This is a genomic window from Schumannella sp. 10F1B-5-1 (genome assembly GCF_006517535.1).
GTDB lineage: Bacteria > Actinomycetota > Actinomycetes > Actinomycetales > Microbacteriaceae > Schumannella.
Genome location: NZ_VHQH01000002.1, coordinates 1 through 57,671 on the forward strand (window position 1 = coordinate 1; position 57,671 = coordinate 57,671).

The following is a 57,671-nucleotide window of genomic DNA, read 5'->3' on the forward strand; positions in this document are numbered from 1 at the left end:
GGAACCGGCAACGACGGCCTCGGGAACGACTTCGGGGGCTCCGGAACCGGCAACGACGGGCTCGGGAACGACTTCGGGGGCTCTGGCACCGGCAACGACGGGCTCGGCAGCGACTTCGGCGGCTCCGGAACCGGCAACGACGGGCTCGGGTCCGACTTCGGCGGCAGCGGCACCGGCGGCGACGGACTCGGCAACGACTGGTTCGGCGACAGCGGGAACGGGGCGGACTCCGGCTGGGGCGGCTCGGGCGCCGGAGGCGGCGACGACTTCGCGGCCGGCGGTGGCGCGGGTGCGGGCGGCGGAAGCGGCGCGGGCGGCGGGTCGTTCGGCGGCTCGAGCGTGGGCGGCGGGGGCGGCGGCTTCGCGCCCGGCAGCGTCGGAGGAGGCTCGGACCTCGGCGGCGGCGCCTCGTTCGGAACCCCCGGCGGCGGCGCGGGCGGCGGAAGCGATGCCTTCGGCGCGAGCGGCGCGGGCAGCGACGGCGGCTTCGGCGCGGGCGGGGGCTCGGGCAACGGGTCCGGCTCCGGCGACGGATCCGGCTCGAACAACGGCGCCTCGGGCGGCGGCATGGGCGGCGGCGGGATGCCGATGATGCCGATGTCTCCGAACAACCAGGCCGCGCGCGACCGCGATCGCGAGCGCAACACCTGGCTCGCCGAGGACGAGGAGATCTGGGGCACGACGAACGCCGACGGCAACGGCGTCATCGGCCTCGGCGAGGAGCGCGAGCCGGTGCAGCCGGCCCACGTTCCGGCCGGCGTCGCGGGAGGCCGCGCACCGGAGGCGAAGCGGCGCGCCGAATCCAGCGCGGCGGATCAGGCTGCGACAGCGCAGCAGGAGGGAGCAGCGTGATGCAGCTCACCGGAGACGAGATCGAGCAGATGATGGCCGAGGTGCGCCAGACGCACGCCGACCTCGCCGAGCGCGCGGCCGAGGTCGACGCGCTCACCGCGACCGCGACATCCAAGGACCGCGTGCTGAGCGCGACCGTGGACGCCCGCGGCGTGCTGACCGACCTGAAGATCACGGGCCAGTCGTGGCGCGAGCTGGCGCCGAAGGAGCTGAGCTCGAAGATCGTCGCCATCGTGGCGCAGGCGCAGCAGGAGGTGCAGGAGCGCGGTCGGGCACTGCTCGCCGACGGCGCCCCCGACGGCCTCGACCCGATGGCCGGGATGCCGTCAGCCGATGAGATGACGTCGATGATGCAGGGCCTCGTCGCGCAGTTCGGGGAGGTGCGCCATGACCGATGACCGCTTCGCCGCCGATCCCGACCGCCTGCGCCAGAGCGCTCAGCGCCTGCGCGCTCTGCAGAGCCGCGTGCACGGGCTGTCATCGACCGTCGACCAGCTCGCGTCCCGGTACCCGGACGCGGCCGGCGACGGCGACTTCAAGCAGTCGTACGACACGAACTACGTGCCCGCCGCGGCCGCCGCGAAGGAGTTCATGACGGCGCTGTCGTCGTCGGTCGAGGAGATCGCCGAGGACACGACGACGGTCGCGCGCGAGTTCGCCGAGACCGAGGACTCCGCGACCCGCGAGAGCCGGCACCAGATGTAGCACGATCCGCCGTCGGCAGCGGACCCCGCGCCCGCGGCGCGGTCGCGAGGACGGTGAACCATCCGGCCTCCGCGACCCGTGTGCAGGGGAGAGGAGGTCGCCATGGCGCTCATGGTCAGCAACGAGGCCAGCAACCTCTTCCTCGTGCTCGCGGGCGAGCGCTTCCCGATGGCGAACGAGGACCAGCTGCGGGCACTCGCCCAGGGCTGGGAGCTCGCGGCCCGCGAGCTGGCCGATCTCGACTCCGACATGCGCCGCGACCTCGCCGCGACGCAGCAGGGCTTCTCGGGCGCGAGCCGCGACGCCTACGACCAGTACATCGCCTCCCTCACCGACGGCGACGCCCTGCGCGAGGTCGCCGAGTCGATGCTGTCGAGCTCGCAGTTCCTCGAGAAGCTCGCGCTCGACGTCGAGTACACGAAGTACACGCTCATCGGCGCGCTCATCGCGCTGATCGCCGAGATCGCGTGGGCCGTCGCGATGGCGGTGCCGTCGTTCGGCGCGTCGATGGCCTGGCTCGCGGCGCGCAAGGCGATGTACACCATCCTGTTCCGCACCCTGCTGCGCAAGCTGCTCGCCGAGATCGCGAAGGGCGCCGCGTTCAACGTGCTCAGCGAGGTCGCGATCGACGCCGTCGCGCAGCTCGTGCAGATGGCCGAGGGCAACCGCACCGACTGGGATGGCGACAAGACCTCGGGCGCGGCGGCCGGCGGTGCGCTGGCGGGCATGTTCGGCGGCGCGGTCATCCTCGGCGGAGCCGGACTCGGCAAGGCCTTCGGCAAGGGCGCCGGAGACGGGATCGGCGACGGCATCGGGTCGGGCAAGGGCGTGGGCGACGACATCGGCGACGGGGTCGGCTCGGGCGCCGGCAAGGGCATCGGCGACGACGTGCCCACCGGCGGGGGACCGGGAGCGGGAAAGGGCCTCGGCGACGACGTCGGCGATGATGTGCCGACCGGCGGAGGCAAGGGCTCGGGCGACGGGGTCGACGTGCCTCCCCCGGGCAAAGGCTCGGGCGACGGGGTCGACGTACCCCCGCCGGGCAAGGGCTCCGGCGACAGCGACCTGCCCTCGACGACCGGGTCGAGCGACGCGCCGAAGCCGCACGGCTGGAAGGACACCGCACAGGACATCGCGACCGACTTCGCCGGCGAGGCCTTCGTCGAGGTCATGACCGAGGGCACCTACAGCGCCATCCAGGGCGAGGGGTTCCAGGTCGGTGTCGGCGGCATCCTCTCGGCGGCCTCGTCGAGCATCGGCACGGGGCTCGGCACGGCGGCCGGTTCGCACCTCGGCGGCGGGATCGATCGGCCCGGATCGTCGGGCGGCGGCAAGGGAAGCGGCACCAGCGACGGCGACGGCGGCACGCGCTCGAACCCGGAGTCCGGCCCGCAGACCAGCGGCACCGGAGCCGGCGGCCTCGGCACCGGATCGGGTAATGGCACCGGCGGGACCCAGGACGCCGGCGGCGGTCAGGGCTCGACGGCCAGCGGCAACGGACCGCTCGGCGGGTCGACGACCGGGCCCGACCCGCTCGGCCAGCGCCCGTCCGGCGGCACGCCGCAGGGCCAGGAGAGCGCCAGCGGCACCGCCTCCGCGGGCGGGTCGACCGGCTCGTCGACGGGCGACGGCGTGTCGTCGGACAACGGCTCCTCGTCGAGCAGCGGCCCCGCGTCGAACGACGCCGGATCGTCGAGCAACGCCGGTTCGTCGAACAACGGCTCGACGTCGAACTCCGGCTCGACGTCTGACAACGGTTCCACGTCGAACAACGGCACCTCGTCGAACAACGGTTCCACGTCGAACAACGGGTCCGCCTCGAACGACGGCCCCTCGTCGAACAACGGCTCGGCCTCCACGTCGAACCCGTCGACCCCCGCCGGCGCGACGCCGAACCCGGGCGATTCGACGAGCACCGATGCCTCGACGAACCCGGGCAACTCGACAAACACCGACGCGACGCCGAGCACCGACCACGACGTCCCGTCGAACAGCGACGCCTCGAACAGCGACGCCTCGAACAGCGAGAGCTCGAACAGCGACGCTTCGAACAGCGAGACGTCGAATCACGACGTGCCGTCGAACCAGGACTCGACGAACCCGGACTCGACGACGACTCCGAGCGCGCCGACGAACGCCGATACGTCGAACGAGGGCCCGTCGACCGACGCCGATACGTCGACGAATGCCGACACCGCGAACACCGACTCGCCGACGAACAGCAGCACCGACACCACGGCCGACTCCGGCACATCGACGAACCCGAATCCGACGCCCCAGCCGAACCCTTCGACGAACACCGACGCGACGCCGAGCACGGACACGGACACGGACACGACGTCGGATCAGGACTCGTCGACGAACACCGATCCCAACTCGAACACCGACTCGACGCCCGACACCGACGTCGCGCCGAACCCCGACTCGACGAACACCGGCACGAGCACCTCGCCTGACATCGACACGACCGGCACGGACACGGCCAGCACCGACACGACCAGCACCGACACGACGAGCACCCAGGACTCGACGTCGGAACCCGACCACGACGGGCCGCAGCCCGACGAGCAGCACTCGTCGTCGGCGACGCCGTCGTCGAACCACGCTCCCGCGTCGGGCTCGTCGACGACCGGGTCGACGCCGACGTCGAGCCCGACGCCGACTCCCTCGACCGCGCAGCACGGCGACCCGCCGTCGACCGACGTCGATGTCGACGGCGACACCGCCACCTCCGACCCGGCAACTTCCGACGTCACGACGACCGACGACACCACGACACCGGATGCGCCGGCGACGACCGACGACACCACGAGCGACGCGGCCGACACCGACACCGACACCGACACCGACACCGACACCGATTCGACGGACCGCGACGCGACGGACAGCGACGCGTCCAGCATCCTGAGCAGCGACTCGGACGGCGACGCCCGCAGCGACGCCGACTCCGACGCCGACACGGATGCGACGAGCATCACGAGCGTCGACCCGTCCGACGACGTGTCGCCGCGCGACACCGCCCCCGCCTCGCCGACTGCCTCCTCGCCGACGCCCGCCTGGCAGACGGCCTACGACTCGGCCACGCCGAAGCAGCTGCGCACCGAGTCGTTCACCCCCTCGCGCGACGACGGCGCGACGCCGACCACCGACGGGCAGGGGCGCATCCGACCGGAGATCCGCGGCGAGATCGCCACGGTCGACTACGTGTCGCGCGACCTCACGGTCGACGGCGAGCAGATCCGGCTCTTCGAGGTGCCGGTCGAGATCACGACCGACGTCGACTCGATCACCCCCGAGCGGATGCGTGAGGTCGCCGACGACGTGCAGGCGCACCTCGACGCCTTCGTGAACGGTCAGCACCAGCTCGGCGGCACCCACACGATGCACGTGAAGCTCGACCCGGTGTTCGTCACGAGCGACGCACCGCCCGGCGACCGGGTGCGCATCACCCTGCGTGACGACGGCGACGTCGACCAGCGCACCTGGTCGACCGACCCCGCGCAGGCACCGAAGCTCGTGCACGAGGTCATGCACTTCGTCGGCGCCCGGGAGGGATACAACGCCGACCACCACCTGCTGCGCACCCCGAAGCGTCCCGGCGTCATGGGCGACGGCGTGGACAAGCTGCCGCGGCTCGGCGACGACGGGAAGAGCGCGGCGGATGCCCCGCCGTACCTGACCGACGTCGACCTCGACCAGATCCACACGACCTGGCAGGATGCGACGCCGCAGCAGGCCGGCTTCACCCCGACCCCGCACGGCGAGCTGCCGCCGTCGACGACCCCGGCGCGGGCACCGGCGCCGAAGCAGAAGCGCAAGCAGCCGCCGACCACCGCGAGCTCCTCGGCCGGAACCGCCCCGAAGCGGTCGCGCACCGGCCTGTCATCGTCGACGCCGTCGCCGAGCCTCTCGCCCTCGACGTCGACGACGCCGAGCGCATCCACCAACCCGAACTCGAACCCGAACCCGTCCGCGAGCACGAACTCGACGACGACCCCTCCGGCCCCCCAGGCCACCGGCTCGAAGCGCCCGATCGAGGCCGACTCGTCGAAGATCGACCCCGCTCCGCGCCCGAACCCCGACGGAACGGTGCCGTCGAGCATCTACCGCAACGACCGCACGGTGCGGCCGACGCAACCCGACCTCGACGGCACGGGTCAGCCGAAGGTGTTCGACGACAGCGATGCGATGCACCAGCTCGGCTACGGTCCGACCGAGGGCTTCACCGCCACCGAGCTCGACGCGATCGGCGACCACCTCGGCGTCGACCCGTCGGCCCCGGGCCGCAAGGACCATCTCGACCGGTACACCAACCTGCCCGACCAGAAGACGATCGCCGAGACGGCCGTGGCCGCCGGCGACGGCCGCACCCGCCAGGAGCGCGACCGCCCGGCGCAGGGCAACGCCCCCGGCACGACGCGCAACCACATCATCGCCGCCGGCGCCGGCCAGAACGTGCTCAACCGGGCGGTCCTGTCGGGCGTCGAGGGCAATCGCCAGATCAGCCGCGGTGAGGATGCGCTGCGTCAGGCCGAGACGACGACCGACGACGCCGCGCGCGACCGGCTCGAGCGGCAGGGCCGCCGCGACCTCGAGCAGGGCCACGCGAAGGTCGCCGCCGGTATCGGCCGCTTCCAGCAGTACGCCCGCGCGATCGCGCAGGAGCCGCGCGCGTCGGTCCACCAGCGCAGCGACGAGCAGGTGCGCGTCGACCGCGACGACGCGCTCGTGCAGCTCTCGCGCCTCGTCGATTCGCCCGAGACCCGGGATGGGCGCTCCGACGCGCTGGCGGCGTTCCGTCCCCCGACGACCCCGACCGCATCCACGCCCTCGCGCGCCGACGCCCTGCGCACCCTCGCCGACGTCATGGACCGACGACTCACGAGCACCGAGCGCAAGGCCGGCGGAACCCGCCTGAAGACCCTGCTCAACTCGCTCCCCGACGCCGACCGCAAGGACATCGCCGAGGGCTTCGCCGAGATGGACCGCCGCGACGCCGAGAACCGCGACAGCACGACCCCGCCCCGCCGCGACCCCCGCGAGCTGCGCGGACTGCGGCGGCTGCGCGACCTCGTCGGCGACGCGCCCTTCTCGAAGCGCCGCCCGTCGGCGGCGAAGGTGCAGAAGGACCTCGACTTCCTCACGAAGCAGCTCACGCCGAACCGCATCGACGACTACCGCAGCGTGCTGCGTCGCTCGACCGACTCGTCGGGCAACCTGCGCGTCGGCGACGAGACGCTCAACAACTGGGTGAGCACCGGATTCGACACCGAGCTCGACATCGACGGCCAGCCGACCCCGCGCAGCCGCCGCCTCTTCGACGCGCACATGGTCGCGAAGCCCGATCACGACGACCAGGTCTTCACCTCGGTGGCGGCGAGCGGCGACCGGCTCAGCAGCAGCATCCAGGTCGAGCGCCCGACGCGCTCGGAGCCCACCGGCACGCCCGACGACCCGATCCAGCCCTCGCCCGAGGTGCGGCAGCGCTACGCCGAGCAGCAGGCGGCCGAGCGCGACGCGCAGGCGGGGCCGGGGACGCGCGGCGCGAGCGTCGACCTGCCGATGCGTCCGGCGCCCCACCAGCCCGATGCCCACCAGCCCGCGCCTCCGCCGCCCGCGCCGCCGCGTCCGGCTCCCCCGCGGCAGGCGCCCGCGACGAGCTCCACCGCGTCGGGGTCGCGGCGTCCCGTGCCCCCACTGCCCGGTCCCGACCCGCGGATCGAGCCCGCCCGCGACGAGGGATGGCGTCACGCCTCCCAGCGCACGGCGCCCTGGTCGGAGCCCACCGCGACCCCGGTGACCGAGTCGGACTGGCGCCCGCGTCTCGCCTCGGCGACGCCGCATCCCGTCGATCTGCGCGTCGCCGACGTGCGCGCCGACACCCGCAACGGCCGCGTCGAGCGCTTCGAGGGCATCATCGCCTACGACCGCGCCCGCGTCGTCGTGCCCGGCGGCCGTGCGGTGCAGGTGTACACGGTGCGCCTGCACCTGCAGCCCGGCGACGGCGTCACCCCCGCCGACGTCGCCGCGGCACAGGACCGCGCGCGCTCGAGCGTCGACGCGATCGTCAACCGCGGCTACCGGCTGCCGAGCGGCGACCAGCTGCACCTCGACGTGCAGTTCGTCGACACTGCCGCGGATGCGCACAGCACGGTCGAGGTCGTCGCCCCCGTCGACGAGGTCGGCCAGACCGGGCTCGGGCCCGACGGCGAGCCGGTCACCGCCACCGACCAGCGGCACTGGCGCACCGACGAGGGCGGCCAGGTTCTGACCCACGAGCTGCTGCACTCGCTGGGACTCGCCGACGAGTCGGTCGACCCGCGCCGCATCTTCCAGCGGGATGCGACGAGCACGGCCGTGCACCACGACGACGGCATCATGAGCGACGGCGTGAACCGCGACGGCGCCGCCCTCTACCCGCGCAACCTGTGGGCCATCGAGCGCCTCGCCGACGGTCAGCACCAGCTCGGAGAGAGCAGCTACCCGGCGAACGAGCTGCTGCAGGGCCAGCCGCTGCCGCTGTCGGCGATCGACCGCTCGGGCGAGCTGCACACTCAGGTCGCCGACCACCTCGGCGTCACGCCCGAGGCGGTTCGGGATGCGCTGGGCCTCAGCGACAGCTCGACAGCGGCCGAGACCGCGGCGGCCTGGCGCGGCGTGCTCGACGCCGGGTCGATCACGGTTGACGGGCGCACCGCCGACGTGCGCACGACCGACGTGCGCATGCCGGCCGTGACGCCGACCGCGCCGGCGACGACCTCGACGGCCGAAACCGATCCCTCGACGGCCGACACCGCATCCACGGCCGACCCGGCCACGACCGCCGATCCGGCCGCGACCGACACCGACACCGACACCGACACGACCGAGACCCCGGCCGAGGCCGAGGACGTCTTCAGCCGCACGCAGGACGTCGAGAGCTCGACGAAGACGTCGGTGAGCAACACCGCCAAGGTCGAGGGCCAGCTCACCGTGAGCGTCGGGCCCTCACCGGGGTTCCCGGCGGCGACCTTCGGCATGGGCGTGTCGTCGAGTTCGGATCTCGGGCTCAAGACGACGCTGCGCGACGTCGCCGCGCCCAAGGCGGCCTCGACGCCGGCGCATGCGAACGTGTCGCTCAGCCTCACGACCGACGGCCGCACCACGCGCGTCGACGTCGACACGCGACTGTCGATGCCCGACGTCGAGCACACGAGCGGCACTGCCCCCGAGCAGCGCGGCCGCCCACCGGCCGGGCGCCCGACCCTCACGAGCGTCGACCTGCGCGGCATCCGTCCGAAGCGCGTCACGAACCTCACCGACGGCTCGGTGCGTCCCCGATCGCAGCGCGATGTGGATGCCCTCACGAGCCTTCTGACCGAGTCGGGCGCCGCGAAGCGGAAGGGCGACACGACCACGTTCGAGGTCGACGGGTCCGATCGCCCGAAGGCGAAGTACCTCGGCATCGCCGAGAGCGCGGGCAAGACCTCGCGCGGCACGGCCTTCTCGTCGGGATGGTCGAAGGGCGTCGACCTGAGCGCCACCGTCGGAGCGCGGGGTCGGCTGCGCAGCTTCCTGCGCGTCGGCGGCGGCCTGACCGCGACGACCAGCGGCCAGATCGGCGGATCGAGCGAGCTCAAGCACACGGCGGCGCGCAGCGAAGATGACAAGGTCGCGATCTACTCGCTGACCCGCACGGTGCAGGTGCAGACCGGCTTCGGCCAGTCCCGCCCGGTCGAGGTGCGCACGACCTTCTCGGTGCCGGTCGCCGACGCCGCCGCGCGCGGGCTCTGGCTGCCCGGCGCCGTGCGCCCCGACACGACGACGATGATGCCCGGCCCGCTGCGCGAGGACTCGGCGTTCGACCCGTCGCGCGACTCCTTCGTGTCGGTGCCGACCGACCTCTCCGACCAGATCGTCGACGGTCTGGGCCTCTCGGATGCGGGCAAGGCGGCCGTCGCGAATCGGTTCGACGGCGAGACGGGCAAGGCCTCGCTCTACGACGCCGCGACCGGCGGCACCACCGCCGTCTGGCACGAGGACGGCCGCACGCACCGCGTGACCGTGACGGCCGTGGTCGACCTCGGAGACCCGGCGAGCCAGAGCGACGGCCGCACGTCGAAGCACGAGGAGTCGCTCGCGAGCAAGCGCGAGGCCAGCATGGACTCGAAGGCCGGGCAGAGCGTGACGGTGGGCACGCAGGCGATCGCCTCGCTCGCGCCGACGAGCGCCGGCGCTTCCACCGCCTCGACGAGCTCGAACTTCGGCGCCGGCATCGCCCAGATCTCGGCCGGACACCAGCGCTCGGCGAAGAACGCCGCGCAGCACACCCTGAAGGACACCCGCTCGGCGTCGAGCAAGGGCCCCGCGGGCTACCACCCCTCGCGCACGCGCCTCACCGTCGTGCACGAGTCGACGAAGGACGCCAACTTCCTGCAGCGCGGACTCGCCGGCAGCCGCCTGCTCGGCAGCGGCGACGCGTCCGGCCGGCACCGTGTCGAGACGCCCGCCGGCGGACGCCCGATCGACATCGACGGCGTGACCGTGCGGCGTCCGCACCTCGACCGCACGCGCTCCGACGGCCAGGGCGCCCACACGCGCGTGGGCACGGCCGACAACCCCGCCTTCGCCGCCATCGACACGGCCGATCTCGGCACCTTCGCGAAGGTGGAGCGCATCCACGGCCACCAGGCGCACGCCGACCTGCTCGAGTCGTCGCTGTCGAAGCGCGCCGACCTCGCCCACGGCGACGGGCGCGCGCACCGCTCGCCGATCGGCAGCGGCAACTTCTCGAGCTGGGGATCGCGGGCGTTCGACAGCGCCGACGGCAGCCCGCAGCTCACGCGCTCGCCGTTCACGAAGCCGGGCGAGGTCACCGCGGCGACGGTGAAAGCGCTCGGCTCGGATGCGGGACTGCGCACGATCGCGAACGCCGGCCTCGGCGATCGGTCGGTCAGCACCGGCGACATGAAGCTGCCCGGCAAGCTGGGCGACCTGCACGGCTCGGTCGAGGTGCGCCAGCGGCTCGGCAACCCCGCCTTCGTCACGACCCGGAAGGACCGCACTCTGCTGCGCGGCTCCGCCGAGGAGCGCGCGGTCGGCACGTCGAAGGAGTGGAGCGTCAACGTCGGCGCCGACGGCCTCGTGCGCGGCACCGTGCCCGGCGGCAAGGACAACCTGATGCTGCAGATCGGGGCGAAGCTCGGCTACACGCACGGCCGCTCGCGCGACGCCGAGCAGTCGATGGGCACCACGACCGAGCGCAGCAGGAAGGGCGAGACGGCGGTGCTGCGCTTCGACGCCGAGCGCAGCTACACCCCGTCGCTCGAGCTGCGGCGCTGGCGCTGGAAGAACGGCTTCGACAACCCCTCGTTCACCCGCTTCGAGCCCGCCTCGGTGGATGTCGAGCTGCCGGTGCGCGAGGCGGCCGCGCTGCTGCAGCGGCACGGCATCGACCTGCCGCCCGAGCTGGCGCCGCACGCCCCGGCGACCCCGATCACGACCACCGACCCGACGACCGACCCGACGACCGACCCGACGACGGATCCGGCGACGACCGCGACCGACACCGCATCCGACCCGCTCGCGCCGTTCCGCGACGACTCCGACGCCGTGGTGGGCGAGAGCACCGTCTCGAAGACCGACCTCGACCGCATGGAGCGGGAGTGGCGGCCCGACGGCGTCGACGAGCGCACCCGCACGCGCATCCTCGCCGAGGTGCGCCGCGTGCTCACCGAGACCTCGGGGTCCGGGTTCGTGCGCGACGCGATCGTGAAGCCGAACCGCATCACCGTGGCGCTGCCGGCCGGACCCTTCACGCAGCGCACCGCGACGATCGAGGTCGCCGTCGCCCACCGCCCCGACGCGGCGGACCCGGCGACGACGAAGCAGGTGACCGACGAGAAGCTCTCGACCGAGCGCGCCGGCGGCGCGACGGGCAAGCGCAGCCGCTTCCACCTGTTCAGCGGCGGCGCCGACGGCCGGGCCGGGTTCTTCACCCGGGCCGACGAGGTCAAGGATCAGCCCGGCGGCGAGGGAGCCGCGCAGCACGACTGGACGCTCTTCAACCGCCGCCGCGACAAGTCCAGCTCGGCCCCGGTGTCGCCCAAGATCGCCGTGACCGCCGAGCACGAGTCGCTCGAGCAGCACCACGTGCCGGTCGCCTTCACGGTCGGCGTGAAGCTGCACGAGCACATCGGCGGCGCGCTCGACTCGCTGCTGCCCCGCCGCGTCACCCGCGGCAGCCACACCGACCTGCCGTCGATCCCGCTCGACGGCGCCGTCGACATCCTCGAGCCGCAGCACTCGCCCGACGCGCTGGGCGACGATGCCGACGCGCCCGACGCCGACGCCGACCAGCGCCAGCTGCCGGCGGTCGGGGCCTGGCGCCCGATGCGCTGGGATGCCGCCAAGGTCGCCGAGCTGCAGACGATGGTGCACGATCAGCTCGGCTCCGACGGCGCCGCGCGCCCCGGTGACGTCTACGACGAGGCGCTCAGCACGTCGATCTCGCGCGGGATGCTGTTCAACGCGATCCCGCGCATCGTGTCGGGCGAGACCTTCGGCATCGACGAGCTCATCGCGCGCCGCGGCGCGTTCCGCGACCTGCGCGCCGACCTGTCGATCTCAGGCGGCCTGGTCGAGCCGTCCATCCGCCCCGACACGACCGCCCCGACGACGACGTTGCAGCACACGGTCGACCTGGGCACCGGCGCCGCCGACGGCCGCAAGCGCGCGGACGACGCGGGGATGGCGCTGCCGTTCGGCCTCTCGGGCATGACCGACGCCGGTCTCGTCTTCGGCGCGCTCACGCCGTCGTACAAGATCTCGTCGAGCCGCACCGACGAGCAGGGATCCGACGTCAAGACCTCGGAGAAGATCACCCACACCGGTCGGTCGTTCATCGTCGACGCGCACCTGCGCCTGCGCGTCTCGGCCGGCACCTCGACGATCGTGAGCAGCGGCGGACCCCGCCAGCCGGGCGAGGTCGACGTGCCGGTCGTGCTGCAGGTGTGGGAGCAGCAGCTGGGTGCCCTGGGGCTCGAGGCTCCGGCGGACCCGAAGGTCGAGGCCGCGCGGGATGCCGAGGCCGCCCGCGCGCGCCGCGAGCGCGGCGAGGCGGCGGCGCGCGAGGCGCAGGCCCGCGGCGCCCGCGAGGCCGCCGAGGAGCGAGCCGCCGAGGCCGAGCGCCAGGCGGAGCGCGACCGGATCGCCCGCAACGAGGCCGCGGCCCGCGAGGCGGCGGAGCGCGGAGCGCAGATGGCCGCCGAGGAGCGCGAGGCCGCCGAGGAGCGCGCCGCGGAGCGCCAGGCCGAACGGGATCGTCGGGCCCGCAACGAGGTCGCCGAGCGGGAGGCCGCGGAGCGCGGAGCCCGCGCGGCCGAGGAGGAGCGGGAGGCCGAAGCCGAGCGCGCCGAGGAGCGCCGCCGCCGGGATGCGTCGGCGACGAGCGACGACGACGGCTACGAGCCCGACACCGAGGCCGATGACAGCGAGCTCGGCGACAGCGATCTCGACAGCGAGTTCGGCGACAGCGACATCGGCGACGGCGACTTCGGCGACGACCTCGACGCGATGTTCGACTCCGCGTTCGTGACGACGGACGGGTCCGACTCGGACTACGAGACCGCGTCGGAGGGCGAGACGGACTCCGAGTACGTGACCGCCGAGGAGTACCTGACCGCCTCGGAGGGCGAGGACGACCCGGAGCCGCCGGCACGTCCGGCGCCGCCGCGGCCGCGGGCCGTGCCGTCGCAGACCGAGGTGCCGTCGTCGCAGCCCGCACCCGCGCCGGCCACGTCGATCCCGGCCCCGAGCGTGCCGTCGCCGCCGGTCGCGACGCGGCCGGCCGCATCCACCTCGACGCCGAGCTCGACGCGCGGGTCGACGCCTCGCTCGACGCCGGCGAGCACGCTCGAGTCGTCGCCCTCCGAGCCGCGGGAGACGCCCGGGTCCGCCGAGCCGCGGGCCGACGACACCTGGATCCCCGACGCGCCCATGTCGGGCTACGTGCCCGAGGAGGAGGACGAACTCGAAGACCTCGGCATCCTGCTGCCCGACGGCTCACGCACCGGCGACGGCACGACCTTCGACGCGCAGGCGTTCTTCGACGACGCGCTCACCCACCAGGGCTGAGCCGCCCGAGCCGGCGTTCTCCGCCGGATCCGCTTCGTCCGGAATCCACCTCGCGCACGGGTGAACCCCCCGCGCCCCGCCGCGCGTGGTCGTGCTGAGGGAAGGAGGCGCCGTGACCTCGATCACCGTGCAGCAGACCGGATTCGGCATCGTGGTCGCCGAGGACGGCGACGCGGATGCGGCGGCGCTGCTCGACGGACTCCCTCCGCTGCGCGCCGCGCGCTACCTGACGGCGACCCCCGCCCTGCGGCAGGCGCTGCGCGGTGCGGAGCCCGAGCTCGTCGACGCCGTGCGCCCGCACCTCGACGGCACGGTCGTCGTGCCCGAAGACGGTCTCGCCGGCGAGGGCGACGGCGACACCGCATCCGGCAGCACCCGGCTCGCGCAGGCCCTCGGCGTCTCGGTGATCGCACCCGCCGGCCGCTTCATCCGCGGCGACGGCACCCTGTTCTCGGTCGGCGGCGGCGACGGCTGGGTCACGCAGAGCCCCCGCGGCGCTCGCGTGCCGGCCGGTCGCCGCTACCCGGCGCCCGCTTGGCAGGCGCAGCTGCCGCACGATCTGAAGGGCGCCGCGCACATCCCCGCCGGCCTCTGGATCACCTCGGGCACCGCCGCCCGGCACGCCGTGAGGCTGGCCGGCATCGCCGTGCGCGAGCGGCAGCTGCTCGTGGTGGTCGGCAGCCCCTCCGAGACCCCGCCGACCGTCGAGCGACTGCTCGCCGTGCTGCGGTCGCTGCCCGACGCAGCACGGTCGTCGGTGGTGCTCGCCGGATTCGGCGCGGAGAGCCTGCCGCTCGAGACCGTGCGCCGGCTGGCCGAGGAGCTCGGTCGGCCCCTGCGGGTCGCTCACGGCGTCGAGATCGACGGCCGGCCCGTGCGCATCGACGGCGAGGCCGAGGAGCTGCCCGCGACCTTCGCGCTCGAGAGCGTCTGCGCGCCCGACGGCGCCGTGACGCTCGAGCGCTGGGCTCCCCCGCCGGGACTTGTGAGCGACGGCGGCGGCGCGAGCTTCGGTCTCGGCACGACCCGCAAGTCCCGCGGGCGACTCGGTGACACCTGGGTCGTGGATGTCGTGGCCGCCGGGCTCGTCGTGCGCCCGGCGAGCGAGCCCCGCGCCGACACCGCCGAGCTGCGGGCCCCCGCGGGCGCGCTCGGCATCTTCGTGCAGGGCGACGGCGCCGGGCGCGCCGAGGCGCTGCCCGCTCTGCTCGCGCCGCTGCGGGAGCGTCTCGAGCAGGGCGGCTCGGTGAGCATCCACCCGCTGGATGCCGCGGGTCGCCGCCTCGTGCGCGACGCCTACCCCGGGCAGTGGGCGCCGACCGAGGCGCTCGCGATCACCGCCGACGGCCGGCTGGTCGCGGCGACCGCCGACGCGAGCGGCGACACCGACCTTCCGCTCGAGGAGCGGCCGCAGGAGATCGCGGAGCTCGAGGCCGCCGAGCTGGATGCCGCCGCGGACGAGGCGGAGGGAACGGAGGCGCAGGGCGCGATCGCCGAGGCCGTGGATGCGACCCTCGAGTCCGGCGCCGCGGACGATCTGTTCGATCAGATCGATCCTCTCGACGACCGCGACAGCCTCGACGACACCATCGAGATCGACGTCGACGCGGCCGACACGATCGAGGTGCGACCGCGGGCGACGACCGAGCCGCGGTCTCCGCGCGACGCGCACCGCGCGGTGGCGCCGCGGACGGCGACCGTCACGGCGGTGGCGACCGTCCCGGCCCCTGCACCGGACGCGACGGCGACCGTGGACCCCGTGGTCGGCGGCGAGACCCTCGCGCCGACCGGGCGACGAGGCATCGGAGCGGCGGGTCGACGCGCCCGCGAGGCCATCGTCGCCGCGGTGACGAGCGCACCCGATTCCGGCTCCGCCGATCGAGCCGCCGGGTCGGCCCCGGTGCCGCCCGTTCCTCCCGTTCCGCCGCGAGCTCCCGCCCCCTCGCCGTGGGCGGCGACGCCGGCGGCGTCCGCGACGAGCTCCGAGCCGGACCTGCCGGCGCCCCGTCCCGCCGCCGCGCACGTCGGCACGACCACCGCGACCACTGCGACGACCGCGACGGCCGCAGCAGCTGCCGAGGCGCCGTCGACGCCGGGTCGCTCCGCGAGCGATGCGCTCACGCGGGCGCTGCAGGGATCGGCCGCGACCCGCCTGATCGGCACCGCACCGCGCGATGCCGGCACCGGCACCCCGGATCGCGCGGCAGCCGCGTCGACTCCGGCCGCATCCACACCAGCCGAGGTCGCACCTCCCGCCCCGGCCACGGCGACCGCCGGCGCCGTCGACACCCGCTCCCCCGAGCCGGTCTCGGCAGCCACGAGGACGACGCCGAGCGCGTCGGGCACGTCGACGGCCGCGTCCGCCGCGAGCACTCCCGCCGCTCCCGAGCGCCCCGCCCCCACGACGGCCGAGCAGCTCCCCGCCGACGAGTCCCCCGAGGCCGCGACGGCGCGCGAGCAGGCACCCGAGCCCGCCCGCCCGAGCCGCCGCGCATCCACCGTCGACGTGCCGATCGGCGCGAGCTCGACCTCCGACCAGCGCCACCGCGTGCGCACGACGCTCGGCTCGCGCTATGACGTCGCGAGCCGCACCGTCTCGCAGCTGCTCGCGCAGCAGCCGGGCATGCGCGTCGCCGCGGGCGACCGCTCGGCGATGCTCACCGGGCTGTCGCTCGTGCGGGTCTTCGCGACCGAGCCGCATGGCGACTACGACCTCGACTTCCACACCTGCCTCGCCGAGGGGCTCGCGATGCTGCCCACGGCCCGCTCGGTCGTGGTCCGCGGCGTTCCCGCCGGGATCGACGCGACCCCCGGATCCACGCTGCGGCTGCGCACGCCGCTCGTCGCCGCGGCCGCGAACGGTCCCGCGACCGGCCCGGCCGAGGCCCTGATCTGGACGACGAGCGGGCGCCGACTCGACCGCGTGCTGCACGGATCGGCCGGAGCGGCCGACGTCGTGCTCCCCGCCGGCACCCGCCTGCGCGTGCTCGGCACGGCCGACGGATCGGCGTCGCGGCTGCTGCTCGCCGAGGAGGGCGCCGACGCCGAGCTCGCCCTCGCCCGACTCCAGGCCGCGGCCGAGGCGCGCGGCGACCTCGGCGCGCATGCCGACGACCGCTGGTTCGGCGACCTCCCGTCGGCCGCATGAGGAGCGACGCCATGACCTCCGAGCGCCCCGCCCACCCGAGCGACCGCGTCACGACGGCGCGATCGCGGTTCGCGCCGCCCGTGCCCGACGCGGACGCGGCGGCGGATGCGGTCGACGCCTCCGAGCCGATCGGCTTCGCCGACGTCGACCCGTCGGAGGTATCCACCCCCGACGCGCACACCGTCGAGCCCGGGCACGACATGGCCCACGAGCCCGTCGAGACCCCGACGGCCGGCGAGACGCCGATGGCCGGCGGCCCCGACGCCCTCGGCGCGCCCCACGTCCCCCGCGACGACAGCCCCGACGACAGCAGCGACCCGGAGCCGGCCTCACCCGATCAGGCCGGCTCCGAGGTCGCGTCGCCGTCCGCCGCCGAGCCCCTCGGCGACCGCGTGCGCACGCTGGTGCGCGACCTCGGCCGACGCCTCTCGCTGCGCCGCACCCCGCCGCCGCCTCGGGTCGCCCGCGTCTTCGACGGGCATCGCGACGGCATCCCGAGCTTCGCCCCCGAGCGGCCGGTGATCGTCGACCAGGCCGAGCGGGATGCGCTGCTCACGCTGCTGCGCTCGGGCTCGGTGCTCGTGCACGCGTCGCGTCCGCTGCGCGACGACCTCGGCGACCTCGACGCCGCCGTGCCGGCCGACCTGCGCTCCGACGGCACCTGGATCTGGAGCGACGCCGTCGCCTACTACCTCGAGCACCACTGGATCGCACCGGACACCGAGCTCGTCGCGCACCTGCGCGCAGCCGGCCCGGCGGCGCCGCTCGACGCGGCGACGTGGCGGCGCCTCTCGGCCGCCATCCGCCCCGACGCCTGGGAGGGCACGACATGGCCACTCGACTGATCGCCCAGGACCGCGCGGTGCTCACGGTCGCCGCCGACAACCCCGACTGCCACCAGACCATCGCCTCGGCGCTCGCCTCGGCGAACGACGGCGACGTCATCTCGATCCGACCCGGGGTGTACCGGGAGTCGGTCACGATCGACCGCGCCGTGTCGCTGTCGGGCGTCGGCGACGCCGGCGAGGTGCGCATCGAGGGCCCCTCCGGCCCCGCTGTGCGCAGCGCCGCCGTCGACGTGCGGGTGTCGGGCGTCACGCTCGCCCGTGCCGAGGGCGACGTGGCGGTCGACGTCGAGTCGGGTGCCGTCTCGCTCGACGACTGCACGATCGAGGCGTCGACCGAGGTGGCCGTCGTCGTGCGGGCCGAGGCGCTGCTGACGATGCACGACTCGGCGGTGGCGAACGCGGGCGGCGCGGGCGTGCTCGTCTACGAGGGCGGCAAGACCGAGATCTCGGGCGGTCGGCTGCACGACATCGCCACCACGGCGCTCGTCGTGCGCGGGCCGAGCTCCGCGCGGGTCGCCGACCTCGACGTGCAGACGGCCCAGGGCGGCCTGCTCGCCGCCGACGGCGCGCAGCTGTCGCTCGTGCGCGGCACGATCGGCACCATCGCGAACGCGGCCATCACGATCGAGGGCGGTGCGAGCCTGGATGCCGCCGGCACCGTGGTCGCCGACGGCGAGGGCATCGGCCTGCTGGTCACGACCGGCGGATCGGCATCGCTCGCCGACGTGACCCTGCGCCGCCTCGGCGGGCAGGGCGTGGTCGGCATGGCGGATGCGCGCATCGAGCTCGCGGGCGTCACGATCGAGCACGGCGCCACGCACGCGCTGCACCTCATCGACGGCGCCCGGCTCACGGCGGAGCGCTGCGAGCTGCGCTCGGCCGGCCACGACGCCGTGGTCGTCGCGGGCACGGCGTCGCTCGCGCTGGCCGACTCCACGATCGAGCGACCGGCCGGCACGGGCGCGACGGCGTCCGACGAGGCGACCGTCACCTTCACGAACGTGCGCATCGTCGACGCCGAGGGCGAGGCGGCCGTCGCGCGCGACACGGCCCGGTTCGTCGTCGAAGGCGGCGCGGTGCGGGGCGGTCGGCTCGGCTTCGCCTGGGAGGACTCGGCGACCGGCGCGCTGCGGGGGACCCGCATCCGGGATGTCGACGGCGAGGCGGTGCGCGTCGATCCCGACGCCGACGTCGAGGTCGACCGGCGCGAGGGCGACCAGGACGACGAGCAGGACGGGGCCCCCGCGACGCCGCAGACGAGCGCCGAACCGGCGCGCGCCGACGCGGCGGAGCCCGGCCCGTCGGGCGAGAGCGAGCTCGACCGGATGCTGGCCGAGCTCGACCAGCTCGTCGGCCTCGACAGCGTCAAGCGCCAGGTCGAGACCCTCGTGCGCATGCACCAGATGGCCGAGCGCCGCGCCGAGGCCGGGCTGCCCTCGCCGCCCGTGTCGCGGCACCTCGTCTTCGCCGGCTCGCCCGGAACCGGCAAGACGACCGTCGCGCGACTGTACGGCCGCATCCTCGCCGCCCTCGGTGTGGTGCGCACCGGACAGCTCGTCGAGGTCGCCCGCCCCGACCTCGTGGCCGCCGTGATCGGCGGCACGGCGATCAAGACGGCCGAGATGTTCCAGAAGGCGCTCGGCGGCGTGCTGTTCATCGACGAGGCCTACGCCCTGTCGAAGGACTCGGGATCGAGCAACGACTTCGGCGGCGAGGCGATCGACACGCTCGTGAAGCTCATGGAGGACCACCGCGACGACGTCGTCGTGATCGTCGCCGGCTACACGAACGACATGCGCACCTTCATGGCCGCGAACCCGGGCCTGTCGTCGCGCTTCTCGCGCACGATCGAGTTCACCGACTACTCCTCGGCCGAGATGGTCACGATCGTCGAGGGGCTCTGCAGCGCGAACCACTACAGCCTCGAGTTCGAGACGCGCGCGGCGCTGCACGACTACTTCACGAAGCTGCCGCGCGACGAGACCTTCGGCAACGGCCGCACGGCCCGCAAGGTGTTCGAGGAGATGCTCGGGCGGCAGGCCTACCGCCTCGGCAACGCCGACGCCGTGGATGCGCTCACCCTGACGAGACTGGTGCCCGACGATCTCGGGCCCCTGCCCGGCTCGTCGATCGGGGCCGGCGTCGGCCGCGTCGACGAGGAGCGCGTGGATCAGCTGCTCGGCACGCTGCGCGAGCTCGTCGGCCTCGACGACGTGAAGGCCGAGGTCGAGGGGATGGTCGATCTGCTGACCTCCGCGCGACGCCGTCAAGCCGCCGGGCTGCCCGCCCCGTCCCTCAGCCGGCACCTGATCTTCGCCGGCCCTCCCGGCACCGGGAAGACGACCGTCGCGCGTCTCTACGGCTCGCTGCTGACCGCGCTCGGTGTGCTCGCCCAGGGGCAGGTGACCGAGGTGTCGCGCGCCGACCTGGTCGGCGAGTACGTCGGCCACACGGCCCGCCGCACGACGGAGGCCTTCGACCGCGCCCGCGGCGGCGTGCTGTTCATCGACGAGGCCTACACGCTGGCCTCGGGCGGCGGCAGCGGCGCCGACTTCGGCAAGGAGTCGGTCGACACCCTCGTGAAGCTCATGGAGGACCACCGCGACGAGGTCGTCGTGATCGCGGCCGGCTACGAGCGCGAGATGGACCAGTTCCTCGCGACCAACCCCGGCCTCGACTCCCGCTTCTCGCACCGCGTGCGGTTCGCCAACTACACGCCCGACGAGCTCGTGACGATCGTGAACCAGCACGCCACCGGGTCCGGCTACGAGTGCACCGGCCCGACCGTGGCCGCGCTGCGCGGTCACTTCACGGCCGTCGACCGCACCGCATCCTTCGGCAACGGCCGCTACGCACGGCAGGTCATGGATGCCGCGATCGCGAACCACGCGCGCCGCACCCGCGGGATCGAGGACCCGACCATGGACGACCTCGTGCTGCTGCTGCCCGAGGACGTGCCGTCGCCGGAGGCGATCGGGGCCTGATCGCTGCGCCGGGCGCGGGACACGCATCCACCCCGGACACGGCGATGGAGACCGCCATGGACGCGGCGATGCCCGCCGGGCCGGAGCCGGGCGGGCATCGCCGAGGTACGCGGAAGAGCGGTGCGGATCAGGCGGCGAGATCCATCGACTGCGAGCGGATCGTGCGCAGCGCGTGGAAGACGCGGCTCTTGACGGTGCCGACCGGCACGCCGAGGCGCTCGGCGGCGGCCGCGGCCGTCTGGTCGGAGAGGTACACCTCGGTGAGCGTGCGGCGGTGCAGCTGCGAGACGTGCGCGAGCAGCTCGTCGACGAGCACGCGGTCCTCGACCTCGCGCGCGGTGTCGTCGATCGACGCGGCGCTCTCGGCGTCGAACTCCGACCAGGCGATCTCGGTGGGGCGGGAGCGGCGCGCGCGGTGCTGATCCATGGCGACGTTGTGGGCGACCCGCGTGAGCCAGCCGCGCACCGAGCCCTGGTCCTCGGTCAGGCGGTCGAGGTGACGCCAGGCGCGCAGCAGGGTCTCCTGCGCGACGTCTTCCGCCGCCGATCGGTCGCCGTTCATGAGCTGCGTCGCGTAGCGCACGAGGCCCTGGCGGTGCTCGGCGACGAGGGCGTCGAACGCCCTCGTGTCGCGGTTCGCGGTCGTGGTCGCGGTGGGTGCTGCGGTGATCGCCATGATCGAGTCCTTCCGTCGGTCGACGTCTGTCTCGATCGTCTGACCGCGCGAAGGCGCTGTCTCTGGGTTCATCCCCCCGCTCGGGCGGTCACCCCTGCCCCCCGAATGGGGGTATCCCTACCGGCCCTCGAACGGGGGTGATCCGGCCGCCGCGTCAGGTGCCGCAGCGCACCGCTCTCACGTCGGCGCCCGTGAGGTTCTCCCACCGGATGTCGGTGAACGTCAGGTCGAGATCGCCCGTGCTCAGGGCGAGGAAGGGCGTGTCGACCGAGCCGGGCTTGAGCCCCGACGCGGTGAAGCACTCGGCGGGGATGATGACGTGCTGGGTGGTGCCGGGCGGGAAGCCGTTGACGATGCTCGTCATGTCGACGGCCGCGCCGCAGGGGTATCCGCAGTGGACCGCGATCTCGAACTGCTCGGCGGCGCCGCTGTTGCGGGTCACGTCGAAGACGAGCGCGCCGTCGTCGGCCGCGATGTCGCTGAGGTCGATCGGCGTGCCGTCGGTCTGCGCGTAGGTCTGTGCGGGCCCGCCCTTCGCCCACACGGCCCGGAGTCCCGCATCCGACTGGGTCAGCGTGAGGTCCGGCCGCGACGCGGAGCCCTCGGCGAGCGAGGTGACGCCCCAGGTGCCGTTCGCGTCGTTCGACTGCACGAACCAGGCGAGCCCCGCGGTGGAGCTGCCGCTCGTGAAGATCGGCGAGGCGACGGTCGGCTTCGTGCCCGACTTGCCGTCGGCCCCGTCGGGCGCCGGCGATGCCGTCACGGTCGGCTCGGCGCTGACCGAGGCGCTGGGGCCGCTGGCCGGATTCGTCTGGGAGTTCGCGGCCTCGACGCCGCCGGCGCGACCCAGCACCGCAGCGACGACGATCGCGGCGACGATGACCGCGGCGAGGGCCGCGCCCAGCACGATCGCGGTGCCGCGGTGCAGCGTGAGGCGCCAGGGGGTGCGAGCGCTGTCGGAGGCGCGCGGCGCGGCCGCCGTGCCCGTCGATGACGCCGTCGACGCGGCTCGCACCGCACCGGCAGGCGCTCCGGTGGCGGCAGACGGCGCGACGCCCGCACCCGCACCCGCACCGACCACGGCGAGCTCCGCCTCCGGCGACGCGATGCCGCGCGCCCGCTCCGCCGCGCCCAGCGCGACGGTGAACTTGGGGTGGTGCGTGGCGGCGACGGGCCGCCCCAGCGCGGCCACCTCCTCGGCGACGAGCGGGATGCGCGACGACCCGCCCGCGAGGATCACCGTCGACACGGCCTCGGCGTCGATGCCGGCCGAGTCGATCGTGCGCAGCAGCGCGGCGACGGCGAGCCCGATCGAGGGACGGATGGCGCGCTCGAGATCGGCGCGCGTGAGGGTGATGGACTGATCGGCGTCGGCGAACGGCAGGAGCACCACCGTGTCCTCGCGCACCGACAGCGCCTCCTTGGCGCTCGTGCAGGCCTCGTCGATCGCGGCGAGCGTCGCCGCGTCGTCGGGCCGGGCGGCGTCGAGGGCCGAGATGCGGCCGCCGACGCGCTGGTCGAGCAGTCCGCGCACGGCGTCGTCGAAGTCGTCGCCGCCGAGGTGCTCCACGCCCTCGGGGCTGCCGAGCACCTCGAGCCCGTCGGCGCCGCGGCGCAGCACGGTGGCGTCGAAGGTGCGGCCGCCGAGGTCGAAGACGGCGACGATCGCCCCCTCGTCGAGCCCGCGGTCGCGGGAGACGTGGGTGGCCGTCGCGACGGGATCGGTGACGATCTCATCGACGGCGACGCCCGAGAGCGCGGCGATGTGGGAGAACTGCTCGCGGCGGTAGGGCCCCCAGGCGGCCGGGCAGGTGAGCACCACGCGGTCGGGCGCCTGCCCCTGCAGCTCGGTGAGCCGGGCGACGACATCGCGCAGCTGCGCGGCCATGAGCGCCTCGGGAGCGAAGCCCACCCCGCCGACGATGATCGGCGTCGGATCGCCGACGCGGCGCTTGAATCCGCGCACGAGCCGGGTCGGGTCGTCCTGGGCGGCGCGCAGGGCCGCCTGACCGGTGAGGATCGTGCCGTCGGCGGAGCAGAACGCCACCGAGGGCTCGACGAGCAGCGGCGAGAGCTGAGCGGCCCGGGTGCCGAGTTCGTCGCCGATCGCGACGGCGATCGAGGTCGTCCCGAGGTCAACGCCGATGGAATATCGCACGGAGCAGACGATAGACGACCGATGTTACGCGGGCGTACTCCCGTGGTAGCCGTGCACCGCCGCCGTAGGATGAGCTCGGCGTCCCGCTGCCGCGGGAGCGCGCGGCGGCCGAGAGATGCGGGGCTTCGATGCGGGTGGCGATCGCCGACGACGGCACGCTGTTCCGCGAGGGCCTCGTCATGCTGCTCGGCGCGGCCGGCCACGAGGTCGTCGCCGCGCACGACGACGGCGACCAGCTGCTGGCGACGCTGGGTGCGGAGCAGGTCGACATCGCCGTGCTCGACATCCGGATGCCGCCGGGCGAAGAGGGCGGCCTCACGACGGCGACGCGCATCCGGGCGCTGCACCCGCAGGTCGGGCTCCTGCTGCTGTCGCACTACGCCGAGTCGCACTACCTGCGCACGATGCTCGCGATCGGCACCGAGGGCATCGGATACCGGCTCAAGGAGCGCATCGCCGGGGTGCAGATGCTCAACGACACCCTGGAGCGCATCCTGGCTCGCGAGATCGTCATCGAGCCCGTGCTGGCGAGCCGGCTCGTCGAGATCGGCGAGCACCGGGATGACGCGATCGGCGGACTCGGCGAGCGCGAGCTCGACGTGCTGCGACTCATGGCCGAGGGCCGCGCGAACCGGTCGATCGCCGAGGAGCTGTTCGTGTCGGTGAAGGCCGTCGAGAAGCACGTGGCGTCGCTGTTCGTGAAGCTCGGCATCCCGGCCGACGCGACCATGCACCACCGCCGGGTGCTCGCGGTGCTCACCTACCTGCAGGCGCAGAAGGTCGACGGCAGCGGCCGATGACGACGCCGGCGGCGCCGCGCGAGGCGGCGGAGGTGCTCGCGTCGACGCCGCGCGAGGCGCTGCTGCCGGCACTGCTCGAGAACCTGGCGCGAGGTGTCGCCGCTCCCGACGGCACGGCGCCCCAGGTGCGCCTGCTGCGCACCTTCCCCGACGGCCACCACCAGCAGATCGCGGCCTGGCCGGACGACGGCGGCGCGGTCACGGTGCCTTGGGATGCGGTGGAGCGGCATCCGGTGCCCGGCATCGGCGTGCTCGAGATCCGGCCCGGCGCCGACCTCGGCACCGCGCGGCGCCGCCGCCTGCTCGACGAGACCTGCGTGTGGCTCGCCGCGACGGTGCGCGCGGCGCGGGCCATGCGCACGCTCGACCGCGCGCGACGCGAGGCCCTGCAGCGCGAGACCGAGGCGGAGCGGGCCGAGGTGCGCGCCGCGCGCGTGCGCGAGGGCGAGCGCATCCGGCTGGTCGAGACGATCACGACGGCGACCGTGCGCGACCTGGCGACGCTGCGGGCCCTGCTCGCGCGGCCGGCGGACGAGGTCGAGTGGCCGGCGATCCACGCGACGGCCGAGCAGCTCATCGACGACCTGCGCGACGCCGTGCGCGGCGTGTTCCCGGCGATGCTGCCCGACCGCGGCGCCGAGGAGACCCTGCGCGAGCTCGCCGCGGCGCTGCCGGTGCCGGTCGAGGTGACCGGCCACCTGGGCCGCCGGGCGGGATGGGACATCGAGTCGGGCTTCTACCACGCGGTCGCGGGCGCGCTCACGACGGTCGCGCGGGCGGGCGGGCGCGCGAGCCTGCGACTGCGGCGGGCGGATGCGCTGGTCGCGATCATCGGCGGCGCCCGGGAGCTCGACGCCGCCGACCTCGGGGATGCGCTCGTGGTCGACGCCGAGCGGATCGCCTCGCTCGGCGGCGAGCTCGTGGTGCGCCCGACCGGCGACTCCGTCGAGGTGGAGGTGACGATGCCCGACCGCAGCGAGGTGACCTCGCTGCCGGTCGGCAACCGGCAGATCGCGGCGCGCCCCGTGCACGGCCGGGTCGCGACCCTGGTCGAGGTCGCCGGTCTGCCCGCCGACGAGCTGGAGGCCTGCCGCGACGCGCTCGTCGCGCCGGTGACGCTGCTCGTCGTGCAGGGTCCGGTGCCCGCGCCGATGCCCGGCGTGCAGACGCTGCTGTGCGACGCGGCGCCCGATGTCGCGCTCGCGGCCGAGATCCGCGACCCCGACGGCCGCTGGGGCGATGTCGACGCCGTCGTCTGCGCGCTGACGCCGCGGCCGGGATTCGCCGAGGGGCTGCGCCCCGGGCAGCTGCTGTTCCGCGACGGCGTCGCTCCCGCGGAGGCCGTCGTGGCGCTCGCGGCGCGGGCGCCGGTGCTGGCCGCCCGCCGGGTGCTCGAGCGGCTCGCGGCGCGGGCGATCGACAAGGGCGCCGACGCGCTGCGCTGGCAGGTCGACGAGCTGCGGGCCGGAGCCCACGAGCTGGCCGAGGACGTGCTGCTCGACGAGGTGGCCCGCGGCGAGGCCCCGACGATCGTCGACGCCGCGGCGGCGCGGCTCGCGGGCGGCGAGGGCGGCGAGGCGCACGTGCGACTCGGGCTGCCCGTCGACGCCGACCCCGAGCGGATGCGGGACGCCGCGCTCGCGGCGCTCGCCCGGTGGCAGCAGGTCGCGACGGGGCCGGGCGGGGCCGCGCGCCGCCGGGTCGCCGAGGTGCTGGAGCGCAGCGCCGAGGGGCTGCTCGCGCGCTGAGCGCGCGGCGCGATCAGCCGATCAGTACGGCACGGCGGCGACGACGCGGGTGCCCTCCCCCGGCGCCGACCGCACCTCGAGGGTGCCGTCGATCGCCTCGATGCGGTGGGCGAGGTAGGCGAGCCCGCCGACGCCGTCGCCGACGACGAACCCGGGACCGTCATCCCGCACCTCGACGAGCGCCCGGCCCGAGTCGAGCCGGGCCTCGACGACGACGCGGGCGCCGGGCGCGTGCTTGTGCACGTTGCTCATGGCCTCGAGCGCGAGGTAGTACAGCGCCGACTCCACGGCGGGCATGAGCCTCGGGATGTCCGCCCGCACCTCCACGTCGGCTCCCGCGAGCGCGCTCAGCGCGCCCTGCAGCCCCGACGTCGCGAGCAGCTTCGGCAGCACGCCGCGCGCCGTCGCGATGAGCAGCTCCTCGGCGGCGTCGAGCTGCTCGCCGAGCGCCGCGAGCCGCGCCTCCGCGTCGGGTTCGTGCTGCAGGTGGTCGCCGAGGGCGATCGCCATGCGCAGGGCCACGAGATGGTGCTGCGCGCCGTCGTGCAGGTCGCGCTCGAGGCGCCGACGTTCGTGCTCCATGTCGGCGGACGCGCGCCACCGGGCGTCGTTTATGCGGCGGGTCGCCACCTGCTGCCGGCGCCGCGCATCCCAGGTGGAGTCCTCGGCGGCGTAGGGCGTGAGCAGCAGGAGCAGCGGCTGCCACGCCTCGGGCGAGGGCATCGCGTGCGCGGGCACGACGGTCGCGACGATGTCGGGATCGGTGCCGAGCACGAGCGTCGCCGCCACATCGTGCTGCTGCGGGTCGTGCACGCCCCAGGCGAGCGATTTGGTGCCCAGACTCAGCTCGCAGCGCGCCGCGCCGATCGCCTCGGCCGCGATCGCCAGCAGCGTCGACGGGGGCGGCGGGGTGTCGGAGACGGCGAGGGCTGCCGTGAGGGCGGCGCCGATCCGGTCCGCTTCGGGCATGCGCCGACGCTAGCAGTGGCGCCGCGGGCGACGCCGTGCGCGCCGACGACGCCGCCCGCGTTCCCCGATTCGGATGAGCGCGCTCACCGAGCCGCCATCGGGCTCGGCCCGTCTCCCCATCCGCAACGCGTGACCGCAGCCCCGAACAGCGATGCCGCGACCCGGCGCGCCGGTGGGCGATCCGCGGCCGGGTGGCACGTGGCGCCGCGTTCCGCGATTCGGATGAGGGCGCTCACCGAGCCCCGATCGGGCTCGACCCGTCTCCCCATCCGCAACGCGTGACCGCAGCCCCGAGCGGAAGCCTCCGCGTCAGCCCAGGCGACCGACCAGGATGCCGAGCACGCCCGCCGCGACGGCGACCACGAGCATCCCGAGCCCGTTGAGCGTCGCCGCGACCCAGCGCCGCGCCTGCAGCAGGCGCACCGTCTCGAAGCTCGCCGTGCTGAACGTCGTGTAGCCGCCCATCAAGCCGGTGCCGAGCGCGCTCACGAGCAGCGCCGGTGCGGCGTTCGCCGCGGCGAGGCCCGCGAGCAGTCCGAGGACGAACGAGCCCGTGACATTGATCACGAGCGTTCCGACGGGGAACGTCGACAGACCCGGGCTGCGCGCGCTGCGGCCGCGGATGAGGCCGTCGAGCGCGAGGCGGGCGGCGGCGCCGAGTCCGCCGCAGAGGGCGACGACGAGCAAGGTCACGACGGTCATGCGCCGGCCCCCCGCACAAGACGTCGAGCGAGCACGATGCCCACCGCCGACGCGGCCGCGCCGAGCACGAGCGTCGCGAGCGGATAGAGCAGCCCGAGCAGCGCATCCCCTACCAGCAGCAGCTTGGCGCTGTCGGCCGCGAGCGCGGAATAGGTCGTGTAGCCGCCGAGCACGCCCGTGCCGACCAGCAGTCGCACGCGGCGCCGGGCGCCCTCGTCGGGTCCGCGGCGCGCGAGCCCCTCGAGCAGCGCGCCGAGGAGGAGCGCCCCAGTGACGTTGATCAGCAGGATGCTCACCGGCAGTCCATCCGGACGCGGCAGCGCCAGATCGATCAGCTCGCGCACGAGCGTGCCGACCGTGCCGCCGGCCGCGACCAGCAGCAGCGACGCCGGGCGCAGGTGCACCGGCAGCGGGCGTCCGGTCGTCAGGTCGACGGCGTCCGTGTCGGGGTCGAGCGGCAGCTCGGGGGCGCTGTCGCGAGCGGCTGCCGAGTGCGCGAGCCGCGCATCCCGAGGCAGGTGGATGCGCCGCTCAGGTGCGCTGTCGTCGGGTCGGTTCTCGCTCACGGGTCTCCCATCTGCAGGCACGCTGATGTGCCGAGACAGGGACTGTTGTCGCATCGTGCGCGAGCACTCACGCGAGGTTCGGTTCCGGTGAGCCCCACCGCCGCAGCGCCGCACGGGATGCGCGGGCGCCGTCGGCAGTCTGCCACAGCGCGCGGTCGGGATGCGCGGGCGCGTGCCGCCGCCCGCTACCGCCGCGTCGACCAGAGCGCCCAGGCGATGAGCAGCGGCTGACCGAGCAGCCGCGCCGCGCGCTTGCCGTCGGTGTCGAGCCCGAAGGCCGAGCGCCGGTTCACCCACTGCGCGAGGTTGCCGGGGAACACCGCCGCGAAGAACAGCGCCGCGATCACGCCGAGGCGGCGGCGGTCGCGCCGCCCGCGTCCGAGCACGGCGAGCGCCGCCCCGAGTCCGATCTCGGCGACGCCCGACATGAGCACGACCTGGTCGCGGCTGAACCCGGTCGCCTCGGTGACGGTGTCAGGTACCTGGGCCTGGAAGTCCTTGCGCAGGAATGTGAGGTGCCCCACGCCCGCGAGCACGAGCGCCCCGCCGAGCGCGAGTCGGGCGAGGTGCCGCACGCGGCTCGGGCGCTCATCCTGCTCCGACGCGACGCCGTCGAGGCCGGCCGCCTCGACCTCGGCCGCCTCGACCTCGGCGATGTCGTCGCCGTCGGTGTGGTCGCGGTGGGTCCGGTTCGGGATGCGCGGCTCGCTCATCCCCTCACCCTCACCCGTCGCCGTGCTCGCCGCTCCGTTTCCCAGCCCACCGCCAGCGCCCTCGCTACGCTCGCCCCGTGGTCGACGACGCCGAGCAGCAGTCCGGCACGCCCCTGCCCGACGGTCTCCACCTGCCTGCCGAGCTCCCCCTCACCGGCGGCAACGCGAGCGCCGGCGTCGTGCGGCTCGGCGACACGGTGCGCAAGCCCTGGCTGCCGGGCACGCCGGCCGTGCACGAGCTGCTGCGCGTGCTCGCCACCGCAGACCCGGCGCTGCGACTCCCCGTGCCCGGCGAGCCGCCCCGGGATGCCACGGGGCGCCAGGTGCTCGCCTTCCTGCCCGGCGAGCTGGCGATGCTGCGCCCGCCGATGACGACGCCCGAACTGCACGGTGTCGGCGCGCTGATCCGCCGCATCCACGACGCGAGCCCGACCCCGGATCAGTGGATGTCGGCCGGGCGTCCCGACTTCGACCCGCCTCTGCTGCCGGCGCACGACCGCCACGGCGCCCCCGCAGCGCCCGACCTGATCGGGCACCACGACCTGGCCCCGTGGAATCTCGTCGTCGACGAGGGCGCCGACCCCGCACATCCGCGGTTCGCGTTCATCGACTGGAACGGCGCCGGCCCGACGACCCGCGCCTGGGAGCTCGCCTACGCGCTCCCCGCGTTCGCTGTCGCGGCGCCCGACTCGGAGCCGGCCGTGCTGGCTCCGCGCATGCGCGCCCTGCTCGACGGCTACGACGCCGCACCCGAGCTGCGCGGGATCGCCGTCGACCTGCTCGCCCCGCGCGCCGCCGCGATGCACGCCCTGCTCCGCGACGCCCACCGCGACGGCGTCGAGCCCTGGGGCTCGATGTTCGCCTCAGGCCACGGCGCCCACTGGCGCGGCGTCGCCGACCTGCTCGCCGCCCACCCCGACGAGTGGATGCGCGCCCTCGTCTAGAGAGGCAGAGCCCGGATCGAGTCGGCGGCCGTCGCGCTGAGCTCGAGCTCACCTCCCGCGTTCGCGGAACCGGCGCCGGCCGGACCCGTCGCAGCCCCGCCCGAGCCCGCAGCCCCGCCCGCGTGCCGCACCCGCATCGCCCCGCTCGCATCCATCGCCGTGACGACCACGAGCTCGGTGCCGACGGCGACGCCCTTCTCGCTCAGGTAGCGCAGCACCTCGGGGTGGCGGTCGGCGACGCGTACGACGCGCACGCGCACCCCCGATCCCACCGCCGCGAGCGTCGGCGCGTCGGCGAAGGGGATGCTGCCGTCGCGGCCCGGGATCGGGTCGCCGTGCGGGTCGGCGGCCGGGTGCCCGAGCTCGGCGTCCATCGCGTCGAGCACGAGGTCGCTCACGGCGTGCTCGAGGCGGTCGGCCTCGTCGTGCACCTCGTCCCACCCGAGTCCGAGGCGCTGCACGAGATAGGTCTCGATGATGCGATGCCGGCGCACGACCCGGGTCGCGATCGCGCGGCCCGCATCCGTCAGCTGGATCGAGCCGTAGGGCTCGTACTCGATGAGCGCGTCGCGGGCGAGCTTCTTGAGGTTCGCCGAGACCGTCGACGGGGTCACGCCGAGCCGCGCCGCGAGGTCGGTCGTGGTGGGCCGGTCACCCGGCCACTCGTAGGCCTTCCAGACGTTGGTGAGGTAGTCCTCCTCCATCCGGCTGGGCTCGCGGTCGAAGGCCGGCGCGTCGCTCGTCATCGATCGGATGCTACTGCCGACGTCGCCGGCGTCGACGCGCCGCCCGCCGCATCCACGCCGCTGTCGGCATCCGCGCCGCTGCCACCCGCTCCCGCCGCCCCACCGCCGCTCGCGGCCTGCCCCCGCCGGAACGGCGCCGCCAGCGTCGGCAGGATGTCACGGCGATGCACGATCAGCGCTCCGACGGCGATCACCAGGTGGATGACGCTCAGCACATAGCGCCCGCCCTCGTCGGCCACGAAGAACTGCACTGCGAACAGGCCGGCGAGCGCCGCCGCCGACCACCAGTGGAAGCGCAGGGCCAGGATGATCGCCACGCCCATCACCGTCTGGCTCGCGGTGAGCACGAACTCCTCGATCTGGCGCGCATCCAGCTCGAGAGCCCATCCGCCGCCGCCGAGCCCGTGAGCGACCGGCAGCGAGCCGACGAGCAGGCTCCACTGGTTGACCTTCGACGCGATCAGGGTGCCGATCGCGGCGCCGCCCATGCCGCGCAGCGCGAACATCGTCGCGACGATGAACTCGGGCGCCTCGGAGGCGAGCGGCGCGAGCCACTGCACGAGGAAGTAGCTGTCGATGCCGAGCGACGAGCCCGACGAGACGAGCGCCTCGGCGAAGGGCTCCGCCGAGCTCAGGATGATCGCGGCCGACACGACGAACAGGGCGATCACGGTCGCGCGGCGCGCGCGGGTCGGCATCTCGGCGATGAGCGCAGCCCCGCCGACGAACTCCTCGGTGCCAGCTCCCCCCTCACCGTCGTCGTCGCCGTGCGTCTGGCTCGCCCGCCAGAGGTAGAGGCCGAAGACGACCACGAGCAGCACGCCGAGCCAGATCGGGATGGTGCCGAGCAGCGGGATCGCGAACGCGGCGATCGCGAGCAGCGCCAGGAATCCGATGTCGAGGCGGTTCTCCTTCGGAAGTTCGAGGGCGTGGGATGCGCGGGGGTGCGCCATCGCGGATCCGCCCGTCGCTCCGGCCCCGAGCGCCGCCTTCGTCGTCATCCGCCGCGCGACCAGCAGCGCGACAATCACGACGAGCGGCCAGCCGAAGCCGAGCAGCAGCCGGTTCGACCCGGTCATGTTCGCGGCGGCGTACTGCGCGTACTCGGGCTCGGATCCGGAGCGGAAGGCGTAGAACAGGTCGACCGCGTACTCGGGCAGCACGGCGATGAAGGCGAGGATCGCGATCGCGAGCGCGCCCGAGATGTCCTTCTGGGCGGCCTCGGCGGCCCAGGCCAGGATGAACGCGGCCGCGACGACCGCGGCGCCGAAGACGAGCAGGTCGACGACCGGGTCGGGTCGGAAGCCGGTGATGCGGAACACGATCGCGGGGGCGGCGATCAGCAGGCAGAGCGCGATGCGGCGGATGAGCGCGGCAGGCATGAGGGATCCCTTTCCGGATGCGCACCATCCCGGCGTTCATCCTCAGCGACCCTGTCGCGACGGGATCGGGTGTGTCGACGCGTATCTCGGTGTTGGACGTCTCCAACACCCGTCGCCTTGATTTGCACTTGACGCAATCTTGCAGGCGCGTAATATTGCACCGCTTGCAAAAAGCCTCAGGGCTCGAACGCGAGCACCCCACTCCGCCAACGTCGGCGCCCCGGAACGCCGACCAGCGGATGCTGACGACGCGCCGGAGCGCCCCACTCGCGCTCCTCATCCACCGCGGCACCCGCCGCACCGCGTCGAAGGACCGAAACCGTGTCATCCACCACCGCGACCGCCTCGGCGTCGCCCGCATCGAGCCCCGCGTCCGGCGGATCGCCGATCATGACCCACCGGCAGATCCTGCTGGTCATCTACGGCCTCATGGCCGGCATGTTCCTGTCGTCGCTCGACCAGACCATCGTCGGCACGGCCATCCGCACCATCGGCGACGACCTGCACGGCCTCGACCAGCAGGCCTGGGTCACCACGGCCTACCTGATCACGTCGACCATCGCGACGCCGATCTACGGCAAGCTCAGCGACCTCTTCGGCCGTCGCCCGCTCTACATCTTCGGCATCGGCGTGTTCCTGGTCGGCTCGCTGCTGGCGACCTTCTCGACCTCGATGCTCGAGCTCGCCGGCTTCCGCGCGATCCAGGGCATCGGCGCGGGTGCGCTCATGTCGCTGCCGCTCGCGATCATGGGCGACATCCTCGCCCCGCGCGAGCGCGCCAAGTACCAGGGCTACTTCCTGGCGACCTTCGCGATCTCGAGCGTCATCGGCCCGCTCGTCGGCGGCCTGTTCGCCGGCGCGAGCCAGATCCTGTTCATCGACGGATGGCGCTGGGTCTTCCTGATCAACCTGCCGATCGGCATCATCGCGCTGGTCATGGTGCTCGCGTTCCTGCACCTGCCGAAGTTCGCCAAGCACGGCAAGCCGCGCATCGACTGGTGGGGCGCCACCGCGGTCATCGTCACCCTGGTGCCGCTGCTGCTGGTCGCCGAGCAGGGCCGCACCTGGGGCTGGACCTCGCCCGGCGCGATCGCCTGCTACGCCATCGGCGCCGTCGGCCTGGTCGCGTTCATCGTGATCGAGTCGCTCATGAAGGACGACGCGATCATCCCGCTGCGCCTCTTCCGCTCGGGCACCTTCTCGATGGCCACGATCATGGGCGTGCTGGTCGGCTTCGGGATGTTCGGCGTCATGCTCAGCGTGCCGCTCTACCTGCAGATCGTGATCGGCCTGTCGCCGACCGAGTCGGGCTTCGCGATGATCCCGATGGTCGCCGGGCTCATGACCGCGGCGATGGTGTCCGGCCAGATCATGTCGCGCACCGGCCACTACCGCATCTTCCCCACGACCGGCACGGCGTTCGCGTCGATCGGCTTCCTCATCCTGACCTTCATGACGGTCGACCGTCCGCTGTGGTTCCTGCTGATCGCGCTGTTCGTGATCGGACTCGGCCTCGGCCAGCTCATGCAGACGCTGACCCTGGCCAGCCAGAACTCCGTGGCGCCGCACCAGATGGGCGTCGCCACCAGCGCCTCCACGTTCTTCCGTCAGATCGGCGGAACGCTCGGCACGGCGATCATGCTCTCGGTGCTGTTCTCGGTGCTGCCGGGCAACATCGTCACGACCATGGAGAACAAGGCCACGCTCAGCAGCGCGCTGGATGCGGCCCTCGACCCCGCGGTCGCCGACAAGCCCGCGAACGCCGCCATCATGAAGCAGCTGTGGACGCCGATCGTCGACCCGATCCAGGCGAACATCCAGAAGCAGCTGGATGCCGCATCCGCTCAGGCCGCCGGCGCACCCGAGTCGGTGCTCGAGGGCATCGCCGACAAGGCGCACGCCAGCGTGATCGACGGCAGGATCGCGGTGGACTGGGCCGACGACGCGGAGCGCGCGTACTGGGTCGACCAGCTCACGCCCGAGATCTCGAAGCAGCTCGCGAAGAACGACTCGAACGCCTCGTCGGCGTCGAGCGACTCGACCAGCGACACCTCGTTCCTCACCGGAGCGGACGCGCGTCTCACGGCGCCGTTCCTGAAGGGCTTCAACGCCTCGACCGTGGTGATCTACTGGGTGGCCTTCGCCGACATGGTGCTGGCGTTCATCCTGTCGCTGTTCTTCAAGGCGCCGCCGCTGCGCAACCAGTCGGCGCTGCAGGAGCGCGCCGACAGCGCCGGCGTCACGCCGACCGGCACGATCCAGGTCGCCCAGCCGGCCTGAGCCGGTGCTGCCCGGTCGGCCTCGTGTCGACGGGGCAGCACGACCGGTCCGACCCGGCGGGGCGGCATCACGACACGGATGCCGCCCCGCCGGGGCCGGATCACCTAGCCTGACCCCCAGCCCGACCTCCCGAGAAGCCATGAGCAGCACCGACACCTCCCCCGCCGCCGCACCGGCCGCCGCGTCGCCCGGCGACGCCGCCGACTCCCTGCGCGAGCGCAAGAAGGCGCAGACGCGGCAGGCGATCCACGAGGCGGCGCTGCGGCTGATCGAGCAGCACGGCCTCGAGGCGACCACGATCGAGCAGATCTGCGCCGAGGCCGAGGTGTCGCCGCGCACCTTCTTCAACTACTTCCCGTCGAAGCCGGCCGCCGCGCTCGACCTGCCCGAGCGCATCATCGACCCCGGAACCCTCGACCGCTTCCGCGCCGCGACCGGCGACCTGGTGCCGGCGCTCTGCTCGCTCATCATCGACATGGGCGCCGCCGGGCCGAAGCGCGCCCGCATGAAGGAGCTCGTCATCCGCCGCCCCGAGCTGGTGCCGCCGCTGTCGCAGTGGATGACCGGCCTGCGCGGCGACCTCGTCGACCTCGCGGCCGAGCGCGCGGCGTCGCGCGAGCAGGCCGAGCTCGCGGTCACGCTCGTCATGGCCGCACTCGGCTTCGTGCTGCACCACGAGGAGCAGGACGACGACGCGCCCCTCGCCGTGCGGCTGCGCGCGGCGATCGACCGCCTCGTCGCGGTCAACACGGCGTCGCTGGCCTGAGCGGGCGCCGCGCATCCACGCCCCACGCCCTCGCCCGACGCCCCCGCTCGGCAGAGCCGGCCGCGCGCGCTGCCGAGATGTCGGAGATGTCTCGCCCGGGCGGCGTGTCCCGTGCATCTCCGACATCTCGCGGGAGCGCGGGCTAGCGTGACGGCGTGACCGACGCCCCCGCTCCCGAGCCCGCCGACCCGGGCGAGTGGGTGGATGCGGATACCCGCCGCTGGACGATGCCCCGCGACTTCCCCGAGCGCTCGCGCCGCGATCTCGTCTGGCTGAGTCGGCGTCGGCCCGAGGTCGTGCGTCCCTCGGCGGCGCTGCTGCTCGCGGTCGTCGTGCTGGCCGCGGCCGCGGGAGCACTCGGCGCCGTCACGATCGCGTGGTCGCTGCTCGGCATCGGCGTGCTGGTGGCGCTCGGCCTCGCCGCGAGCGTGTCGTCGACGCCGCGCGACTTCGATCCCTTCGCCGGATCGACCTATCTGCTGCGCTTCACGCCGACGAGCATCGTGATCACCGCGCCCGGGTCGACGCTCGAGCTCGACGTCGCCGGTCTGACGCGGGCGCGCACCCACGGCGAGGTCGCCGAGCTCGTGACGACCGTGCCCCGCGTCGCTCCGGTCGTGCCGGCGCCGCTGCTCGCGGGCGGAGCGCTCGCCCGGCTGCGCGCGGCGATCGAGCACGGCGGCGACGCGACGGCGGCACCCGCCGAGCCGTATCCGGTGACGCATCCGCTCGACGGCCTGCCGAGCGCGTTCCCGGTCGCCTCGACCCCGCCCGGCGGCCGGGGCGGCGCGTATGCCGCCGGTCGCGCCGCGCTGCGGTTCGCGACGAGTCCCGCGCCGCTCGTGATCGCCGGTGTCGCCGCGCTGCTGCTCGTGCTGCAGATCGCGACCGGCAGTCGCCTGCTCGGCGACTGGGCGCTGCCCTACGTGATCTTCTTCGCGGTCGCGCTGGCGGGAGCCGCCGGCGCCGCTGCGGTCGTCGGGCACCGGATGCGACGCACCGGCCTGGTCACCTCGGTGCAGCTGCAGAGCGATCGCCTCGCCATCCGCACGGGCCCGATCGCGCGCACGATCCCGCTGGCGTTCATCACCGCGGTGCAGCGCGGCGACGGGGTCGTGCTCGTCCGCTCGCGTCCGCACGGCGAGTGGCGCAGCCTTCCCGCCGAGCTGTTCCCGCCCGAGGTGCTCGCCGCGCTCGTGCTGCGTGTCGAGGGCCAGCAGGGCCGCGCGGCCGGCCCCGGCGCCGGTCGGGTCGAGTAGCCGGCGGGCCGCGCGCAGACGGGTGCGCGCACGGCCGGGCGGCGGGGTCGTACGGGGTTTCGGATGGAGCGGAGCGCCGACGCTCAGGACAGCTCTGGACTCGGGGTGATCCGCAACGCGCAACACCCCTCGCCGACCGCACGGAATCGCGTTCATCTCGGCGTGCCATGATGCGCGCATGACCACCGATTTCAATCGCGACGAGGCCATCAAGCAGGTGGCCGAGGGGCTGGCGAAGCGCTTCCCCGACCGTGACGCCGGAGAGCTGCAGCGGGTCGCGACCGAGGAGGTCGACAAGCTCGCGTCGCAGCCCGTCACCGACTACGTGATCGTGCTCGGCGAGCGCGCCGCGCGCAAGCGCCTCAAGGGCGACTGACCCGCTCCTCGAAGCCCCGATGCGTCGTGAACCGATCTCTCGCGACCGCGTCGTGACCCGCCGATGACCACCGCATCCGCCCCGCTCGCCCGCCGGCTGCGCCTCGGCGATGCCGTGCTCGTCGGGCTCGGCTCGATGATCGGCGCCGGCATCTTCGGCGTGTGGAGCCCGGTCGCGCGCACGGGCGTGGATGCGCCGCTCCTGCTCGTCGCCCTGATGCTGGCCGGCGCGGTCGCTCTGGCGAACGGGCTTTCGTCGGCGCAGCTCGCCGCGCAGTACCCGACCTCGGGCGGCGCCTATGTGCCGGCGCGCGAGCGGCTCGGCGCCTGGCCGGCGTTCCTCGCCGGGTGGTCGTTCGTGGTCGGCAAGACGGCAAGCTGTGCGGCGATGGCCGGCATCGCGGCGGCCTACGCGGTGCCGGAGGGGCCCTGGCGGCGTCCGCTCGCGGCGCTGATCGTGATCGCGGTGGTCGCGGTGAACCTGGGCGGAGTGACGCGCACGGCGCTGGCGGCGCGCATCCTGGTCGTCCCGGTGCTGCTCGTGCTGGTCGCCGTCGTCGTGGTGGCGGTCGCGAACGGGCCCGGCGCGGCGAGCGGCGGGCTGGTGACGACCGACGGCGCGGGGCAGGCCGTGGTCTACGTGGGCGGGATCCTCGACCCGGCGACCGCGGGCGAGCCCGGGCCCTTCCCGCTGCTGTCGGCGGCGGGACTGCTGTTCTTCGCCTTCGCGGGCTACGCCCGCATCACGACGCTGGGCGAGGAGGTCGTCGACCCGCGGCGCACGATCCCCCGCGCCGTCGTGATCGCGCTGGCGGTCGTGATCGCGCTGTACGCGGCCGTCGCGGTAGCCCTGCCGCTCGCGCTGACGCCATTCGGGATGCTCACGCGCGACCAGCCGCTGGCTGCCGCAGTGGCCCCGCTCGGCGCGGCGGCGCCGGTCGTGGTGTCGATCGCGGCGCTGCTCGCGTGTCTCGGCGCGCTGCTCTCGCTGCTCGCCGGCGTGAGCCGCACGGCACTCGCGATGGCCCGCACCGGCGACCTGCCGCATCCGCTCGCCCGGGTGGATGCGCGCCGCTCGGTTCCCTGGGCGTCCGAGCTGGCCGTGGGCGCCGTCGTCGTGGTGCTGGTGCTGACGGTCGATCTGGGCGCGGTGATCGGGGTGTCGTCGTTCGCGGTGCTGCTCTACTACCTCGTCGCGAACCTCGCGGCGCTGACGCAGAGCGCGGGCGATCGTCTGGTGCCGCGCGCGGTGTCGGCGCTCGGCGCGATCGGCTGCCTGATGCTCGCTCTCACGCTGCCGTCCGTGTCGGTGATCGGCGGACTCGTGGTGCTCGCGGTCGGCGCGGGCGGCCGTCTGCTGGCCGGGGCCGTGGCTCGGGCGCGGCGCCCCCGTGCATGAAAGTGCCGTAATGCAGGGGCGGGATGCGGGGCGCGCGACGGCAACGCAGAACGTGCTCTGACCAGGGATTACGTCGCGAGAACGCCGCTGCACGCCACTCCTGACCAGCGCTGAGAGAACCCCGGACGCGACACCAGCCGCGCCCCGTCCGTCCCTACCTTCATCCCCATCGCAGAAGCGACGCACGAGCGACCGACGCAGCAACTACCGCAGCGACCAGCGCAGCGACCCGCAGCCGACACCGGGGGGATGATCGGATGGACCTCCAGCACATCTGGAACGGCATCGCCGGGGGTCTCGGCCTGTTCATCGACGGGCTCGGAACCGTCTTCAGCGACATCCGCCCGTTCATCCCGATGGCGATCGCCGGCACGATCGTGTGGAGCATCTGGTTCGTGCGCTTCGTCATGTCGCACAGCGCGAAGCCGATCGTGACCGACTTCCGCACCACGACCTCGATCGTGGTGCCGAGCTATCACGAGGATCCGGCGATCCTGCTCGACTGCCTCGAGACCTGGCGGGCGCAGGACCCGACCGAGATCATCGTGGTGCTCGACGTGGCCGACCTCGAGGCCTACGACCGCATCACCGAGCTGGGGGATGCGCGCATCCAGCCCCTGCTCTATGAGCACGTGGGCAAGCGCTCGGCGCTGGGCGTCGGCATCCGCCGCGCCACGGGCGAGGTGCTCGTGCTGGTCGACAGCGACACCCGCTGGACGCCGGGACTGCTCGAGGCCGTGCAGATGCCCTTCGACGACCCCGAGGTCGGCGGGGTGAGCACGCAGCAGAACGTGTTCCAGCGCGAGACCAGCGTGTGGCGCCGCATCGCCGACTGGATGGTGAACCTGCGCTACGCCGACTACGTGCCCGCGCAGGGCAAGGCCGGCGCGGTCGCCTGCCTCTCGGGTCGCACCGCCGCCTACCGCCGCGCGGCCGTGCTGCCGGTGCTCGACCGGCTCGAGAACGAGTTCTTCCTCGGCACCCGCTGCATCGCGGGCGACGACGGCCGCCTCACCTGGCTGGTGCTGGCATCCGGCTACAAGACCGTGCACCAGTCGTCGGCGAAGGCGCTGTCGATGTTCCCGGCGACGTTCCGCGCCTTCGTGAAGCAGCGCGTGCGCTGGAGCCGCAACTCCTTCCGCTGCTACCTGACGGCGATCTTCAAGGGCTGGCTGTTCCGCCAGCCGATCATCACCCAGCTCACCGTGCTGCAGATCCTGCTCACCCCGGTGACGATGGGGATGAGCCTGACCTACCTCTTCTTCTCGCGCCTCGATCTGACCCCGATCGGCATCGCGATCACGCTCGGCTGGGTGCTGCTGGGTCGCGGCATCCGCGGCATCTCGCACCTGCGCCGGCACCCGCGCGATCTGCTGCTGCTGCCGCTGATGACGCTGACCGTCATCCTCGTGGCGCTGCCGATCAAGGCGTGGGCCTTCGTGACCATGAACAAGCAGGGCTGGCTGACCCGCAAGGCGGGCCAGATCGGCGGCGACGGGCAGGACTCGGCGAGCCTCGAGACCGGCGTGGATGCGGCGAGCGCCGCCGCGACGCCGGGCACCGGGCATGCCGGGGCCGGCGCCGGGCCCGACGCCGACGCCCCCGCCCGCGAGCCCGAGGCGGTGCACGCATGAGAAGCCGATCCCGCTCCCTCGCCCGCACGCTGGCGATCGTCGTGGCCGTCGGGGCCGTGGTGGTCACCGTGGCCGGCATCGCCGGACCTCCGATCGTGGGGCTGATCGCGCATCCCGCGACGCAGCGCGACATGCCATCGGCGGCGCCCGTTCCGGGCCGCGCCTACACGGGCGACCCGGCCAACGAGGCCGCGCTCGTGCGGCACGAGAGCGAGCGCACGATCGACGCGCAGTCGGCGGCCTCGGCCGCGGCCGGGCGCAAGGTCGACGTGACCCGCTCGTTCCGCGTGCTGACCGACGGCCGGCCGACGCTCGTGCTGCCGGGCCGCGCGACCCCGTACTCGATGGGCGAGCTCGCCGCGGGCGCTCCCGACTCGGTGCGGGATGCGGGCGGCGGCGCCTTGGACGTGGTCGAGCACGTGCTCGTCAGCCGCGGCGCGACGCTGCAGCTGCAGCCCGGCCAGACCGTTCGCCTCGCGAGCGACGCGAGCGGCTTCACCAGCATCACGGTCGCCGGCGGCACGCTCACCGGAACGGGAACCGCCGACGCCCGCATCGTGATCGAGAGCTGGGATGCGGCGGCCGGCGCCGTCGACTCGGCCACCGCCGACGGGCGCGCCTACGTGCGCGGCAACGGCGGGGCGATCCAGCTCGCGAACGCCGACGTGACCGCGCTCGGCTTCTGGAGCGGACCGACGGGCGGCCTCGCCGCCACGGCGGGAACCGGATCGAGCAGCGCGCTCAACCAGATCGGCTCCTCGTCGGCGGGCACCCCCTCCGTGTCGATCGCGCCGACCGGCGGCGCCACCGCGGCGCTGAGCCTCGACGGCGTGACCGTCGACGGCAACGCCTACGGCGTCTATGTCGACAGCCTGGCCGGCGCATCCATCACCGGCAGCACCGTGAAGAACAGCCTCGTCGACGGCATCTACCTCAAGACCGCCACGGACGCGAAGATCACCTCGACGACCGTGAGCGGCAACGCGATCGACGGCCTCGTCGCGGCCGACGCCTCGTCGCGCCTCGCCGTCAGCAAGCTCACCGCCCAGAAGAACGCCCGCAACGGCGTGACGATCGACGGCCGCGCCGCCGAAGACGGCCCCAACCCGAGCGGCGACTCGGTCAAGGGCGCCGTGCAGGCCGCGACCATCAGCGCCTCGAAGATCATCGACAACGCCCGCTACGGCGTCGACATCCTCGGCGGATCGCGCACGACCGTCGCCGAGTCCACGATCTCGGGCGGGCTCATGGGCGTCACGATCCGCGACGGCGCCGCCAGCACGTCCGTCGAGAAGTCCGCGATCAGCGGGCAGCGTCAGCACGCGATCGCCGTGCTCGACGACACCCGCGGCGGCGAGCTCACCGGCAACCGCATCGACGACGCCTCGATCGGCATCTACGTGCGCAACGCCGGGGCCGTCGTGCGCGAGAACCGCATCACGGATGCGCCGGTCGACGCCATCGCGCTCGTCGGCACCCTCGCGGGCACCCGCGTGACCGACAACACCATCTCGGGCACCGGCGCCGGCGCGATCGACACCGACCGGGCGATCGACCCCCGCGTCGAGAACAACCTCATCGACGGCTGGGTCGCCAGCCAGTCGCTCAACCGCGTGATCGCGGGCATCTTCAGTCCGCTCACCGTGATCTGGTCGGCGGTGCTCGCGCTCGTCGCCTTCGCGGTGATCTACCGCCTCGGCGCCCCGGAGCGCCGCCGGCAGCACGCCCCACTCCAGCAGTTCAGCCGCGGGGTCTTCACCCGCGAAGCCGCAGGGAGCCTGAAGTCATGAGCACGAAGAAGACCAGCAGCGCGAAGACCAGCACCACGAAGAGGACCGTCGTCACCGCCTCGGTCGTGGCCGTCGCCGTCGCCGCGCTCATCAGCGGCGCCGCGGTCGCCGTCGGGCAGAGCTCGGCCGGCGCCGAGGAGCGAGCCGGCGCGGGCGGCACGAGCGCCGGCAGCGGCACGAGCGGCAGCGCCTCTCCGAAGGCCAGCGCCAGCGCATCCACCGCCCCCGGCGCCGCCGCGGGATCGGCCGCCGCCACGGTCTCCGCCGCCTGCGCGAAGCCGACCACGACCGTCTCCTCGGCATCGGCCCTGACCAAGGCGCTGAAGTCGGCGAAGGCCGGCACGGTCATCCGCCTGAAGGACGGCACCTACAAGGGCGAGTTCGACGTGAAGGCCGACGGCACCACCGCCAAGCCGATCGCGATCTGCGGCACGAGCAAGGCCAAGGTCGGCACGGGCAGCACGAGCGACGGCTACGGCATCCACATCGACGGCGCCGACGACGTCGTGCTCGACGGCTTCACCGTCACCACCTCGCAGAAGGGCGTCATGATCGACGACGCCCAGCGCGCCACCGTGCGCGGGCTGACCGTGAGCGGCATCGGCGACGAGGCCATCCACGTGCGCGAGAACAGCTCCGACGCGCGCATCCTCGGCAACACGATCTCGAGCACCGGCAAGCGCAAGGCCGACTACGGCGAGGGCATCTACGTCGGCAGCGCCGAGTCGAACTGGGGCGACGTGACCGACGGCGAGCCCGACCGCAGCGATCGCGCGCTGATCGAGGGCAACCGCATCAGCCGCACCACCGCCGAGGCGATCGACGTCAAGGAGGGCACGACGGGCGGCACGATCCGCGGCAACACCTTCGACGGCACCGGGATGACCGCGGCCGACTCCTGGGTCGACATCAAGGGCAACGACTGGACCATCACGGGCAACGTCGGCACCGGCTCGCCCGAAGACGGCTTCCAGACCCACGAGATCGTCGACGGCTGGGGCACCGGCAACGTGTTCTCGGCCAACCGCTCCGACGTCGACGGCTCGGGATACGCCATCAACCTGACGAAGAAGCTCGGCAACGTCGTCACCTGCGACAACAGCGCGACGGATGCCGGCAAGGGGCTGTCGAACACCGACTGCACGCCGCGCTGAGCCGCCCCCACCACCCCACCCATCCGCACCCCTCAACCCGGCTGAAAGGAACGAACCGTGAAGATCACGAATGACGACACGCAGGTCGCCGCCCTCACGAACGCGGCGGCATCGACGGCACCGAAGATCACGGTCGTCGGAACCGGCTACCTCGGAGCGACCCATGCGATCTGCATGGCGATCCTCGGCTACGACGTGCTCGGCGTGGATGTGGACGAGGGCAAGGTGCGCCAGCTCAACGACGGCGCCGTGCCGTTCTTCGAGCCCGGGCTGCCCGAGAAGCTGGCCGAGGCGCAGGCCTCGGGCCGCATCCGCTTCACGACCGACTTCGACGCCGCCGCCGAGCACGGCGACGTGCACTTCATCTGCGTCGGCACCCCGCAGAAGCGCGACAGCTACGCCGCCGACCTGCGCTTCGTCGACTCCGCTGTGCGCGAGATCGCGTCGCGCATCCACGGCGAGGCCCTCATCGTCGGCAAGTCGACCGTGCCCGTCGGCACGGCCGCCGACCTCGCCGAGCTCGCCGACGAGGTGAGCCCCGCGGATGCGCGCATCGAGGTCGCCTGGAACCCCGAGTTCCTGCGCGAGGGCTACGCCGTCGACGACACCCTGCACCCCGACCGCCTCGTGTTCGGGGTCGCGTCGGAGCGGGCCGAGAAGCTGCTGCGCCAGGTGTTCAGCCCGATCGTCGACGAGGGCGTACCGGTGCTCGTGACCGACATCCCGACCGCCGAGCTGGTGAAGGTGGCGGCGAACTCGTTCCTCGCCACCAAGATCAGCTACATCAACGCGATGGCCGAGGTGTGCGAGGCCACCGGCGCCGACGTCGACTCGCTGTCGGCGGCGCTCGGACTCGACGACCGCATCGGATCGCGCTTCCTCAAGCCGGGCCTCGGCTTCGGCGGCGGATGCCTGCCGAAGGACATCCGCGCCTTCCGCGCCCGCGCCGAGGAGCTCGGCGTCGGCGACGCGGTCGCGTTCCTCGCCGAGGTGGATGCGATCAACATCCGCCGCCGCACCCGCACGGTCGACCTCATCCGCGAGCTCGCCGGCGGCGACCTGAGCGGCGTGCACGTCGCCGCGCTCGGCGCCGCGTTCAAGCCCAACAGCGACGACGTGCGGGATGCACCCGCCCTCGACGTGGCGCGCCTGCTCTACCTCGAGGGCGCCCGCGTGACGGTCTACGACCCTGAGGCGAACGAGAACGCGCACCGCCTCTACCCCGACCTCGACTACGCCGAGTCGCTCGACGCGGCCGTCGCCGAGGCCGACGTGGTCGCGCTGCTCACCGAATGGGACGAGTTCCGCGAGGCCTCGCCCGCGTCGCTGGAGGAGGCCGGCGCGCATCCGCGCATGGTCGACGCGCGCGACGTGCTCGACCAGCAGGCCTACGTGGCAGCCGGCTGGGAGTTCCGCGCCCTCGGTCGACCTGCGCCGCAGTCTGTGGATGACGCGGCACGGGTGCCCGCCCTCTGATCGAACCTCCGTGACTCACCATCACCGACCCAGCGGGCTCCCGAGGGGGGTCCGCGCGAAAGGATCAGGATTCCGATGAAGACCATCCCGGCAGCCATCGCCGTCGGAGCTCTCGCCATCGTGGGAGCCGGAACCGCGATGCAGCTCAGCTCCGGCACTCATGACGACGCGACCCGCACGCTCAAGGGCTCGGCGATCGAGGTGACCGAGTCGGCGCCGACGGCCACCCCGTCGCCCGCCGCCCCGCTCCCGGTCGTCGCGCCGTCGACCCCGCCGGCCGAGGCGCCCGCCGCATCCGGCGGAACGACCGTCAACCCAGCTCCGGCCAAGAAGGTCGTGACGCCGGCTCCGGCGCCGGCTCCGGCTGCCCCGGCACCCGCGCCGGCCGCGCCCGCCCCGGCTCCTGCGCCTCCGCAGAACGGCGGAAGCGGCGGATGGGGCGGCGGCCACGACGACGACCACGATGACCACGGCGGCTGGAACGGCGGCGGTCACGACAACGGCCACGGTGGAGGCGGCGGCAACTGGGGCGGCGGAGGCGGCCACGGTGGAGGCGGCGGCGACCACGGCGGTGGCGGCGGATGGGGCGGCGGCGGTCGCGGCCGCTGATCGTCGACGCAACTCAGGAGAATCCGGTCGATCCGGCCCGTTCGAGGGCAGATCGGCCGGATTCTCCTGAGTTGCGGTGCGCTCAGCGGTTCACGCCGGGCCGGCCGGGTCAGTCGGGGTCGGTCGACGCCTGGCCGTCGGGCGCGTCTGGTGCGTCCGGCGCAGCCGGGGCAGCCCCGAGCGCGACGAGACGCCGCGCCTCGGCGAGGGCGTCGTCGAAGTCGGCGTCGGGATGCGCGATCAGGTGCGTCGTCGCCAGCGCGTGCGTACGCGCATCCAGACCTGAGGTCGCCGCGACTCGCGCGAGCACCGGCTCGGCCGCCTCGTCGAGCATCGCGAGGGCGCGGCTCAGGCTGCGGCGTCGGCTCCGCTCGCCGCGGCCGAGTTCGGTCGCGAGCTCCTCGGCGAGCGCCGCGCGCTCGTGCTCGTCGGGCGGCACGAGTCCCGCGGCCGTGCGCCAGGCCGCCCGCGCGACCTCGTCGTCGGCGTCGTGCAGCAGCGCCGGAGTGATCGCCGGCCAGGCGCGCGCATCCCCGATCTTCGACAGCGTGTGCAGCGCCTGGCTGCGCGCCTGCGCGACCGGCGACGACAGCTCGTGCACGACGCGCTCGACCGTCAGGTCGGGGTCGTGCCGCGTGAGCGCCCAGGTCAGCATGTCGCGCACGAAGAAGTCGGGCTCGACGGCGCAGTGCTCGACCAGCGCGTCGACATAGCTCGCGTCGGGCCGCGACCCGGCGGTCATCGCCGACTGCAGGCGCGTGGATGCGTCGCCCCGCGCCAGGGCTGCGGCGAGCCGCTCGGCCGGGGTCGACGCCGGCGTCGGGTCGCGCCTCGCGTCGGGCGTCGGCTCGTCTGCTGTCGACTCGGACATCGGCGGCGTGGTCATGTCGGAACCTCCGCATCCATTCGACACCGTCGGCGCGCCCGGCGCACGACTGTGACGCGACAGCGCGCAGTCAGTCGAGGCGCGTGAAGATCAGACGGGGCGCGCTGCCGTATCCGAACGCGACGTAGAGGGTGTCGGTGCCGTCATGGTCGTCGGCGACGAAGACAATCGTCGCGGGCTGGCTCTCCGAGGTGGCCGGATAATCGGCGTAGCGCGTGATCGCGTCGTCGACGCCGCTAGTGCCCGCACCAGCACCCACCCCGGTGATCGTCACGTCGGCGCTCGAGATCCGACGCTCGTCGTTGAGCTGGCGATCATGCACGACCCAGGTACCGGTCGCATCCACCGGCGGGTAGTCGCGATCGGCCCAGGTGACGTCCATGTCCTGATCGGCCACAGTGACGCGCGGGAATCCGGTCAAGACCGCCGTGCCGTCAGCCCGGAACTCGATGGTCGCGGCGTGGTCGCCCCGGCGATACTCCCAGCTGCCGACGAGGTAGTCGGGCGTGGCTTGTGTCGGCTCCCACTCCAGAGCGGCGAGATCGACACCCCAGTGGACGCGGGGAGCCGCAACGAATCCCGCCACCGCCGCGCCGACGATGAGCGCGCTCACCACGGCAACCGTGGCGACGCGAGCGCGAGGCCCGACTGCACGTATGCGACTCATGTTCACATCATCCACCCGTTCGACCCGCAGCAACCGCGCCGAACCAACGGCGCGGTCGAGTCCTGCCTCAGACGCCCATCCGGTAGCCCTCGCCGCGCACGGTCTCGATCACGCCGGGGCCGAGCTTGCGGCGCAGGTGGCGCACGTAGACGTCGATCACGTTCGAGCTGCGCGACGTCTCGACGCCCCAGATGTCGTGCAGCAGCTGCTCGCGGGTGACCGTGCGTCCCGGCCGGCGCATGAGGTAGTCGAGCAGCTCGAGCTCGCGGATCGGCAGCGTCTCCGACACGTCGGGCGTCGACACGGTGCGCGCCATCAGGTCGAGCGTCACGTCGCCGACGACGAGCACGGTCTGCACGGCGCGGGCCTTGCGCAGGTTCGCCTCGACGCGGGCGATCAGCTCGTCGAAGCGGAACGGCTTCGGGATGTAGTCGTCGGCGCCCAGCGACAGCCCGCGCACGATCTGCTGCGGCGCGTTGTCGGCGGTGACGAGCAGCACCGGCAGCGAGCGGTCGTGCCGACGGATGCGCTCCAGCACCGTGATGCCGTCGAGCTCGGGCAGGCCGACATCGAGCAGCACGAGCTGGTGCTTGCCGCCGAGCGCCCCGTCGAGCGCGGCCCGGCCCGTCTTGACCCGCTCGACGAGGAACCCGCCGCGGGTGAGGGCGCGCACGATCAGCGACGCGAGCCGGTCCTCGTCTTCGGCGACGAGGATCGAGGTCATGCGACCTTCCCGGAGTGGTCGTCAGCGGTCGCGTCGGTGGCATCCGGATGCGCGGCCTCGGCTTCCGGCACCGGATCCGCCGCAGCAGTCGCGGCCCGCTCGTCCTCCGCGGCGCGCTCCGCGCCGGTCACGCCGGTCTCGCCGGCCCCGCCGGTCTCACGGTCCGCGCCGGCCTCGCGCTCCGCCGCCTGCTCGGCCTCGCGTTCCGCATCCCGCTCGCGCGCCATCCGCTCCGCCACCCGGCGCTCCTCGTCGGCGCGCCGTGCCGCCTCGGGCAGGCGCGGCAGCACGATGCTGAAGGTGTTGCCCTCGGGCGACGACGTGACGTCGGCGCGTCCGCCGTGCCCGGCCGCGATCGCGCTGACGATCGCGAGGCCGAGCCCCGTGCCGTCGGCTCGGTCGGCGTCCTCGCCGCGCACGAAGCGGTCGAAGAGGCGTGCGCGCAGCTCCGCCGGGATCGGCCCGCCGTGGTCGCGCACGAACAGGCGCACCGCATCCCCCTCGCCGACGCTGCCGAGCTCGATCGGCGCGCCCGCCGCGGAGTACTTGTCGGCGTTCTCGGCCAGCTGCAGCCAGGCCTGGATGATGCGCGCGCGGTCGAGGCGCGCATCCCCGGTCGCCCGCTGCACGACGCTCCACTCGCGCTCGCCGAGCACGGATGCGCGGGCGAGCACGTCGTCGGTGAGCGCCGTGACGTCGGTCGGCGCGAAGTCGGGAACGCCCGTGCGCACCTCGGTCAGGTCGGCGAGGTCGTCGAGCAGCAGAACCATGCGGTCGATCTCCTCGATGCCGATGCGCCGCGCTTCGGCGACGGCGTCGGGGTCGGCCGGCTCGAGCAGCTCCAGCTCGCCGCGCACGATCGCGAGGGGCGTCTTCAGCTCGTGCCGAACGTCGTCGAGCAGCTGCCGCTGCTGCACCACCCCGGTCTGGATGCGGTCGAGCATCGTGTTGACGGTGACGGTCATCGCCGACAGCTCGTCGCGTCCGGTGACGGGGATGCGCTCATCCAGCGCGTCGGTCGAGATGCGGGCGGCGGTGGTGTTCAGCCGACGCAGCGGGCTGAGCAGACGACCCGAGATCAGCCAGCCGATCAGGCCGATCACGACCCACGACAGCGCGGCGATCGCGGCGTAGACCCGGAACGTCGCATCCAGCGGAGCGAGCCGGTCGCCGACGTCGATGCCGACGACCCAGACGCCCGCGTCGCCGCCGGCGCCGATCGAGATCGGGGCGGCGAGGTAGCGGTACGACTTGCCATCGGCGCTGAAGGAGGCGAGCTGCGGGTCGCCGGGCTCGGCGGCGCGGGCCGCGGCCGTCGCGAAGCCGCGGATCTTCTCGAGCTGCACCTCGTCGGACATGCCCGAGGTGTAGGCGACCTCGCCGTCGAGCAGCCCGAGCGTGCCGCCGTCCTCCGGCGGCACCGACACCGACATCAGGTGCTCGAGCGCGTCGCCGACCGTCGGGGAGCTGTCTTCGGCATCCACGACCTTGCGCGCCTCAGCGAGCTGGCCCTCGAGCCGCGAATCGATCTCCTGCATCACCGCCGTGCGCTGCAGCTCATACGAGACGATGCCCGCGACGCCCAGCCCGAAGGCCGCCGTCACGAGGATGCTCACGACGATGCGCGTGCGGACCGATCGGGTCGCACGCCGGATCCGTTCCCCCAGGTTCGGCATCACGTCAGTATCGAATCAGCCGCGGGCGGGATCGGCCCGGATTAAACATCTGTCATCCAGGCTCAGCGGGGGTCCAGGTTGGATGCGCGGTGCGCGTCAGCGGGCTGCGGCGCGAGTCGCGCATCCCTCGGGTCGCGGCGCGGGTCGCGCTTCCCGGCGTCGTGAGCGAGACTCGACACATGAGCGATACCCATGACCTGCCCCGCCTCACCTCGCTGCTCGTCCTGGGGTGGGTGATCGTCGCGGTGGGTCTGGTCGCGGGCGCCGGATTCCTGCTGGTGACGGGCAACGCCTCGGCGATGACGTGGATGCTCGCCCCGATCGCCTGCGGAATCATCGTGCTCGCCGTGCGCACTGCGGCGCGCGCCGTCGTGCGCTCTCTGCGCACGGCCTAGCGGTCCACCGCCGCGACGCGGGATCGAGATGCCCCGAACGTCACGCCGCCGCGGCGTGTCGAGTGCATCTGGGGAATCTCGGCGACCGCGGGCGCTCAGCCCTCGCGCACGAGCGCGGCGAGCGCGACGACCTCGTCGCGGCGCTCGGGCACGGCGAGTGCGCCGAGGGCGAGGCCGAGGGTCTCCTCGGTGCGCTCGAGCAGGTCGTCCCAGCCGGTCGACGCCTGCGACGCGACCTGGGTGCCCGTGAAGGCCGACCGCAGGAACCGCCCGGCCGCCGCCGCATCCAGATCGGGCCGCAGGTCGCCCGCGTCGATGCCCTGCCGCACCAGGAGCGCGCAGAGCTCGGCCCAGTCGCCGAAGGGGCGACCGGCGTGATCCGGAAAGAGGTCGGCCGACTCGGTCGTGAGCCGCAGCCCGGCTTGCACCACCGGGTCGGCGCGGATCTGCCGCGCCAGCGCGCCGGCCAGCAGCACCATCGCCCGCACTCCCCCGGCATCGGCGGGCAGCGAGATCGAGCGCTCGTGCTGCGCGCCGATCACGGCGACCGCCAGCGCGTGCTTCGACTCGAAGTGGAAGTAGAGCGATCCCTGGGTGACGCCGGCTTCGGCGATCACGTCGGCCAGGGTCGCCGACGGATAGCCGGCTCGCGCGAACACCGAGGCGGCGGCGAGCAGGATCGCCTCGCGGGTCGCGACGGCGCGCGCCTGCCTGGGCATGCCACCTCCGGATGCGATCGGCCCCGCGACGATGCGGAACCGGGATGGACGAACGGACCCGGTCAGTATCCCGCGCCGGCGCCGTGCACGACGCCGATCACCTCGGAGTGCGACGTCCCGGTCGGGGTGGTCTGCTTCGCCGGATCGTCATCGCGATCGACGATCGAGAGCAGCGCGGCGACCCCGCCGAGCACGAGGGCTGCGGCGACGTAGATCGCGCAGAGCAGCAGCGCGCGTCGTCGGGAATGGGGCACGGTCGATGCTAAACCGACTGCGTAATCGGTTTCGGCGAGATCGCCCCGAACTCACCCCCGCGCCTCACCCCTCACGTTCCGGCACGTCGGCGAACACCGCGGGATGGTCGTCGAGCCAGGCCCAGCGCCCGACCGGCCAGGTGATCACGACGGCCCGGCCCACGACATCCTCGAGCGGCACGAAGCCGCGCTCGGCGGTGTCGAGATGGAACCGCGAGTCCTGCGAGTCGTACCGGTTGTCGCCCTCGACCCACAGGGCGCCGTCGGGCACGGTCACGTCGAAGTCATCGCGCGACGCGCGCTGGTTGCCGGCGTAGTCGGCGTAGTCGGCCTCGTCGACCGGGACCCCGTTGATCGTCATCTGCCCGATGCCGTTGCAGCAGACGACGTGATCGCCAGGCAGGCCGATCACGCGCTTCACGAGATGCTCGCGGCTGTCGGGTGCGGTCAGGCCGATGACCCCGAGCGCCTGCTCGATCCAGCTGGGGTCGGTCGCCGGCGCGTCCCCTGAGGTCAGCCACCCGCCGGGATCGCGGAACACCACGATGTCGCCGTGGGCGAGCGGGGCGAGCCGCGGCTGCAGCTGGTTCACGAGGATGCGGTCGTCGACCTGCAGGGTCGGTGCCATCGACGGCGACGGGATGAAGAAGGAGCGCACGAGGAACGTCTTGACGAGCGCCGAGACGAGCACGGCCGCGAGCACGATCACGACGAGGTCGCGCAGGAAGCCCTTCCAGCCGGTCGGGCGCGCGGCGAGGCGACGCCGGCGCGACAGCCCGGATGCGCGCCCGGGATCGCTTGCCTCGCTCACCATGACCCCCCCCGAATGAAATCGAGGAAGCCTAACATTCACGATCGACGGGACGGCGCGCAGCAGGCGGCGGGCGGCGGGCAGCGGGCGCGACCAGCGTGACGGCGGTCGCGTCGGCGCCGCCGCGCTCAGGACGGCTGCGTCGCCTGGTAGCGCACGTCGCCGCTCTGCGAGATCTGGATCGTGACCGTGCTCGAGGTGCCGTCCGATCCCGACGCCGTGCAGGTGACGGTCGCCCCGTAGTCGAAGGCGTCTGACCCGCCGGGGCAGCTCAGCATCCAGTCGACGCCGCTCTGCTGCTTCATGTCGGCCTCGATGCTGTGCGTCACGTCGGCCGCCTGCTGGTCGACGACGGCGCCGGCCCACTGGCCCAGCAGCACGATCGCGAGCGTCACGGCGATGCCGGCGACCAGGCTGACGCCCGTCACCAGGGTGATCGGCCACGAGACGGCGCCCATGGCCTTCACGGCCTTGCCGCGCGCGTGCATGTAGAAGATCGGGCCGACCGGGATCGCCGCGAGCGGATTCGGGGCGTCGAACCCGCGGCTCTTCAGGATCTGGGCGTCGATCGCGGCCAGGATCACGAGCGGGATCGCATTGACGACGATCAGCACGACGCGCGGGATCTTCTCGACGTCGATGCCCGGGTCGATGCCCGCGACGCCGAGCGCGAAGAACAGCGCGAACACGATGAGCGGCGTCGTCAGCGGAGCGACGGCGAGCATCCACCCGGGCACGGTGTGCATCGAACCCGTCGAGTAGCGCGCGGTCGGGTCGAAGGCCGCCATCGCCGGGAGCGCCGTGGGCGCGGCGGGCGCGGGGCGGGCCGCCGGGTCGCGCGACCAGGGCGTCGCGGCGACGGTCGGCTCGGCCGGCGCCGCGGCGGCCGCAGCGACCGCAGCGGCGTACGGCGACGACGCGTACGACTGCGGCACGAACGCGCGATCCTCCAAGGGCTCGTTCGACGCGTAGGGCGAGGCGGGATGCGTCACCGCGAGCAGCGAGGAGAGCGGAGGCTGCGCAACGGCTGCGGCCGGCGGGGATGCGAACGCCGACGCCGGCGCGGGTGCGGTCGCCGAGGCCGCGGCGCGTGCGGGCGCCCCCGCCGCGGGACCGGTCGCCGCATCCACCGCACGCGTGCCCGCGCGATCGCGCGTCTGCTGGCTCCAGCCCACGCCGTTCCACCAGCGCAGACGCGCGGCGTCAGCCGGATCGGCGTACCACCCGGGCGACGGAGTGGTCGTGGTGTCGGTCATGTTCCCCCTGAGACCGGCCCAGCCTAGGAATCCTCGACAGGTGTCGCACGCCCCCGTTCGGGTCGGGATCCGTCATCCGTCGTCTCGGCGCTCGTCGCGCCGGCCGCACTCGTCGCGTCGCCCGCGCTCGCCCTCGCTGCGCTCTCCCGCGCAGCACTCTCGGTCGCCCACCAGCTGTCGAGCAGCTGCAGACGCTCGCGAGTCGGCTCGTCGACCGGGCTGTAGACGAAGATGTTGAGCCCGGGTGAGGCGGGCGCGGTGAGCGCCTCGTAGCTCAGCGTCAGGTCGCCGACGGCGCGGTGGTGCAGGCGCTTCGTGCCGGTGCGGTGCAGCTTCACGTCGTGCCGCGCCCAGCGCTTCGAGAACTCGGGGCTGCGCGTCGCGAGCTCGCCGATCAGCTGGGTCAGGCGGGCGTCGCCCGGGTTCGCGCCGGCATAGCCGCGCAGCACCGCGACGATGTCGTCGGCGCCCTTCTCCCAGTCGCGGTAGAACTCGCGCGCGGCCGGGTCGAGGAAGGTGAACAGCGCGTTGTTGCCCCGCGCGATCTCGCTCTGCATGAGGTCGCTGTAGAGGGCGCGGGCGAGGGGGTTCGCGCCGAGGATCTCGAAGCGGTGGTTGCGCACCCACGCGGCGACGCCCTGCATCGAGTCGAGCACCGCCTGCAGTCCGGGGGTGAGCGCCAGGGGCGCGCCGGCTCCGGATGCGGTGGGGCCGCGCATCCCGGAGCCCGCGATCCCGCCCCCGATGCCGGCCGTCCCGGCGCCGGCGCCCGCCCCGCGCCCGCCGCGCGCACCGCCGCCGCGCGCCGCGTCGTGCGCCGCCCGGGCGAGGTCGTAGAGGTGGGCCGTCTCGGCGTCGTCGAGCTGCAGGGCGCGGGCCAGCGCATCCACGACCTCGTCGGAGACCCCGGCGAGATTGCCGCGCTCGATGCGCACGTACCAGTGGACCGAGATGGAGGCGAGCACCGCGACTTCCTCGCGGCGCAGCCCGGGCACGCGGCGAGCGCCGCCCGCGCCGAGCCCCGCCTGCTCGGGCGTGATGCGGGCGCGGCGCGTGCGCAGGAAGTCGGAGATGTCGCCGCGCAGGTCCATGCCGCCACGGTACGCGCGGCCGCCGTCGCGAGGGAGGTACAGCCGGTACCCCGAGAGATCCGCCCTCCCGCGTGCGCTCGCGAGGGGGTCGAATGGGGGCATGCAGAACCTCACGCTCAACAACGGGGTCACGATGCCCGCCCTCGGACTCGGCGTCTTCCAGAGCCCGCCCGACGAGACCGCCGCCGCCGTCGAGACGGCGCTCGGCCTCGGCTACCGCCACATCGACACCGCCGCCGCTTACGCGAACGAGCGCCAGGTCGGCGAGGGGATGCGCGCCTCCGGTCTCGACCGCGACGACGTGTTCCTCGAGACGAAGGTGTGGGTCAGTGACTACGGAACCGACGAGACGCGCCACGCCTTCGAGAAGGCGACCCGCAAGCTCGGCGTCGACACCCTCGACCTGCTGATCCTGCACCAGCCCGCCCCCGCGCGCTGGGAGCGCACGCTCGCCGCCTACCGGGCCCTCGAGGGTCTGCTCGCCGACGGGCTCGTGCGCGCGATCGGCGTCAGCAACTTCATGCCGCAGCACCTCGCGCGCCTGCTGCCCGAGGTCGACGTCGTGCCCGCGGTCAACCAGATCGAGCTGCACCCCTACTTCCAGCAGACCGACGTGCAGAAGGCGGATACCGAGGCCGGCATCCTGACCCAGGCCTGGTCGCCGATCGGCGGCATCACCTTCTACCCGGGTCCGTGGGGCGAGCGCCGCAGCGTGCTGACCGACGAGACCCTCGCCGCCCTGGCGGCCTCGCACGGCAAGTCGCCCGCGCAGATCATGCTGCGCTGGGGCGTGCAGCAGGGCCGCTCCGTCATCCCCAAGTCGACCAACCCGACGCGCATCGCCGAGAACCTCGACGTGTTCGACTTCGAGCTGAGCGCCGACGAGCTGGCTCGCATCGACGCCCTCGACACGGGCGTGCGCAGCGGCCCCGACCCGGATGCGCCCCGCGACGACTTCTTCGACCGCGTGATCCCGGAGGAGTGAGGGGTCGCAGCGGCGTTCCGTCCCACCCCGCACTTGGGTGCGAGTGGCCACGAATGCACACGACACGCCGGCGCTCGCGTGCACTTGTGGCCACCCTCGCGTCGTTCCCGTCCCAGGGTGGCCACGAATGCCCACGAAACGCCGCGGCGAACGTGCACTTGTGGCCACCCTCGCCGAGGCACCGGGTCAGCCGCGAGGGGCGCGGGCGATCGCGAGCAGCGCGACGAGCCCGACGCCAGCGGCGATCCCCGCGGCGATCCACCACCACGGCGACACGATGATCGCGAGAACGACCGCACCGACTACCAGAAGCGCAGCGCCCGCCCCGAGCCGCATCCCGGAGTCGACACCGGCGATGAGGCGGTTGCCGCGGCGGCGGGCCTCTTCTGCTTCGGCGCGTTCACGGCGGTCAGGCATGCCCGGATTCCAGCACTTCCGCCCGTCGCAGCCACGGGATGCTCGGCCCCCACACATGGAGCGCACGGCGGGCGTCCGATGGCGCGCCGCGCATCCATGTGAACATCGTCCACATCGCGCTAGCCTGAGCCCATGCCGAAGCTGCGCGCCCACAACATCGCCATCTCGCTCGACGGGTTCGCCACCGGCGAGGATCGCACCTTCGAGGCCCCGTTCGGCCACGCTGGCGGGCGGCTGATGCAGTGGTTCTTCCCCACCCGCACCTTCGTGCGCGTCAGCGGACACGAGAGCGAGGCCGTCGGGTCGGGCGAGACCGGCGTCGACGACGACTTCGCCGCGCGGGCCTGGCAGGGCATCGGCGCCGAGATCATGGGACGCGGCAAGTTCGGCCCGCAGACCGGCCCGTGGGAGGACGAGGAGTGGCGCGGCTGGTGGGGCGACGAGCCGCCGTTCCACTCCCCCGTCGTCGTGCTGACGCACCACCCGCGGCCCGACATCGAGGTCGGCGAGACGACGTTCCTGTTCCGGGATGCGCAGCCACAGGCCGCGCTCGACCTCGCGTTCGAGCTGGCCCAGGGCCATGACGTGCGGCTCGGCGGCGGTCCCACGATGATCCGCGAGTTCCTCGAGGCCGACCTGGTCGACGAGCTGCACGTGGTGGTCGTGCCGATCATCCTGGGGCGCGGCGTGCGGCTCTGGGACGGGCAGGAGGGCCTCGAGCAGCGCTTCGACGTCGCCACCACCGCGTCGCCGTCGGGCGTGGTGCACCTCGTCTTCACGCGCAAGACGGACCGCTCCGCCTAGGCGGAGCGGCCCGCATCCACTCGTCGCTGGTCAGTTGCCCGGGCCTCCCGACGAGCCGCCGGGGCCGCCCATCCCGGATGCCGCCTGCTGGGTGACGCTGCCCGCGTAGTCGTTCGTCGGGTCGCGGTAGATGGTGTGCACGTGGCCCCAGCCCGAGGTCGAGACGCCGTCGACATCGGCCCCGGCGGAGCCCTGCTGCGCCTGGAAGGCGACGTAGACGTTCGGACCGGAGATCGAGAAGCTGATCCCGTTCCCGGTGCTCATGTCGTAGACGGTGGCGCCCGACCAGGCGATCACGGTGTCGTCGAGCGTGGCCTCGATCTTCGCCAGCGCGGCCGCATTGGTCTGCTCGTCGGCCATCCCGGCCCAGTTGGCGATCAGATCGAGCAGCAGCTGCTTCTGCTCGTCGGTGAGGTCGGCACCGGTCAGCCCGTCGCCGGAGGTGAAGTCGCAGGTGTCGCCGGGGGCGCACATCGTGACATCACCGGAGGTGAGGGTCGCCTGCTGCGCATCCGTCAAGCTGTCGAAGAACGCGAAGGCGTCGGTGTAGATGCCGTCGAACGGCTGCACCTCGTCGCCGTCAGCGTCGGTGTAGACGGCCGGCTGCACGCCGAGGTGCGTGGGCGCGAAGGTGATGGTGTCGGCGCTGGGATCGAGGGTCGCGTTGATGCCGAGGTGGTGGCCGCCGAACTGCACCTCGAAGGCGCTGTCGCCAGTCGGGTCGCCAAAGAAGGCGATGTAGTACTGCCCGAGCGAATCCTCGGTGCTGCTGCTGTTCTCGAGCAGGTACTCGTCGCCGCCCATGATCCCGGAGACGGTGGCGTAGGCCTCGTCGCTGAGCAGCGACTCGAGCACGGCCAGCGCGGCGGTCTTCTGCTCGTCGGTGAGATCGGCGAGATTCAGGCCGGCGCGCTGCACGAAGGTGACCGGGAAGTTCGACCACGAGGTCGTCTTGGTCTCGTCGTCGTAGTCGTAGAGCACCGCCTCCTTCTGCTCATCGCTGAGGGTGGCGAGGAAGGCCTGGGCTGCCGCGGAGGTCGCGGTGATGGTTCCGTCGGTCGTCGTCGCGTCGGATGCGGTGCTCGCCGTCGTCTCGGTGGTCGACGAGCTCGCCGAGCCGGTGGATGCCGTGCCGGCGGTGGTCGCGGCGCATCCACTCAGCGCGAGCGAGCCGGCGAGCAGAAGGGCGGTGATCCACGGGGCGCGCCGGCCGATCGACGCTCGCAGCGTGCGGGTCTGGGTGGTCTCGTGAGGTCTCATGCGCAGGAAGTTAGGGGGCTGCGCTATGTCGCGGTCATGCCTTGCCTATGCAGTTCCCCTGCGGGATCGGCTGAACGCTCATCCCGGCGGCGGATCGCCCGTCTGCATGACGGGCACCCGTCCGGCTCGCGCTTCGACCGCGCTCGCGTCGTCGATGCGGATCCACGCGGTCGCGGCCCCGCCGGAGTCGACGAAAGCCCACTGCACGATGACCGCGTCGCCGTCACTGCGCACGCGATAGGCGCCATCGTGGAACGGGGCGTAGAGATCGTCGGCACCGAGGTAGCCGACGAGCTCGAGGGTGTCGCCGTGACGTTCATACAGCCGTCGGTCCGGGGCGTTCTCGTAGGCGACGAGGTCTCGGCCGCCGGTGTCGCCCTCCAGCGTCGTGTATCCGCCGTCCCCCGAGAACGCGATGGCGAAGAATCCCAGCGGCGCGGCGCAGCATAGATAGAACGCCAGCAGCACGACCATGCCGATCGTCGGGATGTCCCAGCCCCGCCGCCCGAACGCGACCGCCGCCGACAGCAGCAGTGCGGCGACGCACCCGAGCACGACGACGAACGCGATCGCGACGACGCGCGGTGCGGTCACCCCGTCTCCCGTGCGGAACTGCGTCGGCGCGGTGACGGTGAGGAACGGCGTGACCCCGTACCGCTCCGCGACGGCACCCCACACGATCGCCGCCGCGACCCCGACAGCGACCGAGATGACCGGCAGCACGATCCAGCCGCGGAATCGGCGACGACGAGACCCGCGCTCGGCAGTCTCTTCCTCGACGCTCTCGTTCATGGCGGCATCCTGGCCCGCGCGACCTGAGAATCCATCGACCCCGGATGAGAGCCGGCCGCATGACCGCACGGGGCCCGAACTCACCGAGGCGAGCTCGGGCGCGCGAGCTGATCTAGCGCGGGTCGTGCCCGCTTGCG

Annotated in this window: 44 protein-coding genes and 1 pseudogene (1 of these 45 running past the window's edge); 23 read left to right on the forward strand and 22 right to left on the reverse strand. The window is 73.6% G+C overall.

Annotated elements, in window-relative coordinates; all coding sequences use genetic code 11:
- From FJ658_RS15950 to FJ658_RS01700, 7 genes and pseudogenes are all read left to right on the forward strand, one after another.
- A pseudogene (locus FJ658_RS15950) lies at nucleotides 1–852 on the forward strand (hypothetical protein); the annotation flags it as partial.
- The gene (locus tag FJ658_RS01680; protein ID WP_255447531.1) at nucleotides 852–1,250 is read left to right on the forward strand and encodes a YbaB/EbfC family nucleoid-associated protein; all 399 of its coding nucleotides are present in this window, start codon (nucleotides 852–854) and stop codon (nucleotides 1,248–1,250) included. The pseudogene FJ658_RS15950 and the gene FJ658_RS01680, both read left to right, overlap by 1 nt.
- Nucleotides 1,240–1,557 (forward strand): hypothetical protein, encoded by a 318-nt coding sequence (locus FJ658_RS01685; protein WP_141143660.1) that lies wholly within the window; start codon nucleotides 1,240–1,242, stop codon nucleotides 1,555–1,557. The genes FJ658_RS01680 and FJ658_RS01685 overlap by 11 nt, the downstream gene beginning before the upstream one ends.
- A gap of 102 nt (nucleotides 1,558–1,659) precedes the next feature.
- The gene (locus FJ658_RS01690) at nucleotides 1,660–13,671 is read left to right on the forward strand and encodes a hypothetical protein (RefSeq protein ID WP_141143661.1); all 12,012 of its coding nucleotides are present in this window, start codon (nucleotides 1,660–1,662) and stop codon (nucleotides 13,669–13,671) included.
- Between the two features lie 112 nt (nucleotides 13,672–13,783).
- Nucleotides 13,784–16,819, forward strand: coding sequence for a hypothetical protein (locus tag FJ658_RS15955; RefSeq protein ID WP_181408287.1), 3,036 nt, complete (start codon nucleotides 13,784–13,786; stop codon nucleotides 16,817–16,819).
- Nucleotides 16,820–16,830: 11 nt separating this feature from the next.
- On the forward strand, nucleotides 16,831–17,664 hold the full coding sequence (locus FJ658_RS01695) for a hypothetical protein (protein WP_141143662.1): 834 nt from the start codon (nucleotides 16,831–16,833) through the stop codon (nucleotides 17,662–17,664).
- Complete coding sequence (locus FJ658_RS01700) at nucleotides 17,649–20,651, forward strand: AAA family ATPase (protein ID WP_141143663.1); 3,003 nt, start codon at nucleotides 17,649–17,651, stop codon at nucleotides 20,649–20,651. The genes FJ658_RS01695 and FJ658_RS01700 overlap by 16 nt, the downstream gene beginning before the upstream one ends.
- Nucleotides 20,652–20,778: 127 nt before the next feature.
- On the opposite strand, the gene FJ658_RS01705 is transcribed toward FJ658_RS01700, so the two are convergent.
- Complete coding sequence (locus FJ658_RS01705) at nucleotides 20,779–21,327, reverse strand: sigma-70 family RNA polymerase sigma factor (RefSeq protein WP_141143664.1); 549 nt, start codon at nucleotides 21,325–21,327, stop codon at nucleotides 20,779–20,781.
- Nucleotides 21,328–21,481: 154 nt separating this feature from the next.
- Entirely contained in the window at nucleotides 21,482–23,485 is a 2,004-nt protein-coding gene (locus FJ658_RS01710; RefSeq protein ID WP_141143665.1) for an Hsp70 family protein, read from the reverse strand.
- Between the two features lie 134 nt (nucleotides 23,486–23,619).
- On the opposite strand from FJ658_RS01710, the gene FJ658_RS01715 reads away from it, so the two are divergent.
- Nucleotides 23,620–24,285, forward strand: a complete 666-nt coding sequence (locus FJ658_RS01715) for a response regulator transcription factor (RefSeq protein ID WP_219995688.1) — start codon at nucleotides 23,620–23,622, stop codon at nucleotides 24,283–24,285.
- On the forward strand, nucleotides 24,282–26,033 hold the full coding sequence (locus FJ658_RS01720; protein ID WP_141143667.1) for a hypothetical protein: 1,752 nt from the start codon (nucleotides 24,282–24,284) through the stop codon (nucleotides 26,031–26,033). Before FJ658_RS01715 ends, FJ658_RS01720 begins: the two co-directional genes overlap by 4 nt.
- A 21-nt stretch (nucleotides 26,034–26,054) precedes the next feature.
- Here the strand turns inward: FJ658_RS01720 and FJ658_RS01725 are convergent, their stop codons facing one another.
- From FJ658_RS01725 to FJ658_RS01740, 4 genes are all read right to left on the reverse strand, one after another.
- Complete coding sequence (locus tag FJ658_RS01725) at nucleotides 26,055–27,002, reverse strand: sensor histidine kinase (RefSeq protein WP_141143668.1); 948 nt, start codon at nucleotides 27,000–27,002, stop codon at nucleotides 26,055–26,057.
- Nucleotides 27,003–27,311: 309 nt separating this feature from the next.
- Entirely contained in the window at nucleotides 27,312–27,704 is a 393-nt protein-coding gene (locus FJ658_RS01730; RefSeq protein WP_141143669.1) for a CrcB family protein, read from the reverse strand.
- The gene (locus FJ658_RS01735) at nucleotides 27,701–28,270 is read right to left on the reverse strand and encodes a CrcB family protein (RefSeq protein WP_370454744.1); all 570 of its coding nucleotides are present in this window, start codon (nucleotides 28,268–28,270) and stop codon (nucleotides 27,701–27,703) included. Before FJ658_RS01735 ends, FJ658_RS01730 begins: the two co-directional genes overlap by 4 nt.
- Before the next feature lie 185 nt (nucleotides 28,271–28,455).
- Nucleotides 28,456–28,983, reverse strand: coding sequence for a hypothetical protein (locus tag FJ658_RS01740; protein ID WP_370454745.1), 528 nt, complete (start codon nucleotides 28,981–28,983; stop codon nucleotides 28,456–28,458).
- A 77-nt stretch (nucleotides 28,984–29,060) separates the two neighbouring features.
- Here FJ658_RS01740 and FJ658_RS01745 point away from each other — a divergent pair, with 77 nt between their 5' ends.
- The gene (locus FJ658_RS01745) at nucleotides 29,061–29,927 is read left to right on the forward strand and encodes a phosphotransferase (protein WP_255447504.1); all 867 of its coding nucleotides are present in this window, start codon (nucleotides 29,061–29,063) and stop codon (nucleotides 29,925–29,927) included.
- On the opposite strand, the gene FJ658_RS01750 is transcribed toward FJ658_RS01745, so the two are convergent.
- The 3 genes from FJ658_RS01750 to FJ658_RS01760 all read right to left on the reverse strand — a co-directional run bounded on the left by FJ658_RS01750 (nucleotide 29,924) and on the right by FJ658_RS01760 (nucleotide 32,447).
- Nucleotides 29,924–30,673: a metal-dependent transcriptional regulator gene (locus FJ658_RS01750; RefSeq protein ID WP_141143671.1), complete on the reverse strand. Its 750-nt coding sequence runs from the start codon at nucleotides 30,671–30,673 to the stop codon at nucleotides 29,924–29,926. The genes FJ658_RS01745 and FJ658_RS01750 overlap by 4 nt on opposite strands.
- Nucleotides 30,670–32,055 (reverse strand): sodium:proton exchanger, encoded by a 1,386-nt coding sequence (locus tag FJ658_RS01755; RefSeq protein ID WP_141143672.1) that lies wholly within the window; start codon nucleotides 32,053–32,055, stop codon nucleotides 30,670–30,672. The genes FJ658_RS01750 and FJ658_RS01755 overlap by 4 nt, the downstream gene beginning before the upstream one ends.
- 176 nt (nucleotides 32,056–32,231) lie before the next feature.
- Nucleotides 32,232–32,447, reverse strand: coding sequence for a hypothetical protein (locus FJ658_RS01760; protein WP_141143673.1), 216 nt, complete (start codon nucleotides 32,445–32,447; stop codon nucleotides 32,232–32,234).
- Between FJ658_RS01760 and FJ658_RS01765 the strand changes: the two genes are divergently transcribed.
- The 10 genes from FJ658_RS01765 to FJ658_RS15960 all read left to right on the forward strand — a co-directional run bounded on the left by FJ658_RS01765 (nucleotide 32,446) and on the right by FJ658_RS15960 (nucleotide 44,797).
- The gene (locus FJ658_RS01765) at nucleotides 32,446–34,335 is read left to right on the forward strand and encodes an MDR family MFS transporter (RefSeq protein WP_141143674.1); all 1,890 of its coding nucleotides are present in this window, start codon (nucleotides 32,446–32,448) and stop codon (nucleotides 34,333–34,335) included. The genes FJ658_RS01760 and FJ658_RS01765 overlap by 2 nt on opposite strands.
- 139 nt (nucleotides 34,336–34,474) lie before the next feature.
- Nucleotides 34,475–35,101: a TetR/AcrR family transcriptional regulator gene (locus FJ658_RS01770; protein WP_141143675.1), complete on the forward strand. Its 627-nt coding sequence runs from the start codon at nucleotides 34,475–34,477 to the stop codon at nucleotides 35,099–35,101.
- 155 nt (nucleotides 35,102–35,256) lie between these two features.
- Entirely contained in the window at nucleotides 35,257–36,360 is a 1,104-nt protein-coding gene (locus FJ658_RS01775) for a hypothetical protein (RefSeq protein ID WP_141143676.1), read from the forward strand.
- 178 nt (nucleotides 36,361–36,538) lie between these two features.
- Entirely contained in the window at nucleotides 36,539–36,736 is a 198-nt protein-coding gene (locus FJ658_RS01780; RefSeq protein WP_141143677.1) for a three-helix bundle dimerization domain-containing protein, read from the forward strand.
- Nucleotides 36,737–36,799: 63 nt separating this feature from the next.
- Nucleotides 36,800–38,134, forward strand: a complete 1,335-nt coding sequence (locus FJ658_RS01785; RefSeq protein WP_141143678.1) for an APC family permease — start codon at nucleotides 36,800–36,802, stop codon at nucleotides 38,132–38,134.
- 257 nt (nucleotides 38,135–38,391) lie between these two features.
- Complete coding sequence (locus FJ658_RS01790) at nucleotides 38,392–39,768, forward strand: glycosyltransferase (protein ID WP_141143679.1); 1,377 nt, start codon at nucleotides 38,392–38,394, stop codon at nucleotides 39,766–39,768.
- The gene (locus FJ658_RS01795; protein WP_141143680.1) at nucleotides 39,765–41,558 is read left to right on the forward strand and encodes a right-handed parallel beta-helix repeat-containing protein; all 1,794 of its coding nucleotides are present in this window, start codon (nucleotides 39,765–39,767) and stop codon (nucleotides 41,556–41,558) included. The genes FJ658_RS01790 and FJ658_RS01795 overlap by 4 nt, the downstream gene beginning before the upstream one ends.
- Nucleotides 41,555–42,712, forward strand: coding sequence for a right-handed parallel beta-helix repeat-containing protein (locus FJ658_RS01800; protein ID WP_141143681.1), 1,158 nt, complete (start codon nucleotides 41,555–41,557; stop codon nucleotides 42,710–42,712). Before FJ658_RS01795 ends, FJ658_RS01800 begins: the two co-directional genes overlap by 4 nt.
- Nucleotides 42,713–42,886: 174 nt before the next feature.
- The gene (locus FJ658_RS01805; RefSeq protein ID WP_370454750.1) at nucleotides 42,887–44,188 is read left to right on the forward strand and encodes a UDP-glucose/GDP-mannose dehydrogenase family protein; all 1,302 of its coding nucleotides are present in this window, start codon (nucleotides 42,887–42,889) and stop codon (nucleotides 44,186–44,188) included.
- A gap of 75 nt (nucleotides 44,189–44,263) precedes the next feature.
- On the forward strand, nucleotides 44,264–44,797 hold the full coding sequence (locus FJ658_RS15960) for a hypothetical protein (RefSeq protein WP_181408308.1): 534 nt from the start codon (nucleotides 44,264–44,266) through the stop codon (nucleotides 44,795–44,797).
- A 109-nt stretch (nucleotides 44,798–44,906) separates the two neighbouring features.
- Here the strand turns inward: FJ658_RS15960 and FJ658_RS01815 are convergent, their stop codons facing one another.
- The 4 genes from FJ658_RS01815 to FJ658_RS01830 form a co-directional block, all read right to left on the reverse strand.
- Complete coding sequence (locus tag FJ658_RS01815; RefSeq protein WP_255447505.1) at nucleotides 44,907–45,683, reverse strand: HEAT repeat domain-containing protein; 777 nt, start codon at nucleotides 45,681–45,683, stop codon at nucleotides 44,907–44,909.
- Between the two features lie 70 nt (nucleotides 45,684–45,753).
- Nucleotides 45,754–46,383, reverse strand: a complete 630-nt coding sequence (locus FJ658_RS01820) for a hypothetical protein (RefSeq protein ID WP_141143682.1) — start codon at nucleotides 46,381–46,383, stop codon at nucleotides 45,754–45,756.
- 34 nt (nucleotides 46,384–46,417) lie between these two features.
- The gene (locus FJ658_RS01825) at nucleotides 46,418–47,074 is read right to left on the reverse strand and encodes a response regulator transcription factor (protein ID WP_141143683.1); all 657 of its coding nucleotides are present in this window, start codon (nucleotides 47,072–47,074) and stop codon (nucleotides 46,418–46,420) included.
- Nucleotides 47,071–48,690, reverse strand: a complete 1,620-nt coding sequence (locus tag FJ658_RS01830) for a cell wall metabolism sensor histidine kinase WalK (protein ID WP_141143684.1) — start codon at nucleotides 48,688–48,690, stop codon at nucleotides 47,071–47,073. The genes FJ658_RS01825 and FJ658_RS01830 overlap by 4 nt, the downstream gene beginning before the upstream one ends.
- Before the next feature lie 239 nt (nucleotides 48,691–48,929).
- On the opposite strand from FJ658_RS01830, the gene FJ658_RS01835 reads away from it, so the two are divergent.
- Nucleotides 48,930–49,145: a hypothetical protein gene (locus FJ658_RS01835; protein WP_141143685.1), complete on the forward strand. Its 216-nt coding sequence runs from the start codon at nucleotides 48,930–48,932 to the stop codon at nucleotides 49,143–49,145.
- Nucleotides 49,146–49,240: 95 nt separating this feature from the next.
- On the opposite strand, the gene FJ658_RS01840 is transcribed toward FJ658_RS01835, so the two are convergent.
- The 5 genes from FJ658_RS01840 to FJ658_RS01860 form a co-directional block, all read right to left on the reverse strand.
- Nucleotides 49,241–49,864 (reverse strand): ScbR family autoregulator-binding transcription factor, encoded by a 624-nt coding sequence (locus FJ658_RS01840; protein ID WP_141143686.1) that lies wholly within the window; start codon nucleotides 49,862–49,864, stop codon nucleotides 49,241–49,243.
- Nucleotides 49,865–49,926: 62 nt separating this feature from the next.
- Nucleotides 49,927–50,118, reverse strand: a complete 192-nt coding sequence (locus FJ658_RS01845) for a hypothetical protein (RefSeq protein WP_141143687.1) — start codon at nucleotides 50,116–50,118, stop codon at nucleotides 49,927–49,929.
- A 64-nt stretch (nucleotides 50,119–50,182) separates the two neighbouring features.
- Nucleotides 50,183–50,932, reverse strand: coding sequence for a signal peptidase I (gene lepB / locus FJ658_RS01850; protein ID WP_141143688.1), 750 nt, complete (start codon nucleotides 50,930–50,932; stop codon nucleotides 50,183–50,185).
- A gap of 125 nt (nucleotides 50,933–51,057) precedes the next feature.
- Nucleotides 51,058–52,185, reverse strand: a complete 1,128-nt coding sequence (locus tag FJ658_RS01855) for a DUF2510 domain-containing protein (RefSeq protein WP_141143689.1) — start codon at nucleotides 52,183–52,185, stop codon at nucleotides 51,058–51,060.
- 23 nt (nucleotides 52,186–52,208) lie between these two features.
- The gene (locus tag FJ658_RS01860) at nucleotides 52,209–53,276 is read right to left on the reverse strand and encodes a helix-turn-helix transcriptional regulator (RefSeq protein ID WP_141143690.1); all 1,068 of its coding nucleotides are present in this window, start codon (nucleotides 53,274–53,276) and stop codon (nucleotides 52,209–52,211) included.
- A 100-nt stretch (nucleotides 53,277–53,376) separates the two neighbouring features.
- Here FJ658_RS01860 and FJ658_RS01865 point away from each other — a divergent pair, with 100 nt between their 5' ends.
- Complete coding sequence (locus FJ658_RS01865) at nucleotides 53,377–54,261, forward strand: aldo/keto reductase (protein WP_141143691.1); 885 nt, start codon at nucleotides 53,377–53,379, stop codon at nucleotides 54,259–54,261.
- 186 nt (nucleotides 54,262–54,447) lie between these two features.
- On the opposite strand, the gene FJ658_RS01870 is transcribed toward FJ658_RS01865, so the two are convergent.
- The gene (locus FJ658_RS01870; RefSeq protein ID WP_141143692.1) at nucleotides 54,448–54,678 is read right to left on the reverse strand and encodes a hypothetical protein; all 231 of its coding nucleotides are present in this window, start codon (nucleotides 54,676–54,678) and stop codon (nucleotides 54,448–54,450) included.
- Nucleotides 54,679–54,810: 132 nt separating this feature from the next.
- On the opposite strand from FJ658_RS01870, the gene FJ658_RS01875 reads away from it, so the two are divergent.
- Nucleotides 54,811–55,482, forward strand: coding sequence for a dihydrofolate reductase family protein (locus FJ658_RS01875; RefSeq protein WP_141143693.1), 672 nt, complete (start codon nucleotides 54,811–54,813; stop codon nucleotides 55,480–55,482).
- Nucleotides 55,483–55,512: 30 nt separating this feature from the next.
- On the opposite strand, the gene FJ658_RS01880 is transcribed toward FJ658_RS01875, so the two are convergent.
- From FJ658_RS01880 to FJ658_RS01890, 3 genes are all read right to left on the reverse strand, one after another.
- Nucleotides 55,513–56,742, reverse strand: a complete 1,230-nt coding sequence (locus FJ658_RS01880) for a DUF3500 domain-containing protein (RefSeq protein WP_141143694.1) — start codon at nucleotides 56,740–56,742, stop codon at nucleotides 55,513–55,515.
- A 78-nt stretch (nucleotides 56,743–56,820) separates the two neighbouring features.
- A complete protein-coding gene (locus FJ658_RS01885; protein WP_141143695.1) occupies nucleotides 56,821–57,534 on the reverse strand; it encodes a hypothetical protein in 714 nt (237 codons plus the stop codon).
- A 112-nt stretch (nucleotides 57,535–57,646) separates the two neighbouring features.
- A protein-coding gene (locus FJ658_RS01890; RefSeq protein WP_141143696.1) for a hypothetical protein crosses the window boundary here: on the reverse strand, nucleotides 57,647–57,671 show its final stretch. It continues 281 nt past the right edge of the window; only the last 25 of its 306 coding nucleotides appear in the window; its start codon lies off the right edge, out of view — the gene reads right to left on this strand; its stop codon occupies nucleotides 57,647–57,649.

Bases quoted from the DNA above. Each gene is read 5' to 3' on its own strand.
- FJ658_RS01750 (WP_141143671.1), bottom strand. From the start codon at position 30,673: ATGACGAGCGACGCGCCGGCCTTCGACCGCGAGCCCAGCCGGATGGAG.
- FJ658_RS01700 (WP_141143663.1), top strand. From the start codon at position 17,649: ATGGCCACTCGACTGATCGCCCAGGACCGCGCGGTGCTCACGGTCGCC.
- FJ658_RS01690 (WP_141143661.1), top strand. From the start codon at position 1,660: ATGGCGCTCATGGTCAGCAACGAGGCCAGCAACCTCTTCCTCGTGCTC.
- FJ658_RS01855 (WP_141143689.1), bottom strand. From the start codon at position 52,185: ATGACCGACACCACGACCACTCCGTCGCCCGGGTGGTACGCCGATCCG.
- FJ658_RS01805 (WP_370454750.1), top strand. From the start codon at position 42,887: ATGGCGATCCTCGGCTACGACGTGCTCGGCGTGGATGTGGACGAGGGC.
- FJ658_RS01825 (WP_141143683.1), bottom strand. From the start codon at position 47,074: ATGACCTCGATCCTCGTCGCCGAAGACGAGGACCGGCTCGCGTCGCTG.
- FJ658_RS01720 (WP_141143667.1), top strand. From the start codon at position 24,282: ATGACGACGCCGGCGGCGCCGCGCGAGGCGGCGGAGGTGCTCGCGTCG.
- FJ658_RS01870 (WP_141143692.1), bottom strand. From the start codon at position 54,678: ATGCCTGACCGCCGTGAACGCGCCGAAGCAGAAGAGGCCCGCCGCCGC.
- FJ658_RS01730 (WP_141143669.1), bottom strand. From the start codon at position 27,704: ATGACCGTCGTGACCTTGCTCGTCGTCGCCCTCTGCGGCGGACTCGGC.
- FJ658_RS01885 (WP_141143695.1), bottom strand. From the start codon at position 57,534: ATGAACGAGAGCGTCGAGGAAGAGACTGCCGAGCGCGGGTCTCGTCGT.
- FJ658_RS01685 (WP_141143660.1), top strand. From the start codon at position 1,240: ATGACCGATGACCGCTTCGCCGCCGATCCCGACCGCCTGCGCCAGAGC.
- FJ658_RS01740 (WP_370454745.1), bottom strand. From the start codon at position 28,983: ATGAGCGAGCCGCGCATCCCGAACCGGACCCACCGCGACCACACCGAC.
- FJ658_RS01865 (WP_141143691.1), top strand. From the start codon at position 53,377: ATGCAGAACCTCACGCTCAACAACGGGGTCACGATGCCCGCCCTCGGA.
- FJ658_RS01795 (WP_141143680.1), top strand. From the start codon at position 39,765: ATGAGAAGCCGATCCCGCTCCCTCGCCCGCACGCTGGCGATCGTCGTG.
- FJ658_RS01780 (WP_141143677.1), top strand. From the start codon at position 36,539: ATGACCACCGATTTCAATCGCGACGAGGCCATCAAGCAGGTGGCCGAG.
- FJ658_RS01880 (WP_141143694.1), bottom strand. From the start codon at position 56,742: ATGAGACCTCACGAGACCACCCAGACCCGCACGCTGCGAGCGTCGATC.
- FJ658_RS01815 (WP_255447505.1), bottom strand. From the start codon at position 45,683: ATGACCACGCCGCCGATGTCCGAGTCGACAGCAGACGAGCCGACGCCC.
- FJ658_RS01875 (WP_141143693.1), top strand. From the start codon at position 54,811: ATGCCGAAGCTGCGCGCCCACAACATCGCCATCTCGCTCGACGGGTTC.
- FJ658_RS01755 (WP_141143672.1), bottom strand. From the start codon at position 32,055: ATGCCTGCCGCGCTCATCCGCCGCATCGCGCTCTGCCTGCTGATCGCC.
- lepB (WP_141143688.1), bottom strand. From the start codon at position 50,932: ATGGTGAGCGAGGCAAGCGATCCCGGGCGCGCATCCGGGCTGTCGCGC.
- FJ658_RS01800 (WP_141143681.1), top strand. From the start codon at position 41,555: ATGAGCACGAAGAAGACCAGCAGCGCGAAGACCAGCACCACGAAGAGG.
- FJ658_RS01725 (WP_141143668.1), bottom strand. From the start codon at position 27,002: ATGCCCGAAGCGGACCGGATCGGCGCCGCCCTCACGGCAGCCCTCGCC.
- FJ658_RS01765 (WP_141143674.1), top strand. From the start codon at position 32,446: ATGACCCACCGGCAGATCCTGCTGGTCATCTACGGCCTCATGGCCGGC.
- FJ658_RS01785 (WP_141143678.1), top strand. From the start codon at position 36,800: ATGACCACCGCATCCGCCCCGCTCGCCCGCCGGCTGCGCCTCGGCGAT.
- FJ658_RS01705 (WP_141143664.1), bottom strand. From the start codon at position 21,327: ATGGCGATCACCGCAGCACCCACCGCGACCACGACCGCGAACCGCGAC.
- FJ658_RS01695 (WP_141143662.1), top strand. From the start codon at position 16,831: ATGACCTCCGAGCGCCCCGCCCACCCGAGCGACCGCGTCACGACGGCG.
- FJ658_RS01760 (WP_141143673.1), bottom strand. From the start codon at position 32,447: ATGATCGGCGATCCGCCGGACGCGGGGCTCGATGCGGGCGACGCCGAG.
- FJ658_RS01840 (WP_141143686.1), bottom strand. From the start codon at position 49,864: ATGCCCAGGCAGGCGCGCGCCGTCGCGACCCGCGAGGCGATCCTGCTC.
- FJ658_RS01680 (WP_255447531.1), top strand. From the start codon at position 852: ATGCAGCTCACCGGAGACGAGATCGAGCAGATGATGGCCGAGGTGCGC.
- FJ658_RS01835 (WP_141143685.1), top strand. From the start codon at position 48,930: ATGAGCGATACCCATGACCTGCCCCGCCTCACCTCGCTGCTCGTCCTG.
- FJ658_RS15960 (WP_181408308.1), top strand. From the start codon at position 44,264: ATGAAGACCATCCCGGCAGCCATCGCCGTCGGAGCTCTCGCCATCGTG.
- FJ658_RS01860 (WP_141143690.1), bottom strand. From the start codon at position 53,276: ATGGACCTGCGCGGCGACATCTCCGACTTCCTGCGCACGCGCCGCGCC.
- FJ658_RS01770 (WP_141143675.1), top strand. From the start codon at position 34,475: ATGAGCAGCACCGACACCTCCCCCGCCGCCGCACCGGCCGCCGCGTCG.
- FJ658_RS01790 (WP_141143679.1), top strand. From the start codon at position 38,392: ATGGACCTCCAGCACATCTGGAACGGCATCGCCGGGGGTCTCGGCCTG.